Here is a 57,671-nt window from a genome sequence, read left to right as displayed (position 1 = left end):
AATCGGCTGAATATTTGGCTCAATATTTAAATTTTTCATCGCATCATAAGCAATATCCACAATCTCTTTTACTGGTTCGATCTTCTCAAGCATATTATAATATTGATCTTTCATCTCAAGAATAATATTTTCTTCGCCATATTTTTCTTGCATTTTTTCTGCAATTTGCTTGATTTTATTTTTTCGAGCTTCAAAATTAACACGATCAAAATCGCGAATAATGTAATATGCTTTACTTTGCTCTACATCTCCATTTAAAGAAAGAAGATGATAAAATCCTTCATACCCCTCTGTATACTCAGGTGCTTCTTCGGCCGGTAACTGACTGTGGAATTCCATCGCTATCTTACTAGCGTTTAACATTTTATTTTTCGCTGTACCTGGATGCGTATTATTCCCTTTAAAGGTGAGCTTAGCACTTGCAGCATTGAAACTCTCATATTCTAATCCTCCAAGTGGGCCTCCATCCATTGTATAAGCAAAAGATGCTCCAAACGCTTTCACATCAAAATGAGAAGGTCCGCGTCCAATCTCTTCATCCGGTGTAAATGCCACTCTAATCTTTCCGTGCTTAATTTGTGGATTATGTATCAAATAATTCATCGCAGTCATAATTTCTGTTAAACCAGCTTTATCATCCGCACCAAGAAGTGTCGTTCCATCAGTTGTAATAAGGGTATGTCCTTTATAAGACGGCAACTCTGGAAACTGCTCTGGTGTTAACACAACATTTAATTCTTCGTTTAATGTAATAGCTTTCCCATCAAAATTTTCATGAATTTGCGGCTTTACATTCTTCCCTGTAAAATCAGTTGCTGTATCTAAATGAGCTAAAAATCCAATTACAGGAACATCTTTATCTGTATTGGCAGGAAGTGTTGCCATGACATATCCATTTTCATCCATCGTTACTTCAGTCAAACCAATTTGTTTTAGTTCTTCAACTAATTGGTTTCCAAACTCAATTTGCCCTGGTGTTGATGGTACTGTATGACTTTCTTCATTCGATTGTGTATCAATTTTTACATATCGTGTAAATCTTTCTATTAATTCTTGTCTCATCTATCGTCACTCCTTTTTCTTCATCTCCTTTTATTATAATCCTTAAAACTAAATTTTTTAACTTTTTTGACTGTATTTATCTCATTTTTCCACACATATGCAACTTTTATTTTAAAAAGTAGAAGAATCCACTTTCTAAAATAAAAGTGGATTCTTCGCTACTGCTGATTCATGCAAACCATTCCATCATATGTCCTTCTACTCTTCAACTAGAAAAGTATAAACATCATTATAAATACAGCCATTCACTCGAACAATGTATTGGCCAGGCTTTTCAAATTGGATGGTATATTTATTTAACATAACTGCTTCAACATCACCTGAAAGAATATCAATACTTCTCCCACTCAGTATATACTTCTCATTTTGCTTCAAAGAGACTGTAATTGCGTTAAAGTTTTCATCCCCCAGCTCCGGTATTTTTGCAGCACTCACATTCGGTTCTAAAAAAAGCAACCCACTTAACCCAATTATTCCTGTTAACGCCACCCCAGCAAATTTTTTCATTTTTTTCATTTTTATGACCTCCTTATCATTTTTATATAAGGGATAGATGCCCTTACAGCACAAAGACTATACAGAATCAGTTCCAATGTAAACGTCTATTAAATGACAGATTTCTACATTATTTTTTATATTTGTATATAAATCCACCGTTTGGAATTTTGTCAAATTTGAAAGTTTTTTCTCCCGAAAAAATAAATAACAATTATTCATATACCGCATAATTAATTATTAATTTAACATTCTAACAATAGTTGATAAAATGTAATTACCTCTTCAAACTTATCAGTTGGACGTGCAATTCTAAATTGAACCCAATTCTTCATTATCTCTTCCCCTTCATGCAAATTTTATAGCGCTTCTATCCATCCCTATACAAATATGCTACTACATAGATGAAATCCTCCATTCTTATGATGAAACGATCGTACAAAAGAGTGTGAACAATTCACTCCCTTTGAAAAACACTTCTCATTTATTCTTTCTATACGTAATAGCATAATAATACCTGGATATGAACGGGGGATTAGAATGAATCAGAACAAATATAATTATGACTGGGACCGGTCTTCTAAAACAATCCCACTCTCCCTTATCGTAATCAAAAATGAATTGCAGAAAAAAAGTCAAATGAAAGCATCTTTCCTTCCTTTATCAAAGTTAACTCAAGAGGAAAAATGGATGATTCATTATATTCAAGAGCAAACAAAACATTTAAATAAAAACAATGTAACGAGAACACGGGCTTATTATCAATTTTATGTAAAGTACCCTGAAATACAATGGGCTTTACTTGGACATATGGTCTCGCGTAATGGTGGCTGGAATATGACAGATTTAAAGGGGGATTTATATACAAGGCTATTATCAGAAAAGGATCAATTTGTCTTTTTCTCTTTCTTAGAGCGAGGAAATTGGTTCATCTTCCAAGATGTATATCCACAATTTTTATTGTACGAACAAAGCTTGAAACGGTCGAAAGCTCTCTTTTATCTCCTGCCTTATTTAAATGTTTCAACGTTTATGGAAACAATGTGGAACCATTTTTGGAAAACAGGTAACCGCTATACATTAGCCATAGCAACCATTATTAATGAACAAAGTTACTTAGAAAAACGAGTCATACAAAATGCTCATTTTAAAAAGATTGTCCTAAATAGCATTGCATTTAAGCTTTTTGATTTCTTCCGTTTTAATCATATCCTTTTCCCATACTATGAAGATGATACTCACAACAAGACATTGCTTCTTGGTGACACGATGAAACATTTTACCTCTTTACATGAGAGAATTATGCTCGGTAAACGGCTATATACATTGCTATTTCATAATAAACAACGCTTAGCCAAAATTAGAACTTGGGCACACAATCATCCACATACAGGATCTCGAAAAGATTACTGGCCACATTTATTTTCTAATGTAAATGAATCTTTTTATCGGGAACTATATCGACGGCGCATAAAAAAATGCCAATTACGAAAAGGGGCACATCGTGTCTATAGTCCCGAATTACTCTATGCTTGGCAAAACGTTACACATACAGAAGCTAAAAAAGGCGATTGGTTTACAGATTGGAGAATTGTGAACTACTTAATAGATAAAGGAGAACCTAACAATGAAAAAATTATGGATGACTATTGTAAAACACTTGAAAAAATTGAATTGGCTATTATGGCAAAGAACAATATCTTTCTTAGAGAAGAGGAAGAATCAGAAGCATAATCATCTAGCACTTATCACTACAGTCATCCTCTCTTGTTTCATTGGAACGTATTTAGATTTTTTCTTCGTACAAAAACAAATGTATCATTTTCCGATAAGACCTTTCCCGACCCTCTTTACAATGAATATCGCTTTTACATGTTTTCTCTTACCAATCTTTACTGTCATCTTCCTATATATATCCACCAATCTATCAACTCTTTCAAGAAATCTCTTCATTATGTTTATTGGTATTTGTGCCAGTCTCTCTGAACGAATAGCTGAACATTTGGGATTATTTACTCATAGTGAAAACTGGCATCATTCGTATTCTCTTTTTGGATATATGATGTTCTTTTTTCTCATGTGGAAATGTTATCAATGGCTGTGTGGATAAAGTGAAACTTTAATCAGTGGGGGTTTTCTTCATCCCCCACTGATTATGAGCCCTCACCAATCGGGCTGTTACGGGCAGCCCTACTCCCACCTATCTTCCTTGCTTCTCTCTCAATCTTGAGGTGGGAGTCTTACTGCCCTAAAATAGCGGGATAAACTCACGTCCATTGTATACTTTATTTTAAGATGACTTTCTATATGAATGACATGAAAGGGAAAACAAACATAGTATCGCCTGCAAATAGCAACATACACTTAAAAAGCATGGCAGTGATACGCCATGCTAAAAAATCGCTGTAAACATATTGCTCTTTTTATTATTTTATCTGTAGATTCCCATACTTTTTCGACAACTCGTTCAGTTTATTCACAATGTACTGTTCATCAGCATGTAGAGATTCAGTTGCAATCGATCGCAATATTTTATGATTCCCGATACAAATGCCTTCTTTCGCACGTGAAATCATAGATATCACATTTGCACCGTTACCAAATGCTATAAAACGAAAATCGAACATGATGTTTCACTCTCTTTTTCTCAATCTAACCATCTTTAGGCGCAAGCAGTATTATTTATTCATCATTCCATCTTCCTCTTCTATTACAATGCGTTTCCCGATTCCAAAAGCATAAAAACTAATGACAACAATCGCTAAGAAAATTACTCCTACAATGAGTGAAACTCTTGTATCATCATTGAACCACATTCCAATTAATACCATAATTAAAAAGGCAATTGTGACATAATTTGATACAGGTGCAAATGGCATTTTAAATGGATGATTCTCTATTTCATGCCCTTTTACTTTTCTAAACCGAATTTGACTTATTAAAATAACAAACCATGGAATCATACCAGGAAGTACACTTGCACTATAAACATATACGAATAAGTTTTTTGGTGCAATGTAACTTAATAGAACGCTAATTGCTAATCCAATTAACACACCTATTGTACCGAATAAAGGAACACCATTACGAGAAATCTTTGCAAAATATTTTGGTGCTTGTCCGTTCCTTCCTAACGTATAAAGCATTCGGCCTGCACTGTAAATTCCGCTATTACAACCAGACATTGCAGCTGTAATAACAACAAAGTTAATCAATCCAGCAGCTGCTGTAATTCCAACTTTGGCAAACGTTGCAACAAATGGGCTTCCAATTGTATTTAATTGGTCCCAAGGATAAACCGTTACAATAACGAAAATAGCACCAATATAAAAGATTAAAATGCGCCAAATGGTACTTTGAATTGCTTTTGTTAATGTTTTCTGTGGATTTTTTGCTTCTCCAGCAGTAATCCCTATTAATTCAACACCTTGATAGGCACCAACAACAAGCGATAAAGCAAAGAAAAATCCTGACAGACCACCTGTAAAGAAGCCACCATGTTCCCAAAGATTCGATAATCCAATGGCACTCCCACCGTTACCAAGCCCAAAGAAAATAAGCCCAAATCCTGCAACAATCATTAATACAATCGTTACAATTTTAATCATCGCAAACCAAAATTCAAATTCACCAAATGATTTCACTGAAATTAAGTTTGCAGATCCAAGAATGACCATTGCGACCACACCTGGTATCCACGCTGGAAGATTGGGAAACCAATACTGCATATATGCTCCAACTGCTATAATTTCTGACATTCCGACAATAACCCATTGAAACCAGTTACTCCATGCTGTCATATAACCAGCTAACGGATGGATATACTTATGACCAAATGTCGCAAACGAACCTGTTCCAGGCTCTACATATAACATTTCTCCCATCGCACGCATAATAAAAAATATAAAAATTCCGGCAATTCCGTAAGCAAGCATGACTGATGGTCCCGTCCATTGAATCGTGCTGGCTGATCCCATAAATAGACCAACGCCAATCGTACCTCCTAAAGCAATCATCTGAATATGACGAGCTTCCAATCCTCTTTTCAGTTCTGTATTTGCCACTTTCTTTCCTCCTCACCTATCATTTATAAGCAAAATATGGTATAACAACAAATAAAGCAAGCGTCATTTTCTCTCTTTTTCAAAAAACGACTCAATAATTTAAATAATCAGAAATTTAATCTCCTACCTTCTTTTTTCTAAAATACTTATTTTATAATAAATTATTTATCTGAAAAATACAATTATTTTTAGTTAGGAATCCGTATATCAAGAAACTAGAAAGTGTCATTAGAAATTCGGAACCTTTAAACTTTGTATTTATGTTGGCTATCCAAAATAAAGAGCAGTATTGAAAGTAGTTAATTATATATGTAAATGTGGGGATGAATTTGAAAAATTTAACCTTTGTATATTTCCAACCAGTACTAGCCTCAATTGTAGTTTTACTAGTTTGTTTATTCTTATTTTTACTTTTCAAAAAAGATTTCGAAAAAAGCACAAAGATTTCTTGCATCATTTTTTCTATTATCGCTCTATACTTCAGTGGACTTTTAACTATTATTGAGGGAACGATTATAGATGAATTTAATCTTAAAGGTAGCCCCATTTCTTTCTATTTATCGCTCTCATGCATCATAATTTCTATTATGACATTCGTCTTAGCAATCATAAAATCAAAAAACAAGACATAACTTTGTCTTGTTTTAAGAAATTCTATTTTTCTCTTTGGTAAGCAACGATCATCTAAATCTCTTTCATTTGAACTTAGTAGGCTTAAAGAATTATGGAGTAATTTGGATTCTATTAATTCTGGAAGTTCAACATAAATAACTTCTATATGTGTCACTATCTACTTCACCCTTACTTTTTAGGTAACATAAAATTTTGAAAAAAATCACGTGACATTTGTGTTCTCTCTCAATGTTATAATAATATTACATTTGATTTTTTAATTTCACTAAATATCAAACCATTCTTCTCACAAGATACCAATGATAGGAGTTTAATTTTATATTACGACGAATTGTATTATTAAGTGCGACACCTACAAAACAAAAAAACTCACCTCACTTCGTGTAAAGTAGAAGTTACCACACCACTTACTTACACGGAGGACGAGTATGAGCTATTCCCATTTTACCACGTTTGAACGTGGACAACTAGAAGCACTTCATAAATTAGGTCATTCAACGAGAGAAATTGGTGCCATTCTGAAGCGGCATCACTCCTCTATTGCACGAGAATTAAAAAGAAACGTACAAGAAGATGGTACGTACCGCAGTGAAAAAGCACAAGAAACATATGTCGAACGAAGAAGTTCTTGTAAGCCAATTGGAAAATGGTCTGTAGAACTCGCGAAAAAAATTCAAGAGAAATTAGAGCTTACTTGGTCACCTGAACAAATTCAGCATGGCTGTCTACAGGGAATTCTCTCTTTCAAAACGATCTATAACTGGTTGTACCAAGGAACATTATTCACAAAGGATCTTTCTTTATTGAGACAGAAAGGAAAACGCAAAAAACCAAAGGAAACACGTGGACGTTTCAATATAGGAACGTCTATTCAAAAGCGACCCTCCGAAGTAAAAAAGAGAGAAATATTTGGACATTGGGAATTAGATACGATTGTTTCAAGTCGTGGGAAAAGCAAAGGATGTTTCGCGACATTTGTAGAACGTAAAACACGATATTATCAAGCCATTGTAATCCCGGACCGAACAGCGGAATCAATGGAATTCGCTATAAAACAGATAGCTACCATGTATCCATCCACTGCATTTCAAACAGCCACGGTTGATAGAGGAAAAGAATTTTCGTGTTATCAGAGAGTGGAAAAAGACTTAGAAATAGCAGTGTTCTTTGCCGACGCCTACTCTTCGTGGCAACGCGGAAGTAACGAAAACGCAAACGGACTACTACGAGAGTTTTATCCAAAAAGAACGGATTTAAGCTCTGTTTCACAAGAATTATTAAATCATGCATTACTTCTTATTAATCAAAGACCAAGAAAATGTTTAGGGTGGAAAACTGCCCACGAAGCGTTTCAAGAGGAACTGTCGCACTTAGATTGACAAACTGTCATTTTCAAAAAAAAAAAAAAACGAAACCCTGATCAATAATTACTCCAATCCCATTACAACCAGTTAAGTAACAATTAGATTCCATAAGTAGGTGAAACCGACTTATGGGCAGCCCTTTTCTTACGATTAGTCAAGTAGTTTTTTAAGAAATGATTCGGTGTATTAAATTTGAAATTGGAGGCAGGGGTACCCCTGCCTCCAATTTCAAATTTTCACATGACAAATAGACCTAACGATTTTCTTTTTTCGCAAGGTATATTGTGTGTAATAAGATGAAAAGTCACTTTCAATAACTTATTCACACATGCGATGGATGCCACTTTATGACATTTGTTATAAGGTTGCATTTTTAATTTATCGTAGTAATCTACGAAATGATTGTTTTCAAATCGGCGTTAGCAAATCATATTTTGTATTGTAAAATACAGTATTTTGCGTAAATGACGATTGCCGCACTTATTGATTTTGTCCCTATAAAATAACGTGCCCGATTGGAAACGCCTTATATCAATGCCTGCGTAAGCATTCAATTGCTTATGATTATCAAAGCGGTTGATATCACCTATTTCTCCGATTAAACGAACAGCTGGATAGGAATCCTGTGCGGCTTTTATTAACTGAATTTCTTTTTTCTCCACTGTTTTAAGAGCTAATTTTTTGTAGAAGTCCTCACATTACCTTATCGATTCCCTTTTCTTATACACAATCTCAAGGTCAAGGATCCAATATACTGAAACTGTTTCTTATAAGGGCAGTTTTTTTGTACGAACTCGAGGTTCTGAAGCTGCCCCGACCTATTCTTCACTTCTACTAATCTTAGTATGTTTTTTATTTCTAAAGAGGTGTTAATCGTCCTTATGTATAACCTAATTTAATTCATATAATTTCGAATGGATAACTTCTACATCTATATTGAATTTTTCTAGAACAACTTTCCTCTTATTTTTACAACCTAACCCTTATCATCAAAACATACAGAATCACATACCCAAAATATAATAGCTGCAATAAAAATATGAACATATGTATTTATTTGCTTAAAAAAAGATAGCTCTAAATTAAAATCAGAAATGTTTATAATGAAAAAAGCAAAAAATGAGCCTAAAATATAGAGGAATAAAGATAAAACATTAAATTTTTTAAAAAGCCCCCTTATATGAATGAATAACTGAAACGGCATCGCGAAAATACAATACGCACATGAAAATGCTAGAGTATATACAATTAACAATTCGAATTTTGCTTCTGATATAGAATTTGAAGATATTAACATTTCTACTAGTGACATAAAAAATCCTGATAAAAGAATAACTTTCAATCCTTTAAAAAACAAATAATCCCCTCCAATCTATGTATAATAAAAAGGAGCCTATTATATTAATCTGTACCCTTTGTAAAGGACATTTTGAAAAAAAGTTATGCAACATGTAGTTTTTAATTTCATTCTCTAATTGCACAAAAGACTCACAAGACTTTATATGTGCTTCATCTTGATCATTGATTGTGAAGAGAAATAATTATAGTATCCGGAACGTGAAATGCCAGCTATTTTACACAAATGACTTACCATATTTTTTATATTATATTTTTCGATGACAAAACGAATCAATCGATACTTTTAACTAGATGGTAACGTTAGTTTCCTTTCATCCTTCCTTCCATAAGTTTTATTTTTTTAACAATTCATTCTCAGCTTTTAGTAAGTTCCGTTCTGCTTCTAAACGTGCATACTTTTCTTCTAACGTAAGCTCTCTCTTAGGAGATCTTCCCGTGTTTTCTTTACGTGTATCACGTAGACCAAATACACCATTTTCTTTATAAGTGGCACGCCATCTACTTCCTGATGACATAACACGTTTTATGCCAATCACCTCTATGTCAAAACCACATTCTTCAAAAATGTCTCGAGGTAACTTTCCTTTTTCATTTTCTTCAATAAAAATACGTGTAAACTCATCTGTATAAGTGATCCCTTTTACACTCACAGATTTTACGTATGGATTCTTTGATAGGGTTTGAACTTCTTTTTCTGTAAATAGCTTTTTCATCATTTTAAAATTTCTCCGATCCCAATTTTTTCTTTTATTATACAAGAAATACCCTATAGAATGGACTTTTTTTAAGTGTCTATTCTATAGGGTACAGTTTAAACTACATCTTATTTTTTATAAATTCACATTAAGTTTCTATAATTTAACATTTTATGATACGATATTGCTTTTTATCTTAGCAAAAGCAATTTTTACTCCAACACAATCTCCCTACATCACCCGCTTAAACATTTTCTCCAGTTCATAGGTCGAATGATGCACAATAATCGGTCTACCGTGCGGGCATGTGTAAGGGTTGCTTGTTGTGCGTAGTTCTTCTAAAAGTGCGAAGATTTGATCGTTCGTTAAATATTGATTTGCTTTAATGGATGCTTTACAGCTCATCATAATGGCTGCTTCTTCACGCAGTTTTTTTATGTCTACTTTTTTCAGTTTCACAACTTGTTGCATCATTTCATCAATGATTTCCGTTTCTTGCCCTTTTGGAAACCATATTGGGTGCGAGCGAACGATAAAAGATTGATGGCCGAATTGCTCTAGGAATAATCCTACCTTTTTCAATTCTTCTAGTTGTTCTTCAACACGTAAAAATTCGTTTAATGATAAATCAATACGATATGGGACAAGTAATTCTTGAACTTCTTGCGTTACTCGTCCTACTTTATCACGGAAATATTCATAGTTAATTCGTTCTTGTGCCGCATGTTGGTCAATCATATATAACCCTTTATCATTTTGAGCAAAGATGTACGTTCCATGCATCTGTCCAATTGGATAAAGAGGCGGTAAATCATTCCCGTTCATTTCAATTTCTTCGATATTCTGCACGTCGTCCAATTCTTCTAATTCAAATTCTTCTTCATGATGGTCCCATTCTTTTTCGTTATGAGCCGTCTTTTCTTCGATAAGCGGTTTCGAAGTTGATTGCCAACTTTCTTCTTCTCTTACAAGGGATTGTGGCGGTTGCCATTCTTGTTTTGGCTGTTGCCATAATTGCGGCGCTACTGTTTGTTTTTCTGCGCTTTCCTCTTTTTGCTTTTCATCCATTCCAGTCGGTAAGACGATATTAGGCATCGGTGATTCTTTTTGTTTTGTATGTTCAAAATGAAATTGTTCTTGAACACTCTCATCTTTTGTTTTTTTCTTCGTTGTTACTCCGGCATCTGGAATAAGCTGAACTTTTTTAAAGGCATCTTGCAATGTTTGTTCAATTAATTGCAGAAGTTCTTGTTCTTTACTAAAACGCACTTCCAATTTTGCCGGATGAACGTTAACATCCACTAACATTGGATCCATCTCAATGGACAAGAAACCAATCGGATAGCGACCGACTGGAAGCAATGTATGATATCCTTGCTGGATCGCCTTCATTAATACATAGTTTCGCACGTAACGGCCATTGACAATTGTTGACATGTAATTGCGAGAAGCTCTCGTTACTTCTGGCAAAGTTACATATCCGCGAATGGTAAAATCTAATGACTCCGCTTCAATTGGAATCAATTTTTTCGCAACTTGAATACTGTAAATCGCTGCTAGTACTTGTCTCACATCACCATTCCCAGATGTGTGAAGTAATTTTTTCGCATTATGGAATAATTTCAACGACACTTCTGGATGAGACATGGCAATGCGGTACACAATATCTGTAATATTTCCGAGCTCTGTATGAATGGTTTTCATATATTTAAGGCGTGCTGGTGTGTTAAAAAACAAGTTTTGAACCGTAATATCCGTTCCTTTACGGCTCGCCGTTTTCTCCTGTTTTATAATCTCTCCACCTTTAATAATAAGATGTGTACCCGGTGCGTCTCCTGTACTTGTAACTAACTCTAATTCACTGACAGATGCGATACTCGGTAATGCCTCTCCTCGGAAACCGAGCGTTCTTATACGAAACAAATCATTTTCATCTTTTATTTTACTTGTCGCATGGCGTTCAAATGCGACAATGCAATCTTCTTCAGCAATGCCGTCTCCATTATCAATAATGCGAATTTTTGATAACCCAGCTTCTTCCAAGTGGATTTCAATAGATGTACTATTCGCATCGATGGAATTTTCCACAAGTTCTTTCACGACAGAAGCAGGACGTTCTACTACTTCCCCAGCTGCAATTAAGTTGGAGAGTTGCTCATCGAGTTTGCGAATTTTCCCCATCTACTTACTCATCCTTTCTTTAATTTCCTCTGTAAGCGATACAGTTCATTTAATGCTTCTAAAGGCGTCATATCAAGTAAATCAATTTTTTTAATTTGTGCTAACACAGCTGTTTCCTTAGCATCAAGTACAGGTTTTTCTTTTCGTTCTTCAGTTTCAAAGAATGAAAGCTGCGATTCTTCTGCGATTTCTTCGCTCTCTTGTTGCATCTCTACTTCTTCTTTTATAACTGGTTGTTCTTCTATTACCGGTTGTTGCATACGTTCCGGCTGTTCTTTTACTTCCGCGCGTTTTGGAATTGTAATTTCTTCTTGTCCTTCTAGCTGAGCTAACACTTCTTTTGCGCGAGCGATTAAGCTATCTGGAAGTTCTGCAAGTTGCGCAACATGAATCCCGTAACTTTTATCCGCTGCACCTTCTTGAATTTTATGCAAGAAGACAACTTTTCCGTCTTCTTCAATAGCGGAAACATGTACATTTTTTAAATGGGGCAAACTTTCTTCTAACACTGTTAATTCATGATAGTGCGTAGAGAATAATGTTTTTGCACCAATTTGATCATGAATATGTTCAATGATTGCTTGTGCAAGCGCCATACCATCATATGTGGAAGTACCGCGGCCAATTTCATCAAATAAAATTAAACTTCTTTCCGATGCATTTGCAATCGCATTTTTTGCTTCTAGCATTTCAACCATAAATGTACTTTGACCGGAAATTAAATCATCCGCTGCACCAATTCTTGTAAAGATTTGATCAAAGACTGGTAATACAGCTTCTGTTGCCGGTACAAAACAACCAATTTGCGCCATAATCGTAACAAGCGCCAATTGACGCATATACGTACTTTTCCCTGACATGTTTGGACCTGTAATTAAAAAGACATCCATATTTTCTGGCATCATACAATCATTTGGAACATAGAGCTTGCCATTTAATACTTTTTCAACAACAGGATGACGCCCATCTTTTATAAAGATTTCACGTTTATTTGTTAATACAGGTTTTACAAATTGTTCTTCTTCACTCACTGTCGCAAAACTTTGTAATACATCCAATTCACTAATTACTTTTGCTAGATGCTGTAATTTTGGAATAAATACTTTCACTTCTTCGCGAAGTGCAGTAAATAGATCATATTCTAACTGAACAATCTTTTCTTCAGCTTCTAAAATTAATGTTTCTTTTTCTTTTAATTCATCTGTAATAAAACGTTCTGCATTCGCCAATGTTTGCTTTCGCTCATAACGCCCTTCTGGAAGTAAAGAAAGATTTGCTTTTGTAACTTCAATATAGTAACCAAAAATACGGTTGTACCCAATTTTCAGCGATTTAATTCCTGTTATTTCACGTTCGCGTTTTTCAAGCTCTGCAATCCACGTCTTACCGTTTTTACTGATATAACGGTATTCATCAAGCTTCTCATTATAACCATCCTTAATGATATCTCCATCTTTCACAGAAAGAGGTGGATTTTCTTGAATACTTCTATCTAGTAGTTTTGTTAGGGCTTCGCAAGGATCTGCCCCTTCAATTAACTTAGTAGCGTAAGAGTTGTCCAATAAGCTAATCGCTTCTAAAATAGCTGGTACTTGTTGTAAGGAACGTTTTAATTGAAGTAAATCCCGTGCGTTTACACTACCGTAAGCAACTTTACCTGCTAAACGCTCTAAATCATATACTTCTTTTAATTTTCCCTTTAAATCTTCACGTAAGAAATAGTCATTTACAAATGTTTCAACCATTTCTAAACGCTCTTCAATTTTTTCTTTTTGAATAAGCGGACGCTCCATCCACTGTTTCAACATACGACCGCCCATAGCTGTTTTTGTTTTATCCAACAGCCATAGTAAAGAACCTGTCTTCTCTTTTGTTCGCAATGTTTCTGTTAACTCTAAATTACGCTTGGAATGTACATCAATTTTCATAAACTGATTTGTATAATAAATCTCTACCGGCTGCAAATGATCTAATGATCGTTTTTGTGTTCGAAGTACATAGTTGAATAACCGTCCGACTGCTGTCACTAACTTTGTTTGCGTTACTTTTTTTACAAGAGGTTCTAATCCTTCTGGAATTTTCGTTTCCTCTTCATATGAAACTGTCATTTTTAACGTGTCGGTCAACTTATTTAATTCATCTTGTGAAAATGTTGAATCTACAACAATTTCTTTTGAACCCGTTGCATACACTTCTAATAAAACATCTTCTACAGAACCTGTTAATAAAGTTACTGTATTTTGTCCAGTTGTTAAATCATTACAAGCTAATGCATATGAGCCATCCTCAAAACGCGTCAATGCCGCTAAAAAGTTATTTTCTTTTTCGTCAATTGTACGCCCTTCCATCATCGTCCCTGGCGTAATTAATTGGACAACTTCGCGTCGAACGACCCCTTTTGCTGTTTTTGGATCTTCTACCTGCTCGCAAATCGCAACTTTGTATCCTTTTTCAATGAGCTGCTCAATATAGTTTTGCGCTGCATGGTACGGGACACCACACATTGGAATCCGCTCACTGCCGCCGCCATCACGACTTGTCAAAGTAATTTCTAGTTCATGAGCTGCTTTAACCGCATCTTCAAAGAACATTTCATAAAAATCACCTAATCTAAAAAATAAAAAGGCATCTTTATAGTCTGCCTTGACCTTTAAATATTGCTGTATCATTGGGGTATACTGCGCCATTTGTTTCCTCCATACTTTATTAAAAATGTGCTATATCTCCATATGCCGCACTTCACGGACAATGTTATCTCCTCTTTTAGGAGTCTTTCTTCATTATAGCATATTTTAATGAGGAATCATGTCCCTATAGCTTACATACATAAAAAGCTAGGAAGAACGTTCTCCCTAGCTTTCCATTATTCTTCCTCTGCGTCAACAATAAAATTTGGATCTAATTCTTCAAATTCGTCATCGCTAATCTCAAATTCACTATCATCTTCTTGACATCCATTTGGATTTATACTCACACAAACTTTAGTCTCTCCGACTACTTCTGTAACAAATTCACGTTCTACCGTTACAACAATTTTGTTACCATTTGGCGAAATGATTGCTTCTAAACAATTTGGATGTTGAATGACACGAGCAATAATTTCGGAATCTTCCCCAGAAAAGTTTTTATCTCGATACCCAACATTTACTTCATCTGTGTAATTGATTCGTTCTGTTACCACTTCTGTTTTCGTATTTTCAGCAAATGAGTACCATGTATTCACATCATAATACCCTTCAATTTCTACGATTTTCCCATTTTTTCTCGCTTCATATGTGTGATTTATTACCCAACATCCGAGAATACTTGTCGGTTCATGATTCGATTCACATGTATGAGTCGATTTTGTATACTTACGTCCTTTTCCAACTACCGCCTTTGTAATGATCTCTCTGAATTCGGACATTCGGAACCCTCCTCAATCGCTATTCATTTAATCATATGCGGGACAATCGCGGAATGTGTCATTCTTTTTTTGAATCTGCTACTATAACTTGTGCTAGTCTTATTCGTTACCTTTTCACTACCTTCATTCCCTCCAACTTTCTGCAAATAAAAAGAGATGCCACTCGGACATCTCTTTTAACAACCGCAATTTCCTTTTTTACTTTCTATTTCTGCACCAGTTTCACCTTTCAGTACATCACCGCCAGTTGAAATTAAAATTTCATCTGTTACTTTATTAGAAATTGTGCTCGCTACAAGCTGTAGTAAATCATTTACATATGTTTGTGAAGATTTGAATTCCTGTACAACAGGGATACCATCTAGCCGATCTTGAAGAGCATCAATCTCTGCTTCTACTTTTTTCAAAGCTTCCCATTTTCCATAATGTTGCAAGTTTACAGCTTGTTTTTGCAATGCTTTGATTTCATCAATTGTGCGTTTTACATTTTCATTTTTATGAATTTGCGCTTCTGCACGCTTGAAGAAATCTACTTCTTCTGTTTCAGAAATCATTTTTGCTAACTCTTTTGCTTGCTCAACAATTTCATCTTTTGTATAGACTTTCATTATTTCACCTCAATCGGCTCCTCAACTAATTCCCCGTTTAGAGACCAAGTTTTCGTTTCAGTAATTTTTACTTTTACAAGCTGACCGATTACAGATTTTGGTGCAACGAAGTTTACAAGTTTATTCGTACGCGTGTAGCCTGCAAGTACGTCTGGATTATTTTTACTTTCTCCATCAACTAATACTTCAACAATTTGTCCCTCATATTTCTTATTTTTCTTCGCAGAAAATTCATTTACGAGTTCATTTAAACGCTGTAGACGTTCTTTTTTCACTTCCATTGGTACATTGTCTTTCATTTTCGCAGCTGGCGTACCTTCACGTGGAGAGTAAATAAATGTGAACGCACTATCAAATTCTACTTCACGATATAAAGATAGTGTTTCTTCAAATTGTTCGTCTGTTTCATTTGGGAAGCCAACGATAATATCCGTTGTTAATACTACATTAGGAATTGTCTTTTTAATTTTACGAACAAGTTCTAAGTACTGTTCACGTGTATATTTACGCGCCATAATCTTCAACATATCCGTGCTACCAGATTGTACTGGTAAGTGAATATGCTCTACTAAGTTACCACCTTTTCCAAGCACTTCGATTAAGTGATCGTCAAAGTCACGTGGATGACTTGTTGTAAAACGAATACGTGCAATATCAATCTTACGAAGTTCATCCATTAAATCGCCAAGACCATATTCTAAATCATCAAAGTCTTTTCCGTATGCATTTACGTTTTGGCCAAGCAATGTAATTTCTTTATAGCCATTTGCTGCTAAATGGCGAACTTCTTTAATAATATCCTCTGGGCGACGGCTTCGCTCTTTCCCGCGTGTATACGGTACGATACAATATGTACAGAATTTGTCACATCCATACATAATGTTGACCCAAGCTTTAATATCACCGCGACGTACTTTTGGAAGATTTTCGATTACGTCTCCTTCTTTAGACCAAACTTCAACAACTGTCGCTTTAGAGAACATTGCATCTTTCAAAATATACGGTAATCGATGAATATTATGTGTACCAAATACCATATCTACATGTTGATGCTTTTGCATAATTTTGTTTACAACAGATTCTTCTTGCGACATACAACCACATACACCAATTAACAGATCTGGATTCTTTTGTTTCAATGGTTTTAAGTGACCTAGTTCTCCGAACACCTTATTCTCAGCGTTCTCACGAATCGCACAAGTATTTAATAAAATAACATCTGCATCTTCTGTTGTAAATGTCGGTTCATATCCAAGCGTTGTAAAAATACCAGCCATTACTTCTGTATCATGCTCGTTCATTTGACATCCATACGTACGGATATAAAACTTTCTTCCTTTCCCAAAATTACGAAACTCTTCTGGAAGACCAAAATCACGCTCGATTTTCACTTGTTCTTTTCCACGTTTTTTCGCATCTTTTAATGAAGGTGGCTGATAAACATGTTCAAAGTACTTACTATAATCTTTTTCTTCCTTTTTCGTAGAAGCATTTGCTTGTTGATTTGCTAATCGTTGTTGCTCGTTCATGGGTAATCTCCTTTCAACCTAAAAAAACTCTACACACTTTGTAGTCTATTCTAGATTCATCTTAAGGACTAGGATATATAGTAAATAGCTCCCCCTTTGAAACTTGAACTATCTATATCACTAACCTATAACGATGGAATCTTTGTTCCTATTAATAGACTTCCATTTTTATTGTTTTCACCTTGTCCTAAAAAGCAGATTTCTTTATTTCTATACACACTACCATAGTATAATGTGTTTAGCCAAATTTAACAACAAAGAGGCTGCACTCCTAAAGCAGATTATATCATGAGCGAACGTGATTTTTTATACAACGATTTTATAATTATTTTATCATTCAGAATTTTCTTAGTAAACCTCTTTTAAAATGAAGCAAAAGAAGCTACCAATCGGCAGCTTCTTTTTTATCACATAAATTCAGCAACAAGCTCATCAAACATTTTTTGATCCATTTGCAAATCAGCTTGCACTAACGGCTGTTCACCATATCCTTGTACAAGATCTTGATAAGAAGGTTGTTCTGTATTTTGATAAATAAGTCCTGTTACTAAACCTTTGTTTTCCATCAATGTTTGCATTGCTAGCATGCGATTTGATGGATCATATCCTTCTACAGTACTTAGTTTTGTTAAATTTTCTTTAAACCAATCATACGTATTTACTTTATTATACGTTACACATGGACTAAATACATTAATTAAAGAAAAACCTTTATGCTTTATACCAGCTTCAATGAGCTGTGTTAATTCTTTTAGATCACTCGAAAAGCTTTGTGCCACAAAAGTTGCACCAGCTGTTAATGCCATTTCCATTACAGATAATGCCGGCTCGATTGAACCTTGTGGTGTACTTTTCGTTTTAAAGCCTGCCTCACTGCGTGGTGAAGTTTGCCCTTTTGTTAATCCATAAATTTGGTTATCCATGACAATATACGTAATGTCAATATTACGACGAATAGAATGGATTGTATGCCCCATTCCAATCGCAAAACCATCACCATCACCACCTGATGCGATAACAGTTAAATCACGGTTTGCCATTTTCACTCCTTGCGCAATTGGAAGCGCACGCCCATGAATACTGTGGACACCATAGGAATTAATATAACCGGAAATACGGCCGGAACAACCAATACCAGAGATTACGGCTAATTCATCTGGATTTAAGCCAACGTTTGCTGCCGCACGTTGAATCGCAGCTTGCACCGAGAAGTCTCCGCAACCTGGGCACCAGTTTGGTTTAACACTGTTACGAAAATCCTTAAATGTTGCCATTTAGTACAACCCCTTTTTTGCATTCGTTGTAAATTTCTTTTGGTAAGAACGGATTTCCATCATACTTTAATAGACTAGAAATCTTCTCACCATTTCCAAGGTTCATTTTCATAATGTTAGCAAGCTGAGCAGTTGCATTGTTTTCTACCACTACAACACGTTTTGCATCTTTCACTAATGGAAGCATTTCATCTGTTGGGAACGGATGAATTAAACGAACATGAGCATGGTTTACTTTTAACCCCTCTTGTTCTAAACGCTCCATCGCTTCTTCAATTGCGCCGCGAGTTGAGTTAAAACCAACTAATAACACATCCGCTTCATCGTGCTTAACATTTTTATAAACAGGGGTCTTGAACTTCAAGTTCTTCATTTTACGAAGACGTTTGTCCATTTGTTCCTTACGATTTAAAGCTGATTCAGATGGCTTACCCGTTTCATCATGTTCTACACCTGTTACATGGTGAACACCATTTTTCATACCTGGTAGAACACGTGGCGAAATACCATCTTCGGTTACTTCGTAGCGCTTGAAATACGCTTTATTTTCACGCTCTGGTAACTCAGCTTGTAAATCAAGCTTACCGCGGCGAATTTCGACTTTCTCTAATTGCAGTGGTTCCACCGTTTGTTTTCCTAAAGAAAGTTGTAAATCAGTTAAGAAAATAACAGGAACTTGATATTCCTCAGCTAGGTTAAATGCTTCTACAATATCATAAAACGCTTCTTCTACCGTACTTGGTGCCATTACAATTTTCGGAATTTCACCATGTGTTCCGTAAATCATTGCCATTAAATCTGATTGTTCTTGTTTTGTTGGTAAACCTGTACTTGGACCACCGCGCTGTGTATCTACAATAACAAGAGGTGTTTCTGTAATACCCGCTAAACCAATTGCTTCCATCATAAGAGATAGACCTGGACCCGCAGATGCAGTTAGCGTACGTACACCAGCATAGTTTGCACCAATCGCCATCGTACAAGCAGCAATCTCATCCTCAGTTTGAATAACCGTTCCTCCTACTTTTGGAAGCTTTTTAATTAAGTATTCCATAATTTCAGAAGCAGGGGTAATTGGATACGCAGACATAAAGCGGGCACCACCAGCTAATGCTCCAAATGCGATTGCATCATTTCCAATCATAAACATACGTTTTTTTCCATCAGCTTTTTCAAGCTGCATCATGTTTACTTTTTCACCAAGTAATTCTTTCATATATTGAGAGCCGCGCTTAATTGCCTCCATGTTCTTTTGAACAACTTGCTCTCCTTTTCGGCCGAAGATTTCATCAACAACCTCTAAATAAACTGTTTCATCTAATCCCAATATCGCACTAGATGCTCCGACAGCAACCATGTTTTTCATTAATGATGTACCTAATTCTGAAGCAATATCTGTAAACGGTATCACATATAGATTTATATCTGCATTTTCAGGGATAGTTGGATTAAACTTCGCATCTGCAACAACAATTCCACCTGGACGTAGCTCATGGAAATTAAAATCAATTGTTTCCTGGTCAAATGCAATTAAAATATCTAAGTCATCTGATATCGCGCGTACTTCCGTTGTACTTACGCGAATTTTATTATTTGTATGACCGCCTTTAATTCGTGATGAGAAGTGGCGGTAACCGTATAGATAATATCCTAATCGGTTTAATGCAATACAGAAGATTTCTCCTGTACTTTCAATTCCTTCACCTTGTTGTCCTCCAACTTTCCATGAAAGTTGACTAATCATCTCCTACACCCCTTTTGGCTGCATTCATTGTAGTGTATTTTTTTACAGTATTAGTTTAGCACTTTTTATACAAATAAACTACAATGTACACAAATTATACCTCTTCTGATTTCCCTGAATCTTTCGCATAATCTTAATTCGTCTACCATTCTAGCCCTACTATCCAAAAAAATCAATCATTTGTTTTCAATTTACATAAATATTCAGACTCATCAGAATGAAAGTGTTTTTTTATCCTTTAAAATGAAATACGATCAACAAAATTCTCATATAAAAATCTTTCTACATCTGTTTCACTATATCGTTTACAAAGTTCATTTATTACCTGTTCATAACTTCGATATGCTTCTATTCCTACGACCATGTTTGTAATTCCGTCAAAGTCTGAACCGAACCCGATATTTTTCTCTCCCCCGATCGAACATATATGTTCGATATGACGCAGTATATCGTCTATATATGCAGGCCGATGGTTCACTAAAAATTCCGGAACAAAATTGATACCAATAACAGCATTCTTTTGAATGAGCGCACGTATTTGTTCATCTTTTAAATTGCGTGGGTGCTGACAAAATTTATAGCAATTCGAATGTGATGCAATCGGATACTCAGCGATTTCCATCATATCCCAAAATCCTTCTTCATTTAAATGAGAAACATCTGTCCACAACCGAAATGTATTAAGCTCTTGTACAACTCTTTTCCCAAACGAAGTTAATCCGGCTCTTCTTGTTTCTAACGCTCCATCAGCTAATAAATTGGCATAGTTCCATGTCAAACCGACAGAACGCACTCCTAAGCGATGAAATAAACGTAATTTCATCATATCATTCCCGATCACTTCACATCCTTCTAATGTTAATATAGCTCCAATTTCATGTTTTAACAGCCGGTCGATATCCTCTTTTGTTTGTATAAACTGTATACCTGGCATGGATAAAATTTTATTATAAAATAAATCTATCATCGTTAAGGCAACTTGAAAACGTTCTTCATATGGTACAGTTTCTGGTACATATATTGCAAAACATTGTATGCTCCCTTTTCTCTGTTGTAACTGTTCAAAAGTAATATGTAACTTCGGGTCATTTTGAAAATCCTTTTCACCTTTTGCTTTCCACAATTTAAATAAAACATCACAATGCGCGTCAAAAACTTTCAATTCGCGCCCCCCTTTTTCATAAAAACAACCTGTTTGCACACATGCAAACAGGTTGTTCAAACTTAACGAGGTTCTACAATTAATTTTATCGCTGTACGTTCTTCACCATCAATCATAATATCTGTAAAAGCTGGAATGCAAATTAAATCTAAGCCACTAGGCGCTACAAATCCTCTTGCAATTGCTACTGCCTTTACGGCTTGATTCAATGCACCTGCACCAATAGCTTGGATTTCTGCTGTTCCGCGTTCGCGAATCACCCCAGCAAGTGCACCGGCTACAGAGTTAGGGACCGAAGTTGCTTTAACTTTTAATATTTCCATTCCTCGTTTCCTCCTCGTTTCTTATAAAAGTATTAGCGATTATTTCACTTTAACTTATATTCACGAGGAATGAGGCGTATTCCTGCTAAATTCTTATAATTTTTCTAAAAAATTAAAATATAATGTTTTTTCTAATTTTTTAAGAGGATTATTCAAAAAACGGCTGATCATCATTAATTAATATACGTTCAATCTTTTTGGCCTTCCCTGTATTTGGATCGACATCAATTAATACCGCGCTTAGTTGTGTTCTCCCTTTTGTTACTTCAAAGCGAACAGGTAAGTTCGTTAAGAATTTTTTCAAGACTGCTTCGCGATCCATACCTAAAATGCCATCATACGGACCTGTCATACCAACATCCGTAATATACGCTGTTCCACTTGGCAAAATACGGTTATCGGCTGTTGGAACATGTGTATGTGTTCCTACTACGGCTGTTGCACGACCGTCTACGTACCAACCAAGCGCTTGTTTTTCACTTGTTGTTTCAGCATGGAAATCAATAAAGATAATATTGGTACGTTTTTTCGCAATTGCAATCAATTCATCTACTTTTCGGAATGGACAATCAATTGGCGGTAAAAACGTGCGCCCTTGTAAATTAATAATCGCTACTTCTGTTCCATTGCAGTTGACAAAAATCAAACCATTTCCAGGCGTTCCTTCTGGAAAGTTAGCTGGTCTCACTAAATACTTGGCTTTATCAATAAATTCAAATATCTCACGATTATCCCAAGCATGATTTCCAAGCGTAACAGCTTGCGCACCACACTCTAGAAAGTTTCGATATATTTTTTCTGTAATACCGCGACCACCTGCTGCGTTTTCTCCATTAATAATCGTTACTGTCGGTGTATACTTTTTCTTTAATGCTGGTACATATTGTTGAATCATACCTCTACCAGGAGAACCTACTACATCTCCTACAAATAATATTCTCATGTCTACTACCCTTTCTATGTACTACTTTTTATTACATCTTGTAATCGAACCATTTCGCTCACTTTACATGGAGTTTTACTCCATATGCCCCTATCAATCGGGCTTTTATAGGCAGTTCTACCGATACATTGTAAGCGGTATCCTCTTGCTACTGGAAGTTTTACTTTATCTTACCCAATTCCAAACCAAAAAAATAAAGTGGTGTTTCACCACTTTATTTTGCATATTCCACTGCACGTGTTTCACGAATCACTGTTACTTTAATATGACCTGGATAATCTAGTTCATTTTCAATACGTTTTCGAATATCACGCGCTAAACGATGAGATTCTAAATCATCGATTGTATCTGGTTTTACCAGAATACGAACTTCGCGACCTGCTTGAATTGCAAAAGATTTCTCTACGCCTTCATAAGACTCAGAAATTTCCTCTAGCTTCTCAAGTCGACGAATGTAGTTTTCAAGTGTTTCACTACGAGCTCCTGGTCTTGCAGCTGATAATGCATCGGCTGCTGCAACTAAAACTGCAATGATAGAAGTTGGTTCTGTATCACCATGGTGAGAGGCGATACTGTTTATAACAACAGGGTGCTCTTTATATTTCGTTGCGAGTTCAACACCAATTTCAACGTGACTGCCTTCCACTTCATGATCGATTGCTTTACCGATATCATGAAGTAAACCAGCACGTCTTGCTAGTTTTTCATCCTCGCCCAGTTCTGCTGCCATAAGTCCTGTTAAGTAAGCTACTTCCATAGAGTGCTTCAGCACGTTTTGTCCATAACTTGTACGGTATTTCAAGCGACCCAAAATTTTAATTAAATCTGGGTGTAATCCGTGGATACCAACTTCAAATGTTGTTTGTTCTCCTACTTCACGAATATATTCATCCACTTCACGTCTTGATTTTTCAACCATTTCTTCAATACGAGCTGGGTGAATACGTCCATCCTGTACGAGCTTATCAAGAGCGATACGAGCTGTTTCACGACGAATTGGGTCAAATCCTGATAAAATTACTGCCTCAGGTGTATCATCAATAATAAGGTCGATACCTGTTAAGGTTTCTAACGTACGAATATTACGACCTTCACGCCCAATAATACGTCCCTTCATTTCGTCATTTGGAAGATTTACAACCGAAACGGTTGTTTCAGCAACATGATCAGCTGCACATCTTTGCATTGCTAAAGATAAAATCTCTTTTGCTTTCTTATCAGCTTCTTCTTTCGCACGAACTTCACTCTCTTTTACCATCGCGGCAATTTCATGAGAAAGTTCGTTTTCCACTTTCCCTAAAATGATTGATTTCGCCTGTTCGCGTGTCAGATTGGAAATGCGCTCTAATTCCGTTTGTTGCTTTTGAACTAACTCTCCCACTTTGCTTTCCAACTCTTCAATCTGCTGTTGTCTCGCTACAAGAGATTCCTCTTTCTTTTCTAACATCTGCTCACGTTTATCGAGCGTTTCGTCTTTACGATCAAGGTTCTCTTCTTTTTGCATTAAACGATTTTCTTGTTTTTGTAATTCGCTTCTACGGTCACGAATTTCTAATTCAGCTTCTGTACGAAGTGTATGAATTTCATCCTTTGCTTCTAAAAGCGCTTCTTTCTTAAGTGCCTCTGCTTCGCGATTCGCATCGTCTAAAATACGCTTCGCTTCATTAGCTGCACCATTAATCTTCGCTTCTGCAATAGACTTTCGAACAAAAAAGCCAACAACTGCACCGACTGTTGCAAGCAAAATGGAGATGAGTATCCAAACTGTATTACTCATGATTTCACCTCCTCTTGCTATGAATGAAAAAAGACTGTCGGCATGTACATCGAATTGCAACGTACAGCAAAGACTGTCGTCCCAATTTTTTAAGGGACTTTCTTCATTTCACAATTAAAATGTCATATTATTATTTCGGCAAGATTGAGATCTTACTCCGAATATTACTTCTCTTCTTGAGAAGAGTGTATCGTATATAAGAAAAAATATACATTCTCATTGTATCTATCGCATTTTTCGTTGTCAAGCGTTGTCTACTTTTACTTTCTTTACCTTTAACATTCAAATGTTCCGTAAACAAAAAGAAAATGTAGCACTATCTTTATAAATAATCTATATATATACCTAATATGTATAAAAAATAGTGAGACACCACCTGCTGAAAGCGCTGCTTACAAAATAAAATTTTACTCAGTGGCGTTTTCCCCATCTTCCACTCATTATGTTGTGCTTTTGCGGGCACTTCGAAAATACCGGATACATTTATAAAAAAAAGACACGAAATCGTGTCTTTTTAATCAAGATTTGTGCTTTCTTCCATATTTTCAGGAGCAGAATCTTCACCAATTCCATGATGCTCACGAATAAAGAATGCAATTTCGTCTCTTATATCTGGATTTTCTTTTAAGAATTGTTTTGCATTTTCGCGTCCTTGTCCTAAACGCTCTTCATTATAGGCATACCAAGCACCACTTTTCTGAACGATATCCAGTTCAGAAGCCATATCTAAAATTTCGCCTTCTCTTGAAATACCTTCTCCGTACATAATGTCCACTTCTGCTACGCGGAATGGCGGTGCTACTTTATTTTTTACTACTTTTACTTTCGTTTTATTACCAACAATTTCATTACCTTGCTTTAATTGTTCGGCACGGCGTACTTCAAGACGTACTGTTGAATAGAATTTTAATGCACGACCACCTGGAGTTGTCTCTGGGTTCCCGAACATAACCCCAACTTTTTCACGAATTTGGTTAATAAAGATTGCAATTGTTTTTGACTTATTAATTGCACCTGAAAGTTTACGAAGTGCTTGTGACATTAAACGTGCTTGTAAACCGACGTGAGAGTCACCCATTTCTCCTTCAATCTCCGCTTTTGGTACAAGGGCAGCTACAGAGTCGATTACGATAATATCAATTGCACCGCTTCGTACTAATGCTTCGGCAATTTCTAATCCTTGCTCCCCTGTATCAGGCTGTGATAATAGTAATTCGTCGATGTTAACCCCTAATTTCTGTGCATATACAGGATCCATCGCATGCTCCGCATCAATAAATGCCGCTTGTCCACCTTGACGTTGCACTTCTGCAATCGCGTGTAATGAAACTGTCGTTTTCCCTGAGCTTTCAGGCCCGTAAATTTCAATAATACGACCGCGTGGATAACCACCAACCCCTAGCGCTACATCAAGCGCTAACGAACCGCTTGGTACTGTTGAAACCTTGCGTTCAGCTTGCTCTCCCAATTTCATAATGGAACCTTTACCGAATTGCTTCTCTATTTGTTTTAACGCCATATCTAACGCTGCTTGACGATCACTCATTCAAATTCCTCCTTAACTCAATTGCTAATCTTATTATACCTATTTTTATTTTAATTTGCCAACAAAAATCGAACATTTATTCGATTTTTTTATTTCCAGTTTATAAAAACGCATTTTTACCATAAAAAAGCTAGAAGAAACTCACATCTCTTCTAGCTTTTTGTATAAATGATAAAATCCATATTTCACAGTACGTTCACGAATTTGCTGACGGCTCCCACTTAAATGAAGCGGAAAAACTATTGTCGGTTCATCTTTTATTGCTAAACCGATAAATACAGTTCCAGGTTCTTTATTTTCTGAAGCAGCTGGCCCTGCGACCCCCGTAAAACTAATGCCAATATCCGATTTTAAAAGTAATTTTACATTTTCAGCAAGATAACGCGCACATTCTTCACTCACCGCACCTGCCGTTTGTAAAGTTTCTTCAGGAACGTGCAAAATATGCTGTTTTACATCATTGTGATAGCAAATTATGCCACCTTTCAAAATAGAAGACACACCAGCATTTTCCGTTATTTGATTACCAAAAAGGCCACCTGTTAAACTTTCAGCACAGGCTAGAGTGAAACCTTTTTTCTTCAATAACTCAATTGCCTTATAGTGAAGGAAATCTTGATTATAGCCGTAAAAAAACTCGCCTACTCTTTCTAAGATTACATGTTCTACTTGCTGAATTAATGCCTCCGCTTGCTCTACATTCTGATGTTTTGCAGTTAACCGCAACGTTACCTCTCCATCAGAAGCTAGCGGTGCAATTGTCGGATTCGTTTGGTTGTCAATTAAATCTTGTACTTTTACTTCTAACTGAGATTCGCCAATACCGAAAAAACGAAGGACACGAGAATAAATACGTTCACCAGTTGTTACATTACGTAAGAACGGATCTACATAGCTATTATACATTGGTTGCATTTCTTTCGGTGGACCTGGCAATAAAATATACACTTTTTCATTTTTATGTAATCCCATACCAGGCGCCATACCGTGATTATTTGCAAATACAGTTGAACCCTTTAAAACGAGTGCTTGTTTTATATTATTCTCTGTGAACTCACGACCCGTTCGATTAAAATATTCACGAATCGATGTTAATGCCGCTTCATCATAAACAAGGTCTTCCTTAACAATAGACGCGATTGTTTCTTTCGTTAAATCATCTTTTGTTGGTCCGAGTCCGCCAGTAAAAATCAATATATTTGCACGTTTTTCAGCTGTACGAATAGCCTCTTGTAGCCGTTGTTTATTATCACCTACTACAGTATGATAATAAACATTTATTCCAATAGAAGCTAATTTTTCAGATAAAAACTTCGCATTTGTATTTGTAATTTGCCCCAGTAATAATTCTGTTCCAACCGCAATAATTTCGGCATTCATTCCGATTCCCCCATAAACTGCTATTTTGAATTGACAAACACAGCTCTATTTTTCCAAAAGTAATCAAACCCAGAAATAACTGTAAAGATCAATGCAATCCATATAAAAATATCAGCAACTGGAATATGGATTAAATTTAATGGCACATCATGTAATAAATATGCTGAAATTGCAATAATTTGTGTCCACGTCTTGATTTTCCCTAACATATTAGCTGCAACAACTTCTCCAGTACCAGCTAATACAAGTCGTAAGCCTGTAACTGCAAATTCACGACTAATAATAACAATTACAATCCACGCTGGTACATATTGCATTTCAACTAATGTAATAAGCGCCGCTGAAACAAGCAATTTATCAGCTAATGGATCCAGGAATTTCCCTAAATTTGTAACAAGATTATATTTTCTTGCTAAATGCCCATCAATCCAGTCAGTAGCTGATGCAATAATAAAAATAAGCGCCCCGATTAAATGTTGAATTGGTAAATCTACGTTTCCAATTGTATATGAACCCCAGTCAAAAGGCGCAATCATAATGACTAAAAAAATTGGAATTAAGCAGATTCGAGATATCGTAATTTTATTTGGTAAGTTCACAACTATTCCTCCATCATGTCACAAACATTTGTTCATTGAAAAAAGTCATCGAAGCGATGACTATTATTGTGCAGGTTGTTCTCCCCCTAAGTTTTTAATCACCATTCTTTGGTGCAATGCCTCTTCAGCATTTAAACCGTAATTCACAACTTTTCCATTTACTTTAACTTCTGTATTCAGTGCATTACCGATATTTAATCGCACTTCTTTTTTCTCTGTTAAATTTTGTGGAACAGTTTGACCTGCATCTAATGTCCCTTTATAAATTTCATTACCATTTTCGTCTTTAATATCCACATAAGTCGTTCCCTTAGCAGAGATTTCTAGTTGTAGTTCCTTATTATTAATTTCATACGTAGATACTTTCTCTTTTGTGCCAACTAGCTTTATCTCATCTTGCCCTGTCGGTGGTTGCTGTGCTTGTTGCTCAGCCTTCTTTTGCTCTTCTTTTTTTGTTTCATCCTGTTTTGCTTTTTCTTGTTTCAGTTCTTCCGCTTTTTCATCTTTTTTCTCATCTAACGGAGAATCCTTTGCTTTTTGCACTTCAATTTGTTCACTTTTGTTTTGTGCTACTGCACCATCATCTTTTGCAGTTACCCATTGGAAAACAAGCCAAATCACTACTCCTAACGCAATTACCAATAGTGCAATTAAGATTTTCGGCATATGATCTGCAATTGGAAGCGATGTTGCCTTTTGGATTGTCTCCTGTGTTTTTTGACCAGTTGATACTTGTGGTACATCATGAGATTCAGATTGTGGTATTGTACTTTGATATTCTACAAGCAATTCCTCTCCGTTTAACCCAACAGCATCCGCATATTGTTTAATAAATGCACGCGCATAAAAAGCTCCCGGTAATATGCTGTAGTCGCCCTCTTCAATTGTTACTAAATAACGCTTTTGAATTTTTGTAATCTCATGTAGCTGATCAATAGACAAGCCTTTTGCTTCTCTTGCTTCCTTCAGCTTTTGTCCTAATTCCGTCACTGCTAACACCTCAATATTTCTTTAAAAGTCAAACATAGAGAAATTATTTTGCGTTCCCTGCTCAATTTCATCTACTAAATTATATTGAATTTCTTCATCATAATCGTTACGCAATTCAATAATATAATCAAAATCATCAAGTGTGTATTCTGATTGACTCACAAATACATCTGGATGTTCTACAACTTTTGTTGCGGGCAACCTCATAATTTCACGTACAAGCTGCCAATGTCTTTCATTCGCGCGCTTTGTTGAAACAATCCCATCTAATATAAAAATATTATCGTCGCTATACTCATCTTCAATCAATTGACTACGTACCGTTTGTTTAATAAGGGTAGACGAAACAAACAGCCAACGCTTATTCGCACAAACACTTGCAGCAACAATAGATTCCGTTTTCCCAACGCGAGGCATTCCTCTTATTCCGATAAGTTTATGGCCCTCTTTTTTCATTAATTCTGCCATAAAATCAACAAGTAGCCCTAATTCATCCCGTACAAATCGAAATGTTTTCTTATCATCAGCATCTCGTTGTATGTACCTGCCATGCCTTATCGCTAGCCTGTCCCTGAGTTTTGGCGGACGATATTTCGTTACCGTTATATTATCCATCGTATTTAAAATTGATTCAAGCCTCGAAATTTGCTCTTGATTATCACACATAAGCAAAAGACCGCGCCTTGCATTATCCACACCATTAATTGTGACGATATTAATACCAAGCATACCGATTAACGAAGAAACGTCACCAAGCAAGCCAGGTCGGTTTTTATGTATTTCATATTCAAAATACCATTCAATCATCCAAGATCACTCCCCCCTTGCTTACTTTACACCTACGTACTATATTATATGATTTCATCCCAATAGGGAAGTTAAAAGTACAATGAAATCAATGGATTTTCCACATAAAAAAAAGAGAGGAGAATCTCCTCTCTTTTTTTATTTTTTTTGTACCAACTTTACCATTAGATTTGCAATTGTATGTTGTTCTTGTTCATCTGCCACTTTCCACAGCTCTGCTAATAGTTTTTCTTGATCATTGCGCGCTTCTACTTCATTTGCAAGATAATCCCCAACACGGTATGCCATATCTGAAACAACACCGCCCTCTAGACCTTTTCCTTGCGCCTGCTCTAAACGCTCTCCTAAAAAGCTTTTCCATTGATCAAAGTTATCTAATACTGACATATTAAGCACCTCACTACTATTGAGTATTACAATCATACTTAATTTGCACAGTTTTTTATCTTTTATGTATGTTTTTTAACAATGCCAGCCACCATTTACTCCAATAATTTGTCCTGTTATATAAGAAGCTCCTGGTGATATTAAAAAGGAGACTGTTTTTGCCACCTCTTCCGGGGAACCAATTCGTCCCACCGGAATTTCCTCTGCAATTCCATTTTTATCTTCTTCTGAGAATACACTTAACATTTCTGTCTCAATTGCACCTGGCGCCACTGCATTGACACGAACTCCACTTAAAGCCACTTCTTTCGCTAAAGCTTTTGTATATGCATTTTGTGCACCTTTTACCATAGAATATAACACTTCGCAAGAAGCTCCTATTTGCCCCCAAATTGACGAAATAATGACAACATTACCCTTTCTCCGTTGTATCATTGGTGGCAGTGCAAACGACATAAGTTTATACACACTCTTCACTTGTAATGCAATCATTTCATCAAGTTGTTCATTGGTCACATCAGTAACTAAGCCAAATATACTTTTTCCAGCTGCGTATACAATCGTTTCAATCGGATGATCAATCTGTTCCCACAATTTCTCTACTCCATCTGCACAGGCTAAGTTAGCTTGAACAGGAATAACTTCTCCAATTTGTTTTGCTAACTCCTTTACTTTGTCTTCATTTTTATTGTAGTGCATATATACTGTATACCCATCTTCTATTAACTGCTTTGAAATTGCAAAGCCAATTCCTCCGCTTCCTCCAGTCACTAACGCATATTTCTTCATCTCTTAATCCTTTCTTCGAAGACATCTATTCATACTCTTCATTATAAATACCCCTCTTTACTTTTTAAGCATGACTAAAAAGTAAGGAGGGGTTCATTTTTATCCCGCTATTTTAGGGCAGTAAGACTCCCACCTCAAGATTCAGAGAGAAACAAGGAAGATAGGTGGGAGTAGGGCTGCCCGTAACAGCCCGATTGGTGAGGGCTCATAATCAGTGGGGTGAAGAACCCCCCCACTGATTAAAGTTTCACTTTATATAACAGACAACAGATTCCTCATGTTTGTATGTTATTTCTTCGGTAAGACTTGGCAAATACTCATTCTGTCTTCAACTAAAAATTCTTTTGCTGCACTTTGTAAATCTTGAACTGTTATGCTTTCTAAAGTAGATAATGCATCAAATAAACTCGTTTCATTAAATGCATATCTTGTAAATTGATTTGCAATATATTCTGGTGAATTAAGAGAGCGTAAAAATCCTCCAATTTTCTTTTTCTTTACACGCTCTAATGTATTTGCATCAAGCTTATTATAATCTATTTGCAACAAAATTGCTTTCAATCGATCTGCTAATTCATCTGGCTGTTTTGTATCGCCCCCAACCATCGCAAACCCAAAACTACTCTCTTCTGTATAATCATAAGAGAATGTTTCATCAATGAGCCCTTCATTATATAAGGACTCATAATGAGTTGATCCTTTTCCAAATAAATAATCTAAAAGTAACGTCAGTGCAATTTCTTGTTTTAAAAGCTCCTCACCTTTTTCTTTTAGCCCTACTGCTTTAATTCCTACTAAACATTTTGGCGTTTGAACAGACATCGAAATCACTTTCTTTTTCTCATTTACTTCTTCTGGTTCACTTTCAAATGAACGAATAATTTCTGGCTGATTTTGATAATCTTTTTTCGCTTGATTTTCTCGTACTAATGCCATTGTCTTTTCTGGATCAACAGCTCCAACAACAAATAAAAGCATATTACTTGGATGATAAAATGTTTCATAGCACTCATACAATAAATCTTTCGTAATTTTACTTATCGATTCAATTGTCCCAGCGATATCAATTTTAATCGGATGTTTCACAAATAAACTATCAATTAACCCAAAGTATAAACGCCAATCAGGATTATCTTGATACATTTGAATTTCTTGACCAATAATGCCTTTCTCTTTTTCCACTGTTTTTTCCGAAAAGTATGGCTCTTGAACAAAATTTAATAATGTATTTAAATTTTGTTCTACATTGGATGTACATGAAAAAAGATACGCCGTTCTTGTAAAGGATGTAAATGCATTTGCAGATGCTCCTTGCTTACTAAACAACTGAAATGCGTCATGATCCTCTTTTTCAAATAATTTATGTTCAAGGAAATGAGCGATTCCATCTGGCACCCGAACCATCTTTTCTTTTCCAAGAGGAACGAATGTATTATCGATAGAGCCGTATTTTGTTGTAAACGTCGCAAATGTTTTATTGAATCCTTGCTTCGGTAAAATATATACATCTAACCCATTTGGAAGCTTGTCATAATAAAGCGTTTCTTTTAATTGATCATAAGAGATCTTCTCCATCTATTCTCCCTCCGTTCCATGTAAAAAGTAAATCGTATCTAACTCAATTTGATTTGCGACCTTTACAATTTCTTCTTTCGTAACAGCTTCTATTCCAGTAATCCATTCTTCTACTGGACGTGTATGTTCCGCAATAATACCATGGTATAATAATTCAACGAAACCACGTGGTGTATCAATCGCTTCTAAAACTTGATTGCGAATTACACTTTTTGTTTGCTGAATTTCTTCCTCTGAGAAATCACCATTCTTCATCGCCTTCATTTGCTCTTTAATAATCGCAATCGCTTTTTCATAATTCTTCCCTTCAATTCCAGACATAACGAAGAGCAAACCTTTATGACTTTCAAAGCGTGAAGCTGCATAATACGCTAAACTATTTTTTTCCCGAACATTCACAAACAATTTGGAATGCGAAAACCCACCAAATAAACCGTTAAATAATTGTAATGCAAAGTAATCTTCATCACGATAGGTCACATATGTGCGATAACCGATATTTAATTTACTTTGTTTTAACTCTTGTTTCTCAACAATCTCTTTTTCTTCGTTATTTCGTTTATGAAGTACTACATTTTTTTCTTTCGGTACGCGTGGTGAAATGGAAAAATATTTACGAACGAGTTCAGCTGCATTGTCTGAAATATCGCCAATAATGTAAAGATCCATTTCATCTTCTGCTAGCACTTTTTGATAATATTGATATAACGTTTCACTTGTAATTAACGGAACATCTTCTTTTTTTCCGTTGGCACTTAATCGATATGGTTCGACTTTACACATTTCTTCAATGAGACGTTCATTTGCGTAACGCATTTTATCATCATATGTCGCTTCAATTCGTTGCAGAAGCGCTCGCTTCTCACTCTCTACAATAGACTGTAAAAAACCCTTTTCTTCAGTTGCTGGATGTAACACAATATCAGATAACATAGAAAGCGCTTTTTCAAAAAGAAGCGAAGCATCTTGTAAATATTTCTCATTGGCGACATCCATGTAAATAGATATGATATGATCCTCACCTTTTTTACTTACATCTACCGCTAAAGAAGAACCGTATAATTCCTCTAAATATTGGCGAAGACGAATGACAGATGGCAATTTCTCGGTAGCGCTTTGTAAAACATAAGGCAAAATAGCACGCTCTGTCACAGTTTCTTCATTTAAAGGCGCCTTAAAGCGAAATACAAATGTATTTGTTTTATACTTATCTGTTGGAATGATATGTACTCGTAAACCACCTAACTCATGCATTTGCTGTTCCATCAATTTCATTTATAGCCCTCCTTTACCTATGTAGGAATACTCCTCTTCAATATACAGTTTTTAGAAATCAAAAATCAACTTTTCTTCCTTTTTCACTTTTAAATTCTTATATGCATTTCGATATTAAACATATTCTATGTCAAAAAGCCCGCACTAATGTGCGAGCTTTTTCAAACTCTGAAAAGATTATCTCTTTCCTTTTTCATATGGTGTTCCAAGCGCTTTTGGTGCTTCTGAACGTCCGACAAAACCAACTAGTGCTAAAATCGTAAACACATATGGCAAGATTGTTAAGAAAACACTTGGTATTTCTTTCAGTACAGGAATGGTTCCTCCCGTTACTCCAAGTGATTGTGCAAACCCGAAGAACAAGGCAGCTCCTAGCGCCCCAAGCGGATTCCATTTCCCGAAAATCATAGCAGCTAGCGCTAAAAAACCTTGTCCTGTAATCGTTGCACCTGAAAAGTTATTTGAGATAGACATGGCAAAGATGGCACCGCCAACGCCAGCAAACATACCTGAAATACAAACGGCAATGTAACGCATTTTATATACATTAATTCCCATCGTATCAGCTGCCATGGGATGTTCACCAACTGCGCGAAGACGAAGACCAAACGGCGTTTTATAAATAATATACCAAACAACAAAAGCTAAAATAATAGCAATATACGACGTTAAAGGTACACTGGTGAAAAATAATTTTCCGATAATAGGAAGATCCGAAAGCCCTGGAACGTCGATTTTTTCAATACGATATTGAATAAAATCAGTTTGACCTTTACCGAAAATTTTCTTAATCGCAAAAACAGTCAAACCAAGCGCTAAAAAGTTGATTGCTACTCCACTAACAACTTGGTCCGCACGAAATGTAATGGAAGCAACAGCGTGAAGAAGTGCAAACATTCCACCACCAATTGCTGCAAAAACAAGTGCGATCCAAGGGGTCATCGTCCCCCACGTATCTCCCATTAATAAAGTTGTCACAACACCAATAAATGCACCAAATAACATTAACCCTTCTAATGCGATATTTACAACTCCAGAACGTTCACTGAACACTCCACCAAGCGCCGTAAAAATAAGTGGGGCCGCTGTATATAATGTACCTGTCACAAGAATGGCTAAAATATCTAAGAAGTTCATTTATTTCCCCTCCTTGCTCATGCGTGTAAGTGCCCAGCGTAAAACATAGCTACAAGCAACAAAGAAAATAATACATGCAATAATGACATTTATTAATTCAGATGGCACATCTGCTTCAAAGTTCATTTGCGGTGCTGCACTTTTTAAACCACCAAATAATAAAGCAGCAAGCAAGATACCAAATGGGTTATTTCCGCCAAGAAGAGCGACTGCAATTCCGTCAAATCCAATTCCAGTAAATGAGGACATCGCTGTCATATTTTGAAAGGTTCCAAGCCCTTCCATCGCTCCACCAATACCTGCAAATGCACCTGCAATTGTCATCGATAAGATGACATTACGAGAGACTTTCATACCAGCATATCGCGAAGCATGTTGATTAAATCCAACTGATTTTAATTCATAACCTAACGTTGTTCGATCTAATAAGAACCACATGAGAATCGCAATAAGAATCGCAACAAGAATCCCCCAGTGCAGGCGTGATCCTTCTGTTAAAGAAGAGAGCCATTCAGACGCTAACGATGCACTTGGCTGAATATCATATGATTTTTCATTCGCTTCATGTAAAAAACGTTTAATGAGGTCATATGTCACATACAGTGCAATATAGTTCATCATAATGGTTACAATAACTTCATTTACTTTAAATTTCCCTTTTAAGTACCCTGGAATAAAGCCCCATAAACCACCAACGATTGCTGCAATGAAAATAGATAGCGGAATATGTAAGAACGCTGGTAATGACACTGCATAACCGAACCAAACTGCTGCAAGCCATCCGACTAACAATTGACCCTCTACTCCGATATTAAATAGTCCTGTACGGAATGCAAAGGCAACGGAAAGACCAGCTAACACAAGAGGAATCATCGTACGAAGTGTTTCACCTATAGCTTGCGGATTTCCAACCATTCCTTCCCACAATGCTGCATATCCAACAATCGGATCATATCCGCTCACTAGCATAACAATGGCTCCTACAAGCAAACCAAAAAGAACAGATAATACAGGTACTAAAATATTAATCGTTCGCTCCGTTAAAAATTTTTTAGCCATTTGTACTCACCTTCTCTTCCCCTGTTCCACCAGCCATTAAAAGACCTAACTCTTGTTCATTCGTTGCTTTTGCATCAACAATTGCAACAATTCTTCCTTCATAAATAACAGCCACGCGGTCACTTACATTTAAAATTTCGTCAAGTTCTAAAGATACAAGTAGTACCGCTTTCCCTTTATCCCTTTGCTCAATTAATTTTTTATGAATAAATTCAATTGCCCCTACATCAAGACCACGGGTTGGCTGTGCTGCAATTAATAAGTCCGGATTGCGATCTACCTCACGAGCAATAATGGCTTTTTGCTGATTCCCACCAGATAGCGCCCGAGCCAATGTATATTCACTCGGTGTACGCACATCAAACTGCGCAATAAGCTCTTTCGCTTTTTTTGTAATATCATTAAAATTTAAAATCCCTTTTTTCGAAAACGGGTTTTTATAATATGTTTGTAAAACAATATTATCTCTTACAGAAAAATCAAGGACGAGTCCATGTTTATGACGGTCTTCTGGAATATGACCAATTCCTTCTTCTGTAATCCGTCTCACAGGCCAATTCGTTATCTCTTTCCCATTCATTGCAATAGAACCTGACTCAACTTTTCGTAAACCAGTAATTGCCTCTATTAATTCACTTTGTCCATTCCCATCAATTCCTGCAATACCAACAATTTCTCCTGCACGAACAGTTAAGTCAAGGCCTTTTACAGCAGGTAATTGACGTGCATCACGAACAACAAGATTCGCAATCGAAAGTACATCTTCCTTAGGTTTTGCGTCTAATTTTTCTGTTTTAAAATTCACTTGACGTCCGACCATTCGTTCCGCAAGTTTATGTTCATCTGTATTTGCCACGTCAACTGTACCGATTCCTTTTCCTTTTCGAATAATCGTACAACGATCACAAACTTCCATAATTTCTTTTAATTTATGAGTAATTAGAATAATAGATTTTCCTTCTTGTACAAGTTTTTTCATAATTTGAATCAGTTCATGAATTTCTTGAGGAGTTAATACTGCTGTTGGTTCATCAAATATTAAAATTTCAGCTCCTCGATAAAGTGTTTTTAAAATTTCAACCCGCTGTTGCATTCCAACTGAAATATCTTCAATTTTCGCATACGGGTCTACCGCTAGACCGTATTGTTCAGATAGCTTTTTAATTTCTTGCGCTGCTTCATCAACTGCAATTTTCCCCTTTTTTTTCGGTTCATTTCCAAGAATAATATTCTCTGTAACGGTAAAATTGTGAACAAGCATAAAATGTTGGTGAACCATGCCAATTCCAAAATCATTCGCAACATTAGGGTTTGTAATTTTTACAGGCTTCCCTTTAATTTTAATTTCTCCTTGCTCTGGTTGATACAGTCCAAAAAGAACATTCATTAGCGTTGATTTCCCTGCTCCATTTTCTCCGAGCAAAGCGTGTATTTCTCCCTGTTTTACTTGCAGCGTAATGTCATCGTTCGCCACAATGCCTGGGAATACTTTTGTAATATTGTTCATCTCAATTACGTATTCCATTGTGTTCCTCCTTTTAGCAGGGAACAATCCCCCAATTACACTCTATGAAAAATGATTTGATAGATACAAAGGTTAGTTCTAAGAACTAACCTTTGTTATTTCTCTATCATTATTTCGTTAGAGAAGCCTCATATTCTTTGTACTCATCATCAGTTGCAGGTACTTTAATTTCTCCAGCTGTAATTTTCTTCTCAAACTCTTCTATTTTTGTTAAGATTTCTGGATTTACTTTTTTCACATTGTCAGTTGTTTTCGCAATACCAATACCATCATCTTTCAAGCCGAATTCTTCTGTTTTACCGCCTTTTAATTTTCCATCTTTTGCTTCTTTTGCTACTTTTGCTACTGCAACGTCAACACGTTTTACCATAGATGTTAACGTTACATTTTCAGGCATACCTTCTTGATTTTGGTCACGGTCAACACCAATTACCCAAACATTTTCACCTTTTTTCTTACGGTTTTTCGCTTCTGTAAATACGCCATTACCGGTTGCACCAGATGCGTGATAAATTACGTCAACACCTTGACCATACATTGCTGATGCTAATACAGATCCTTTTTCTGGTTTATCAAATGCATCTGCATATTGTGAAACGATTTCAATGTTTGGATTTACTGCTTTCGCTCCAGCTTTAAATCCTGATTCAAACTTGTTAATTAATGGACTCTTTACTCCGCCGACAAAGCCAACTTTATTAGATTTTGTCGCCATTGCCGCCGCAACCCCAACAAGGAAAGATCCTTCATGGTCTTTAAATGTAATACTTGTTACATTTGGTTTTTCCACAACAGTGTCTACAATTGCAAATTGTTGTTTCGGATATTGATCTGCTACTTTTTCAATAGAGTCTTCCATTAAATATCCAATACCAAATGTTACATTATAATTTCCTTTCGCAAACTTTGTTAAGTTTGGAATATAGTCTGAGTCTTTACTTGATTGAAGGTAACGATAGCCTTCATTCTTTTTCAAATCATTATCTTTACCGAACTTTGTTAATCCTTCCCACGCTGATTGGTTAAATGATTTATCATCAACCCCACCAACATCGGTAACCATACCCACTTTAAAACCTTTACTATCTTTCTTGTCACTACTTGCTTTGTCTGAGTTACCACATGCCCCCAACACTGTACTTGCTGCTAACGTTAATGATAATAAAAGACCTGCTTTTTTCTTCATACTAGAAACCCCTCCTAAAATGATGTATATCTCTATTTATTATTTATGCTGCTGTCCCTTCCTTTTTGCTGTCACCTCCCTAAAAAGGAACCGATTTACATACGTTTTCGTAATACATGGAAGCTAAATTTATCTGCTCTAAAATAATTAATAGAATACAAAATTGGTTCATCATTTTGATCGTAATGCATTTGTTTTAAAATCAGTAATGCTGTTTCTGGTTCACACTGTAAGATTGGTGATATTTTCGGATGATATCCAATCGGTTCAATATGAGCAACTGCATATGTGACGCGCTTATGCGTGTTATTATGTATAACAGTAAGCAACGACTCTTCATTATAATCTGATAAATCCGGCAATATTTCTTTTGATAATTTATCAACACAGTATACAACAGGTTCCCCATCTGCTGTACGAACACGCTCAATCATGACTGCTTCAAAACCTTCTTCATTATGAAACTTTTCTTTTTCTTCTTCTGTTAAACTTGTAGTAGATGATGATAAAAAAATAGTCCCCGGTGTTTTTCCAACGCTAGCAATCATATCGGTAATACTGGAAAGTTGTTCGATTCCAGAAGAGAACAACGGCTTTGCATTCACAAACGTTCCTACGCCATGTCTACGAATGACAACATTTTCTTCTTCCAAAATACGGAGCGCTTCACGCAAAGTTGCTCTACTTACACCTAGTTCCTTTGCTAAATCAAACTCAGAAGGTAACTTTTGCTTTTCTTTATATGCGCCACTTTTGATTTTCTCTTTAATATGATCGATCACTCGCAAATATAAATGTCGACTATCAGATTTAACCGACATAAGACTCCCCCCATTCAATTATTCGACCTCTGATGTAAGACTTCTTTTCTCTTTTTTCTTCCGATGCTATAATTTGTCGAATAAATATTAATAGTTTTTTAAGACAAAATTTTCCATCTTTATTATATAAAAAAACTTTGTACCATAAACATTCCTCAGCTAGAGAAAAAGTTCGGCACAAAGATTCCTCTTACATCCTTTGTTACACACTTTTCCCCTCATAGTCTAGCAATTTATGGTTGCTAGGTAGAAACTTATGGACCTTATTTCCAAGATTATATGAGGCGGTGATTCTTTTCGAAGTAATCTTACCACTTGCCCCCATATGTGTCAACAAAATTCAACATTTTCCCACAGTAAATGTCGAACATTTAACAAATCAAAATTAAAAGCATTCGTATTCTAGAGAATCTACCAAAATGTAAGCCTTTTCTTTTACGATATATATAGTATATAACAAAAACACTATATAAAAAAGCCTAATTGTAAACAATTAGGCTTTTTTATTAAGAACTCTGTTCTTGTATATCTTTAATTAACACTTCGCGCGGTTTGCTGCCTTCATACGGTCCAACAACACCATTCATTTCCATCGCATCAATCAGACGTGCTGCACGCGTGTATCCCACTCTAAATCGTCGTTGTAACATCGAAACAGAAGCTGTTTGCATTTCGACAACAAGCTGTACTGCTTCGTCATACAATTCATCTTCTACTTCTTGTTTTGTTTCTGGTACATCTTGCGGAATCATATCTTCTTGATATTGTGCTTTTTGTTGTCCAATCACATACTCTACAACTCTTTCCACTTCATCATCTGATAAAAAAGCGCCTTGTACACGCACTGGTTTGGACGCACCAATCGGTATAAAGAGCATATCTCCTCTTCCTAACAATTTCTCTGCGCCGCCGCTATCAAGAATCGTACGGGAATCTGTTTGAGAAGACACAGCGAAAGCAATACGTGATGGAATATTCGCTTTAATAACCCCGGTGATAACATCAACCGATGGACGCTGCGTTGCAATGATTAAATGAATGCCCGCAGCACGAGCCATCTGTGCTAACCGCATAATTGCATCTTCGACATCCGAAGACGCGACCATCATTAAATCAGCCAACTCGTCCACAATTACAACGATATATGGAAGTTCTTGTTGCTTCGCTTCTGATTGCTCATTATGATGTCTAATATACTCATTATAGCCTTCGATATTACGCGTTCCACTATGCGCAAACAATTCATAGCGACGTTCCATCTCACTAACAACTTTTTTCAAAGCTTGTGAAGCTTTCTTCGGATCTGTCACTACAGGTGTTAATAAATGCGGAACACCATTGTATACATTTAACTCTACCATCTTTGGATCAATCATCATTAACTTTACTTCGTGCGGTTTAGCACGCATTAAAATACTAACGATAATCCCATTAATACATACACTTTTTCCGCTACCAGTCGCTCCAGCCACCAATAAATGCGGCATCTTATTTAAACGGGCTAAGACAGCTTCACCTGTAATATCACGCCCAAGGCCGATTAATAATTTTTCCTCTGGATGATTATTCGCCTTTGAATCTAGCACCTCTCTAAGTGTAACCACCGAAACTTCTGAATTTGGAACCTCAATTCCTACAGCTGATTTCCCGGGAATCGGCGCTTCAATTCGAATATCTTTCGCTGCTAAAGCAAGCGCTAAATCATCACTTAAACTAACAATTTTACTCACTTTCACACCCATATCAGGATACACTTCATACTTTGTAACTGCGGGCCCTTTATGTACTTTCGTTACTTTTGCTTTCACTCCAAAACTTTGGAAAGTTCGTTCAAGCTTACGAGCATTCTCATAGATTTTTTCATTTTCATTTGTCACTTGCTTATTCTTTGGAAACTTCAATATATCGATAGCAGGAAGTTCATAATCTTTATTTTCTACATTTGAAAATTGCATCGGCGGCGCTTTTGCATCTCCTTCTAACGATTCAACAATCTTCTCGCCGCGTTTCTTTTTCGGTTTTTCTTCGGGTGTATTTTGCACTTCCTCAACATCTGGAATAGGATGATCCATTCCTACTTCTTTCGGCAAATCCTGTTCTTCATGAATCGGATAATTCTCTGAGAAATTCGAAATAATTGGCGGGTCAATACTAATTTCTTCTATAGGCTCCGCAATCTCTTCTTGGGATTCAGAACTCTCATTTCTCGTACGTCTTTCTCTCTTTTTCTTTTCGGTTTGTTCAGCTACACGCTTCGATCTCCAATCTTTATAATCTCCTTGCATCACCTGAAATTGACTTCTTACTATTCTCCCTACCGGAGCTAATATTTCACCAATATGCTTATTTGTAATGCAGAGTATACCAAGAATGACAAGAATAATTCCAATGAGATAAGCTCCTACTTCATCAAATAAGAAATAGCATGTTGCAAACATTAGAGCCCCGAACATACCGCCACCTAAATGAATCGTGCCTGGACTCTTTTTCATCTCAAGAAAGAACAAGTCTTTTGTACTAACAATGACAGATGTATTTTCTACCGCTCCGTCTTTTGTAAGCAGATTAAATAATGTAATGTGACTAAACATTACTATCGCTAATACAATTAAATAAACACCGATTAGTCGTTTATGAAGAAGGTTGGGCCATCCACGCCTAATGACAAACGCAATGGATAACGCAATCACTCCTAATACACCAATTATGTACCATTCACCAAAGAAAAAGCGAAAAAATAACACAAACGATTTCCCTACAATACCTAGTTGTAAAATTGTAATGATTGAAAGTGCAAAAAGAGTCAATCCGACGATTTCGTAATACAAAGTTGGTTTTATCGTACGTCTTGCCTTTGATTTCGTCCCTCTTTGCTTTTGTTTTGCCATTTTTTCACCCCGTGTTCTAAAAATTAAATGTAACTGTTCGTCTGCTATTTTGTAACAATAACACTTTTATAAAAATAAAGAAGATAGGTACAAACTGTTACCTTCCGTAAAAGCACGACTTGTTCAATTCATAGTAAACGAAAGATAGAGAAAGTTTCTCTTTTATTTAGGTCTTTTTATCTTCTATTTTTTACACTTCTTGTAAAATGCTACATAAACAGAAGAAAGCAGCCTATTCATGGCTGCTCAACCGTCTTGTTTTTTATATTATACCATAGCTTTTAGACAAAATCCTGCTTTTTACGAAATGGATATTCTCTGTCCTGGCTCATATTGTAAGTAGTGATCTGGATTTGTGCTTAGCAGGCGCACAATCGAATACGATTGATCTTTTTCTAAGTTCACTACCATTTCTACACCACTTACATGAATAACTTTTTGCCCTTCATTTTGCGAATAATCTGGTGGATAAATGAGATGTTCCGGCATCATTGTGTATAAAATCATTGTAACAACTTCCCATCTTGATTTTTTCCTGTCGCTCTCATATCGATCAATTCATTCAATTTTTGAATCGCATCTCCTATTCCTCCCACATCATCGATTAAGCCGTATTTCACCGCATCGCCACCAATTACATTCGTTCCGATGTCACGTGTTAAATTTCCTTTTGCAAACATAAGCTCCTTAAAACGATCTTCTGTCACTTTAGAATGCTTTGTTACAAATCGAATGACACGTTCTTGCATTTTATCCAAATACTCAAATGTTTGCGGTACACCAATGACAAGCCCTGTTAAACGAATTGGATGAATCGTCATCGTTGCTGTTTCTGCAATATACGAATAATCTGTCGACACAGCAATTGGGACGCCAATGGAATGGCCGCCACCTAATACAAGAGATACTGTCGGTTTTGAAAGCGACGCTACCATTTCAGAAATAGCTAGTCCCGCTTCAACGTCTCCACCGACTGTGTTCAGTATTAATAATAACCCTTCGATTTTCGGATTTTGTTCGATTGCGACGATTTGCGGAATAATATGTTCATATTTCGTCGTCTTATTTTGTGGTGGCAATTGAACATGCCCTTCTACTTGCCCTACAATTGTCAAACAATGAATTTTAGACTCATTCATTTGCGGCACGTTCGTTTGACCTAGCTGTTGAATCTTCTCTATTACTGATGCTTCTTTTGCATCTCCTTTTGGTTCAGCTTCTGTTTCTTCATTTGTATAACGTTCACGCTCTGTCATATCGCATCCCCTTTCGCTCGTATATACCTATTATTTCTTAAGTTGTAAATTTCATTCGAAAGGGATGAAAAAGAAAAAAGTCACCAGTAAAGGTGACCTTTTACACTTCCATAATAATCGGTAAAATCATTGGCTTTCTTTTCGTTTCTTCATATAAGAATTGCCCTAATAGTTCGCGAATATTTTGCTTCAACATAGACCATTCAATCGAATATTCTTTAATAGACTGTTCTACAATTGTACGTACAATGTCTGTAGATCTTTCAATTAATGCCTCTGATTCACGAACATAGACAAATCCGCGTGAAATAATTTCTGGGCCAGAGATGATTTTTTTCTCTTCTTTTCCAAGCGTTACTACAACAACTAAAATCCCATCTTGTGATAACATTTTTCGATCGCGCAGAACGATATTCCCAACATCTCCTACGCCTAATCCATCAATAAGAACATTACCTGCTTGTACTTTGCCAGCTGGTTTTGCCTCATCACCTTCAAAAGCAATTACATCACCTTTATCGACGATGAAAATATTTTCTCTTGCAATACCTACATCTTCAGCTAAATACGCATGCGCTTTTTGCATACGGAATTCACCATGTACGGGTATAAAATATTGCGGTTTCATTAAATTTAACATTAATTTTAATTCTTCTTGACTACCATGACCGGAAACGTGTACTTTTCTTTCACCATAATAGACAACTTCTGCACCAGCTCTAAATAATAAATCGATAATTTTGGATACCGATACTTCATTACCAGGAATTGGAGATGCTGCGATAATAACTGTATCTCCCTTGCGAATGGAAATTTGTTTATGAGATTGCTTTGCCATTCTTGAAAGGGCTGCCATCGGTTCACCTTGGCTACCTGTTGTTAAAATTGCCACCTTCTTCTCTGGGAAGTTATCTATTTCTTGCAATGAAATAACCATGCCATCCGGCACATCTAAATACCCAAGACGTCTTGCAATATCTACTACTTTCACCATGCTACGGCCAACAACCGCTACTTTACGTCCTGTTTCAGCCGCTGCATCAAAAACTTGCTGAATACGGTGAACATTGGATGCAAAAGAAGCAACAATGATGCGTCCTTCTGCGCCATAAAAAACTTTTGATATTTCGATACCAACTTCTTTTTCAGAACCTGTGTAACCAGGACGTTCCGCATTCGTACTATCAGATAATAAGCAGAGTACACCTTCATTTCCGATTTTCGCCATCTTTCCAAGATCTGCTCCGCTATTACCAATCGGTGTTTGATCAAACTTAAAATCTCCTGTATATACAATTGCACCTTTTGATGTATGGAAGCATACACCAACAGAATCAGGAATACTGTGCGTTGTTCCAAAGAATGAAACCGTTGTCGTATTAAATTCAACTTCCGAATTTGAATCAATTGTTTTTAAATCTACACGACCAAGCATTCCTGCTTCATTCAACTTTTCTTGAATTAATCCTACCGTTAACTTTGTTGCATATACCGGAATGGAAAGCTGACGCATTACATAAACAATTCCGCCAATATGGTCTTCATGACCGTGTGTAATAAATAAACCTTTTACTCGCTCTTGATTTTCTATTAAATATGTAATATCAGGGATTACGATATCAATTCCAAACATCTCATCTCCTGGAAACATTAAGCCTGCATCAACGATAAAAATTTCGGAATCAATTTCGACGCAGTACATATTTTTTCCGATTTCACCTACTCCACCAAGAGCAAATACCTTTACAGAATCAATCTCTTTTCTCTTCATGTTGTTGCCTGGTTTAAAAATCTTGTAAACACTGATTTCACTAAAATTGTAGAGACACCAGGGAAACTCTACAACCACCATATATTCACCGTCCAAGACGAATGTCCTTACCGTTATGCGATATCATGTTCTCTTTCATTTTTTAAACCAGGTTTCACCTCTCTTTCATTTATATAAATCAAATATGTTATGCAATATCATATAAAAATGCTGCTAAATTGTATTTTTTTCCACTTTTGCTAAGCATACCCGTACTAAGCTACTTAGCCATATTATAACTGATATAAGAATTGGAACACAAGTTAAATCGTGAGAAAGAGAGGAAAGCATATAAATTCCAAATGAAATATTCCTTTACTCAGAAGGAAAACAATCATCTCACGGGAATAAAGAGAATAAAAAAGAAAGGGAGCGTTTACATGGATTATTTCATTTTTGAATCATCTCCAAATAAAAAGATACGAGATGGAATTCTTCAATTACACGAAACAATTTTTAACCATTCCAATGACTTAATAAAACAAATGCAAAATAAACCAAAGTTACTCATTAATTTAGCTATGCACAATCAACAAGTGGTCGGTTATAAAATCGGATATGAGCTGAATGACGAAACGTTTTATAGTTGGTTAGGCGGCGTTGCTAATCATTATAGAAATCAAGGGATTGGCTCTCAATTAATGAAAGCTCAACATCAGTTATTAAAAGAAAAGGGGTATTCTATCGTTCAGACGAAAACGAAAAATAAATGGCGTAATATGCTCATTCTCAATATTAAAAGTGGCTTTGATATTATAGGGACATATACCGATGAGAAAGGGAAACCGAAAATTATTCTTCAGAAACTTTTATTATAAGCGTAATTTTTCCTCAAAATAAAAATGACCTAGCTGAAAACTAGGTCATTTTTATTAACGCGGGATTGATTGTATCACTTCTTGTAAAGTTACTCGTTCTTCTTCTGTTAGTGGAAGAAGTGGTAAACGTACAGAGCCTACATCTAAGCCAACCATTTGTAACGCTGTTTTTACTGGTGTTGGGCTCGGTGCCATAAATAATGCATTTGTTACTCTTAGAAGTAATTGATGTAATGTTTGTGCCTTTTTAAAATCTCCTGATTGGAATGCTGAAATCATTTCTTGCATTTCTTTTCCAATCACATGAGAAGCAACAGATACAATACCTTTCGCTCCAACTGCCATAGCTGGTAACGTTAAACCGTCATCACCGCTGTATACAGCAAAATCGTCCGCTGTTTTTTCAATAATTTCTGTCATTGTTAATACATCGCCACCCGCATCTTTAATTGCAACGATGTTTGGAATTTTTGATAAACGAACAACTGTATCAACAGAAATTTGAACAATAGATCGCCCCGGAACATTATATAGCATAACCGGAAGTTCAGTGCTCTCAGCAATCGCTTTAAAATGCTGATACATTCCTTCTTGACTTGGTTTATTATAATACGGCGCCACTAACATCACTGCATCGACACCAACTTCTGTCGCTTTTTTTGTTAGCTCAATAGAAGCATGTGTATTATTGCTACCTGTTCCAGCGATTACGGGTACCCTTTTATCGACAACAGATACGACATGGCGATATAACGCTACTTTTTCTTCTGATGATAATGTAGGTGACTCTCCAGTCGTTCCTCCTACCACGATTGTAGTTGTACCGTTATCTATTAAATAATTTACCAATTTCGTTGTCTTTGCAAAATCGATATTTCCGTTTTTATCAAACGGCGTTACCATCGCGGTTGCAATTGTCCCAAAATCTATCATGGTCTCACTCCTTATTGTTGTTCCAGTTGCTTTTCTTTAGAAAGCTCAAATGCACTATGTAATGCATTTACAGCCTCTACTAAATCTGTCTCTTTCACAAGCACCCAAATCGTCGTATGGCTATCTGCAGATTGTAAAATTTGAATACCTTTTTCTGCTAATGCAGTAACAATTTTAGCAGTAACCCCTGGAATGCCAGCCATTCCAGCTCCAACAATGGATACCTTTGCACAATGTTCCGTTACGATTGGTTCATATCCAAGTGTTCTTAATATTTCAATCGCACGACCTGATACATGATCACTTACTGTATACGCCACACCTGTTGGTGAAATATTAATTAAATCAACACTAATTCCTTCACTCGCCATCTCCTTGAACACTTGTTGCTGTAAGTCATATGCTCCATCTTTCGCAAGCACTTTAATTTGTGTCACATTCGATACGTGGGCAATCCCTGTCACAGGACGTTCCTCTACATCGCGCCCTTTCGTAGCACCATCATATGCTGCAATAAGCGTACCTTCGCTATCAGAGTACGTAGAACGTACGCGAAGCGGCACTTTCGCATGCATCGCAATTTCAACAGCGCGCGGATGAACAACTTTTGCCCCTTGATATGCCATGTTACAAATTTCATTGTATGTTACAGTTTGAAGATGACGTGCATCTTTTACAATACGTGGATCTGCCGTCATTACACCTTCTACATCTGTAAATATATCTATATATTCCGCATGAAGTGCAACACCTAATGCGGAAGCTGATGTATCACTGCCTCCGCGTCCAAGTGTTGTCGTATCTCCAGCTTTCGTTCGGCCTTGAAATCCTGTAACAACAATAACATCTACATTTTGTAACTCTTCATGTATACGATCGCAATTCATTTCAATAATCTTTGCATTCGTAAAGTCATCATTCGTTACAAAACCAGCTTGCGCACCATTTAGCGCTGCTGCTTTTATTCCGTTTTCATTTAGCATATTTGAGAAGACGACAGCTGAGATTACTTCTCCACATGATAATAATAAATCTTGCTCACGTTTTGAAATACTACATTTCTCTTGATTCACAAGATTTAATAATGTATCTGTCGCATATGGCTCGCCTTTTCGTCCCATTGCTGATACAACTGTAACTACTTTATAGCCAGCATCTAATGATTTTTTAATATGGTGAAGCGCATGCTTACGTCCATTTTCATCACGTACAGATGTCCCACCAAATTTTTGAACAATAATTTTCATCTTTGCACCTTCTCTTAGCCGTTTACACTAATTGTAATTTGATTAATCGTTCTGCAATTTGAACAGAGTTCCATGCAGCGCCTTTTAATAAGTTATCAGATACGACCCAAAGATGGAATCCTTTTTCGTTATTTAAATCTTTACGAATGCGTCCAACGAATACTTCGTTTTTACCAACTGCAGTAGATGGCATTGGATATAGCTGCTCTGATGGATCATCTTGTAATACTACCCCTTCTGCACTTGCAAGTAGGTTCTTCAAGTCTTCTACTGTTACACCTTCTTGATCTACTTCGATATAAACAGACTCAGAATGACCTGATACAACAGGTAAACGAACACATGTTGCAGCAACTTCTAACTCAGGCATATGCATGATTTTTTTCGTTTCATTAATCATTTTCATTTCTTCAAATGTAAATCCATTATCTTCAAACTTGTCGATTTGTGGGATTGCGTTAAAAGCAATTTGGAAATGTTTTTTATCACCTGATACAGGTAAAACATTCGCTTTTACTTCTTCACCATTTAAAATCGCTTGTGATTGTTCATGAAGTTCTTGAATTGCAGCCGCACCTGCTCCAGATACAGCTTGGTATGTGGAAACGATTACTCGTTTTAATCCAAACTGCTGACGAATCGGCTCAAGAGCAACTACCATCTGAATTGTAGAACAGTTTGGATTTGCAATAATACCATTATGTTCTTTTAAGTCATTTTCATTTACTTCTGGTACAACAAGCGGCACATTTTCTGCCATACGGAATGCACTTGTATTATCAACAACGATCGCACCGCGTTTTGCTGCTTCTGGCGCGAGTTGTTTCGATACGGATCCACCAGCACTAAAGAGCGCAATATCCACTCCCTCGAAACTTTCAGGAGTTGCTTCTTGAACTATGAATTCTTCTCCTTTAAATATAAGCTTCTTACCTGCAGATCGTTTCGATGAAAGTAACGTTAACTTTCCGATTGGAAAATCTCGTTTCTCTAAAGTATTTAACATTTGTTCACCAACTGCGCCGGTTGCTCCAACTACAGCGACATGAAAAGTTCTTTGCTTTTCCATCACTATGCCCCTTTCTAGATACCAATCCTTCTATACTTAGAATTAGAAGGAGCAAAATCTCCTTCTAATCTTAATAACGTTAATTTTATCATATTCTGCAATAAGAATGATGGTTTCCGAAAAAATTGTCTGTTTTTTTTCGTTTTTTAATTCATATATCTGAATTTTTCTACAACAACCGGCTGCAATTGTTTCCCTTCTAACGCTTCTAGTACTGTATTTTCAAGCAATTCCATCCGAGCTACCATTGAGTTTGGTTTTTTCTCCGGTGCATCTTGCCCAAATGGTACGAAGTATATGTTTTTTGTTGCCATTAGGCGCATGAGGTTGACACCAACAGGGTGATGACAATATAAATATTTCTTTTTCTTCTATTATATGTCCATTTCGCAGACTGTAAATATATTTTCATTTCCATACATGTCTATCATACTCTTCAATAATACAATAACTCATCCAAAAGGATTATAAGTAACTTAATGGACAAGTTTTTTGAATGTGGGTTTATGCGAGCTTAAGAAAGTATACATTAGATTTTTTACAATAATTATGTAACTCAACCATTTATTCCTGTTATAATTATATTTTGATTTGCATATATAAGGAGGTTTTTATTTGTTTACTGCATTAATGTTTTTGTTTTTATTAGTGTCAATACTATCGGTGATTGCACTAATTATAGGTCTAATCAAACCAGGAAAGGTAGTTCGTGTTGGCAACACAAAAACAAGAGGTCGAGTTATATTAATTTTCTTGCCGGTATTATTCATTTCGTTTATTTTAGCAAGCGTGTTTGCTAGCAAGTCGATAACTCCAGAAGAACGAGTTGCAATTGATAAAAAAAGAGCTGAAGAAAAAGTATTAAAAGAAAACCAAGAAAAAGAAAAAGAGAAAAAAGCACAGGAAAAAGAAGAACAAGAAAAAGCTAAACAAGCTAACGAAGAGAAAAAGGCTGCCGAAGAAAAACGCAAACAGGAAGAAGCGCAACAGAAAGCTGAAAAAGAAGCTAAAGAAAAAGCCGAAGCTGAAGAAAAAGAGAAACAACAAAAAGAAAAGAAAGAATCTACACCAGATAAGGAAAAACAATTACCGGCTACACAATCAAATAAAATTTCTGTTAAAGCTGGTCTAGGTGATACAGAAGAAAACTTTGTAAAAGAATACGGTTCAAATAAAGGGTCCGCTTCAATCGCTAGATTTGCAAACGATTCTATTATAGCAATGTTTTTAGAAGGCAGAGCAAATAATATCACCCTTCAATTTTCCCAATCAGGAAAACAAAGTCGTTCATTATCCGATGTCATGACAGAAGTAAAAAATATACTTCCAGTCGATGCTATAGAAAAAGATCGTTATACAGATGCTCAAGATCCGGAAAGAGAAATCATTACATTCACTAGTGAAATATTGAAAAATAGCGTTCCTGAAACAGCATTCTTAGGTGATGAGTCTGGGACATGTATGGCTATAATTCGAAAAGGATTAAATGAAGAATATATTTCTGCGGTTATCGCTTTAGGTAATAGTAATCCATAAAATGAAGACTATACATGAAGGTGTTGAATTGACATTATCAAAAGTAGACACCTTATATGAGTTGGTTCAAGTAACAAAGAGCCCTAACTAGAGAAACAACTAATATCACCAGGAGGATACATTAAAATGAAAGCAGCAAAATTAGTATTTTTAGCATTTTCACTTATGTTATTGGGGGTAGGTTGTGATATGTCTAAAGACCACCCTAAAGATAGTAAAACGAAAGAAACTATAATTAAAGAGGATTCAACGACAGAAACTCCAGTTAAGGAGAACCAAATGCAAGTAGCAGTAGATTATAAAAGTTCTGTACTTGACTTAAACAAAGAACTAGAAAACTCTATGAATGAACTGTCTACGATAGTTACTAAAGATAGCACTTTAAGTGTTTCAAAAGACAGTTATAAAAACGCACTATTATACTTAAGAAACGTAACAAAGAAGTATGATAACTTGAAACCAAGCCATGATCCAGCCTATAAACAAGAAGAAACTCATAAACTTATTTTAGACTCAATGAAGACTATGCAAAATGCAATTAGTATTCAATATACTAGCATAGACAACATAGCAAGCGAAGAGTTTATGAGAGGATTAAACCTAACGAACGAGGCTTCAAACAAGTTTATAGAAGCAATGAAAACATTGAAATAAGAAGGCTTTAGTTATCAAGGGGGATTCATAATGAAAGCAAAAAAACTAGCATACGTAGTTTTACCAATCATGTTACTAGGGGTAGGTTGTGGGATATCAAAAGACCATCCGAAAGAGTCAGCTTCACAAGAAACTGTTTCGGAGACTTCTACGGAGTCATCAAAACATAAGACTTTAAATGATAAGTCCCTTACATATACGAATTCCTTATTTGACCTAAGTGATGAATTAAACAAAGCTATGGATGCTGTATATGATGCAGTTGGTGATGATAATTACAAAATTGCACTTAACGATTTAAAGAAAGTAACTCTTAAATTCGAAGACTTAGAGCCTAGTGCTGATTACAAAGACATTCATGAGAAAGTACTTCAATCAATGAAAACGAGAAGAGAAGGTATAGAGTTAATATTATCAAACATAGATGATAAAACAAAAAGTGATTTCTTGAGAGGGTTAAATCTTCTAGGGGAAGCAAGTGATTCTTATATAGATGTAATCCGTGAAATAGCACATAAAAACAAAGGGTAAAGTATTAAATTTTATTGAAGCTGAATTTGAAGTTAAAGAAAAGAAATAATACATACTTAATATATAATTTCTTTTAGGGGGCATCTTCATGAAAGTTGTACGCTCTATATTTAAAAGCTTTCGTTTAATAGGTTTAATTGTAAAGCCAGTACTTAAAGCATTATCTAAAAGTAAATTTTAAATCTCATAAAAATTAAGATCCCCTTCTGCATATGAGTGCATCAGGGGATCTTTTTCAAATTATTCTATTCGTTCTACAGACAGTACTCATAGATAAATAAGAAACGGTGTATATTTACCCTAACATTTATAAAGATGAAAATCAATATATAATTATCTACATATAGAACCAGATAATAATTTTGTTCATAAAACTATTCTTTTGTAAGAAAATATTTAACATATATAGGCTTCATTTACAATTAAGCAGATTCTATTTCACGCGAATATTATTATATTAATCTAAAGTTTCTGTATTTACATTTTTTTCTTTTTGTCTCATAATTTTAATTGAGGAAGGGAGGAAAAAATGGTTCAAATCAAAGTAACACCTGAAATGCTAGAAGAAGTCGCAAATCGTGCAAGTAATACCAGAATCGCATTAGAATCTATACATAATAATTTATGTAATGAAATTGATCATTTGTGTTTTCAATGGATCGGTGCCTCTAATCAACAATTCGTTCAAATGTTCAATGATGCGAGACCAAGAGCTTTTACATCTATCAATTCAATTATACAAGTGGAAGAAGATTTAAAACGAATTGCTGAAAAATTCCGTAATGCGGATGATCAAGATGTTACATTGGAAGAAGGCGCAATGTGTGGTAAACCTTCTTCTGAAGAAAAAGGATTTGATAGCGGCAAACTAGCTCGAGATATTGCTGGTGAATTAACTGGTGAGTATGATATTAAAAGAGTTTGGGATGGAGTTGACCCTTCTACTGGAGAAAAACTGTCAACCTGGGATAGAATTTTTGCAGGCGGAATGGCCGTAGCTGGTATTACACCATTCGGAAAACTCGCTAAAGTTGGAAAAGGTGTAAAAATGACTGCAGATGCAGCTCAAGCTACTAAAGCCGCTAAAACTGCTAGAGCTACTGAAAATTATAAAGCTCATCTTGAGAGACAGGACAAATTATTAACTAGTAATGGCGCATATCGTAAAGCTAGACGTAACGCTGGAATCCCAAACTCTACTCCACGCCAAAAACCTACTCAAATCTTTGATGGAACTAGTGAACATAGGTGGGTAGAAGAATATTCTAATATTAAGAATGAAAAAGTATATATAATTGAGCATAGAGAAGATAAAATGGGAAGGGGTTCCCATTTCCATACTGCAGATGATGAAAAAGGAAGCCCACTGGAAAAAGGAAGATATAACCAACACCCTGGACATTATCCGGAAGATTTTGAAGGATACAAGAAAAAAGGAAAAAAATAAGAAACTAAAGGTGTGAAAGATTTTGAGTAATATGAATAAAAGCCGAATCGAAATTCTAAAAATGAAAGCAAAAAGAAACGCTAGTAGAAAAGAACTAATAGACGAACTTTCTAATATTGTTACGATTTCTATGGACTCATTTATGGATGCAGAATCTAATGATTTATTTTGTAAAGAATTATTTAATACGCTAGAACAAAATTCAAACATAAAAAATTTTGGTAGCACTGATTATGAAGAAAACGGAAGACTATCAATAGCGCTGTTAAAAGAAACAGCTAAAAATATTAAATTTCCAGTTAATCAAGGGAGACTCTTTTTCTCTAAGGGTGGTAAAATTGAAGCAGTTAAGCTAAACATTGCTGAAGTATTTGATAATCTAGAAGAGTTATCAACCATATCAAGATTTCTAACTGGGTATGCGGATTTTGTATTAGTTGGTGATGATTTAGAATTCGGCGTATGTATCGAAAGAACGGAATATCATTATGAATTCAGTATGTGGGGAATAACGAAAATCTAAATTATGAAAATAATCCACCTTCAGATGATGTAAATCCAATCCTATTGGATGAAAACAATTGGCTTGTATCTAAAAATAATCAATTAGAAGGAATTAGGGTACCTGCTGCTACTTTGATTCAAATGATATAGAATGGCGTTGAAGATAGATAAAAAGGTTCTCTTAACTGAGAGCCTTTTTTCACTTTACCTCACATACACATAGGCTTTATTTGCTGTTACATAGTTAGAGTACCCTATAAAAAATAATACAGGAGTAATAAGCAATGAATGTAAAAATAGTAGATATATCAGAAAAGTTAATAGATGGATATAAAGTATTAGTTCAAGTTGATAGCAGTCAATTTATCGCTGAGTGGGACGGCGATAAGCCAGAAGAAAATGAAAACTATAATGTAGAAATAGATATCGATGATGAATTTATATGGAATACAAATATAGCCTTTTCAGATGAAAATGCAAATGCAATAATTCGGAATGATAAAGGCTTTAAAGTCATCGCTAAGCTAGATTATAACAGTGAGGATAACTTAGCAACACTAAATGTCTATGATAGTATAGTACTAATTGATATAGAAGGAATCGAGCAAGATATAGCAAATGAATGGGTAGAAATGCAGTGCACTTCAATTAAGTTATTTAATACCAATTTATAATAGAAACCAAATACAATAACTATGGCATAGTCGTTATAATGTAGTAAGATATAGCAAAAGTAAACTTGTATAAAAAAGCCGTCCAATTTTAAGGGCGACTTTTTTATACATCAAACTATTCTTTTGTTTTATTTTTTAATGTACTCGTACCACCAGTTTCTTTCATCCATCCAAGCTGTAATCTTATCAAGCTCGCCATTAGGTAGTACTTCAGTTTGTAAGTACGCTAAACCAGTTAATGGATTAGAGACGACCTTCCCTTTTATTCCACGCTCATTCATAGCATTTACGACTTCCTGAACCAATGAAATACCAAAACCACCAGATTTAACATATTGATAGCCGCCATTGGCAATAGCTTGTTCTGGTTGTTTTTCTCCTGTAAACCAAGATAATGATTTACTGCCAATCAATTGGTTCAAATCACACTTACCGATACCAGGTACATTACCTGTCTCTGTGTATTGCCAAATATCGCATGGATAAGCTGGCTTGTTACCGCCATAACGAGGAATCCAAACAAAGTCAGATTTTACATTTGCCATACCAAACGGAGCATACATATGATGACCAACGTATAAACCAACTTTCTGAGCACCTAATCGACGTAGTTCATCAATAAATGCTTGTGTGCCCGCTCTCATATCATTCATTGTTTTCACTTCAACATCCGCAACCCATACTGTCGCGCTCTTATCTCCACGGTTCCAGAAGTCACGCGCTTCTATTCTTGCATCATTTTCAGAAACGAAACGACAGAATGCATAGTTACCAAAAGGAATACCATGTTGCTTCATGGCTTGTACATATCCTTTATACAATGGATCTACATAATTTGAACCATCTTGTACACGAGCGATGATGAAATCAATGTATTGCTTTGCTATAGGCCAGTTAATGTCACCATTCCATTTTGAAATATCAATAATTTGTCCCATTACTTAACATCTCCTCTTCTATCTTCTTGTTTTTGTTTACCGCCTAAAATCTCAACTGCATTTGTTAAAGCTTGCGGAAGCGGAATACCCATTCGTCCAGCATTTTCTAAAAGTGAAAGTAACTCATTACCCATGAAGAAGAAAATTGTTGCTTCACGAATAGCACTGTTACTTCCTAACGTTGCATCTAATTGAGCTGCCGCTCCAACTAAAAGAAAAAGCACCACCTTTTTGGCGATGCCTTTGAAACCAACTTTACTTTTTAATTCTCCGTTATACCCTGCTGCAATCATGCCAGTTAAATAATCAATAACTGCCATCGTTACTAAGATTTTCAATGTTGCATCCCATCCTCCCAAGAAATACCCACAAAAGCCACCAAATGTAGCAATAAATCCTTTCATTAATACATCAATACGATCCACTTTCTTTCCATCTCCTTATTTATAATAAAAAAGAGAGACGCTTGTCCCTCTCTCAATAAGTACTTTTATTTTAAGATATTAAATCATCCCTTTTAATATTAAACCCAAGACTGACATAGTAATTGCACTAATAATAATTCGTAAAATCCAAGTTGTATTAATGCTAATCTTTTCTAATTGCTTATTAATTGTAGCAATGTCTTTCTCATTAATTGTTGTGCGAGTTTCTAAATTACGAATATCTCGCATAATTTCTTTTTGTTCTGCTTTTAAACTGTCGATTTTTACATATACATCTTCCACTGTATTCACATCCTTTTAAAATCTTAATAAAGCAATCTCTACATGATATGAGACAACCTTATTTATGGTGAATGCATCACAGAAATTTCAAAACAAAAGCCGTATTTTGTACAAAATAAAAAACAGCTTATAGCTGCTCCTTCTCTATTTGTATTGTATTTCCGTTCGCTGGTGGTTCTTGTGATGGATAAGAACCGGTAAGTGATGTATAACACTCTAGACAAATATTCTTTTTCGCAAATCCCATATCTAGTTCATATAGTCGTGCTCCACGTTTACAAACTTCACACAACGTAGCGATTCGAAATTTTAATGTCCCATCCATCTCTCTCCATACTTCAACCTTGCTAGTACCTTTTGGAATTCCTGCGTTATTTAACATATCCATAGGTATTTGAACGAAAACTCCTGCTTCTGTACGTTCTGCGTCTACCAATCTTCCCATAAAAGGAAACGCATCACCTTCCTGTAAAGGCATCATAGGAATATTAGATTGATTCATTTCTCTATCTCCTTTCTATCCAAGCGCATTAAAGTGCCAACCATTTGAGTTATTGACATAGAACCCAGTTCCACGGCTTCCATCGGTAAAACGGATATGCCCCCATTGTTGAAAGGGGTTTCCTCCCATATTAACTCCTTGCGTTGCTCTGATGTTATTGTGAAACTTCGTCTCTAAAGTTCCGCCTATGTCAAACGTTTTTCTATCTTGTGCAACATTGATTGTACCTTGACTATCGCCAAATTCTAATCCATCGATTGGCATAATACCGCCATATACACTACCACTTTGCGCTTGCCAGTTGTACATGAAAGGGTATATCCCTGTCACTGGATTTGAGTCAATATTTTGGACACAAAAAAGTTAAATCTAAGCTACCTTTTTAGCTAGATCTTCTATTGCTTGAGGAGTTTTATAACCAATGCTACTATGAATTCGTTT

Annotated in this window: 55 protein-coding genes, 3 pseudogenes and 1 riboswitch (1 of these 59 running past the window's edge); of the genes and pseudogenes, 11 read left to right on the top strand and 47 right to left on the bottom strand. The window is 35.9% G+C overall.

What is annotated here, in order from left to right; translation table 11 throughout:
* The 3 genes from pepT to MR063_RS17440 all read right to left on the bottom strand — a co-directional run.
* Nucleotides 1–1,062, bottom strand: the 5' portion of a protein-coding gene (gene pepT, locus MR063_RS17450; protein ID WP_242200320.1) for a peptidase T. 171 nt of this gene lie to the left of the window's left edge; 1,062 of the gene's 1,233 nt are visible here — the first part of the coding sequence; its start codon is at nt 1,060–1,062; its stop codon lies off the left edge, out of view.
* Between the two features lie 198 nt (nt 1,063–1,260).
* Nucleotides 1,261–1,578, bottom strand: a complete 318-nt coding sequence (locus MR063_RS17445; protein WP_242200319.1) for a hypothetical protein — start codon at nt 1,576–1,578, stop codon at nt 1,261–1,263.
* Between the two features lie 224 nt (nt 1,579–1,802).
* A complete protein-coding gene (locus MR063_RS17440) occupies nt 1,803–1,892 on the bottom strand; it encodes a hypothetical protein (protein WP_472927040.1) in 90 nt (29 codons plus the stop codon).
* 205 nt (nt 1,893–2,097) lie between these two features.
* Here MR063_RS17440 and MR063_RS17435 point away from each other — a divergent pair, with 205 nt between their 5' ends.
* Nucleotides 2,098–3,291: a DUF2515 domain-containing protein gene (locus MR063_RS17435; RefSeq protein ID WP_242200318.1), complete on the top strand. Its 1,194-nt coding sequence runs from the start codon at nt 2,098–2,100 to the stop codon at nt 3,289–3,291.
* Entirely contained in the window at nt 3,185–3,667 is a 483-nt protein-coding gene (locus MR063_RS17430) for a CBO0543 family protein (RefSeq protein ID WP_242200317.1), read from the top strand. Before MR063_RS17435 ends, MR063_RS17430 begins: the two co-directional genes overlap by 107 nt.
* Nucleotides 3,668–3,983: 316 nt before the next feature.
* Here MR063_RS17430 and MR063_RS17425 read toward each other — a convergent pair whose 3' ends face one another.
* The 3 genes from MR063_RS17425 to MR063_RS17415 form a co-directional block, all read right to left on the bottom strand.
* Entirely contained in the window at nt 3,984–4,184 is a 201-nt protein-coding gene (locus MR063_RS17425; RefSeq protein WP_242200316.1) for an HAD family hydrolase, read from the bottom strand.
* Between the two features lie 51 nt (nt 4,185–4,235).
* Complete coding sequence (locus MR063_RS17420) at nt 4,236–5,621, bottom strand: amino acid permease (protein WP_242200315.1); 1,386 nt, start codon at nt 5,619–5,621, stop codon at nt 4,236–4,238.
* A 553-nt stretch (nt 5,622–6,174) separates the two neighbouring features.
* Nucleotides 6,175–6,408, bottom strand: coding sequence for a hypothetical protein (locus MR063_RS17415; protein ID WP_242200312.1), 234 nt, complete (start codon nt 6,406–6,408; stop codon nt 6,175–6,177).
* Nucleotides 6,409–6,682: 274 nt separating this feature from the next.
* Between MR063_RS17415 and MR063_RS17410 the strand changes: the two genes are divergently transcribed.
* Nucleotides 6,683–7,633, top strand: a complete 951-nt coding sequence (locus tag MR063_RS17410) for an IS30 family transposase (RefSeq protein ID WP_242200311.1) — start codon at nt 6,683–6,685, stop codon at nt 7,631–7,633.
* A 221-nt stretch (nt 7,634–7,854) separates the two neighbouring features.
* On the opposite strand, the pseudogene MR063_RS17405 reads toward MR063_RS17410, so the two are convergent.
* The 32 genes and pseudogenes from MR063_RS17405 to MR063_RS17255 all read right to left on the bottom strand — a co-directional run.
* Nucleotides 7,855–8,229, bottom strand: a pseudogene (locus MR063_RS17405) (transposase); the annotation flags it as partial.
* 365 nt (nt 8,230–8,594) lie between these two features.
* Nucleotides 8,595–8,960: a UPF0715 family protein gene (locus tag MR063_RS22225; RefSeq protein WP_396021856.1), complete on the bottom strand. Its 366-nt coding sequence runs from the start codon at nt 8,958–8,960 to the stop codon at nt 8,595–8,597.
* 165 nt (nt 8,961–9,125) lie between these two features.
* A pseudogene (locus MR063_RS17400) lies at nt 9,126–9,693 on the bottom strand (HTH domain-containing protein); the annotation flags it as partial.
* A gap of 210 nt (nt 9,694–9,903) precedes the next feature.
* A complete protein-coding gene (mutL, locus tag MR063_RS17395; RefSeq protein WP_242200310.1) occupies nt 9,904–11,853 on the bottom strand; it encodes a DNA mismatch repair endonuclease MutL in 1,950 nt (649 codons plus the stop codon).
* Nucleotides 11,854–11,861: 8 nt separating this feature from the next.
* Complete coding sequence (mutS, locus tag MR063_RS17390; RefSeq protein ID WP_242200309.1) at nt 11,862–14,540, bottom strand: DNA mismatch repair protein MutS; 2,679 nt, start codon at nt 14,538–14,540, stop codon at nt 11,862–11,864.
* Between the two features lie 176 nt (nt 14,541–14,716).
* A complete protein-coding gene (gene cotE / locus MR063_RS17385; protein WP_012094857.1) occupies nt 14,717–15,259 on the bottom strand; it encodes an outer spore coat protein CotE in 543 nt (180 codons plus the stop codon).
* A gap of 176 nt (nt 15,260–15,435) precedes the next feature.
* Nucleotides 15,436–15,867, bottom strand: a complete 432-nt coding sequence (locus MR063_RS17380; protein ID WP_242144586.1) for a YlbF/YmcA family competence regulator — start codon at nt 15,865–15,867, stop codon at nt 15,436–15,438.
* Entirely contained in the window at nt 15,867–17,396 is a 1,530-nt protein-coding gene (gene miaB, locus MR063_RS17375) for a tRNA (N6-isopentenyl adenosine(37)-C2)-methylthiotransferase MiaB (protein ID WP_242200308.1), read from the bottom strand. Before miaB ends, MR063_RS17380 begins: the two co-directional genes overlap by 1 nt.
* Nucleotides 17,397–17,803: 407 nt before the next feature.
* The gene (locus MR063_RS17370) at nt 17,804–18,670 is read right to left on the bottom strand and encodes a 2-oxoacid:ferredoxin oxidoreductase subunit beta (RefSeq protein WP_242200296.1); all 867 of its coding nucleotides are present in this window, start codon (nt 18,668–18,670) and stop codon (nt 17,804–17,806) included.
* A complete protein-coding gene (locus MR063_RS17365) occupies nt 18,657–20,414 on the bottom strand; it encodes a 2-oxoacid:acceptor oxidoreductase subunit alpha (RefSeq protein ID WP_242200293.1) in 1,758 nt (585 codons plus the stop codon). The genes MR063_RS17370 and MR063_RS17365 overlap by 14 nt, the downstream gene beginning before the upstream one ends.
* Before the next feature lie 238 nt (nt 20,415–20,652).
* A complete protein-coding gene (locus MR063_RS17360; RefSeq protein WP_242200288.1) occupies nt 20,653–21,576 on the bottom strand; it encodes a dipeptidase in 924 nt (307 codons plus the stop codon).
* A gap of 62 nt (nt 21,577–21,638) precedes the next feature.
* On the bottom strand, nt 21,639–21,899 hold the full coding sequence (gene spoVS, locus MR063_RS17355; protein WP_000404341.1) for a stage V sporulation protein SpoVS: 261 nt from the start codon (nt 21,897–21,899) through the stop codon (nt 21,639–21,641).
* Nucleotides 21,900–22,047: 148 nt separating this feature from the next.
* A complete protein-coding gene (locus MR063_RS17350) occupies nt 22,048–22,842 on the bottom strand; it encodes a TIGR00282 family metallophosphoesterase (RefSeq protein WP_012094869.1) in 795 nt (264 codons plus the stop codon).
* Between the two features lie 214 nt (nt 22,843–23,056).
* Nucleotides 23,057–24,619 (bottom strand): ribonuclease Y, encoded by a 1,563-nt coding sequence (gene rny, locus MR063_RS17345; RefSeq protein ID WP_242144581.1) that lies wholly within the window; start codon nt 24,617–24,619, stop codon nt 23,057–23,059.
* Nucleotides 24,620–25,133: 514 nt separating this feature from the next.
* The gene (gene recA, locus MR063_RS17340) at nt 25,134–26,165 is read right to left on the bottom strand and encodes a recombinase RecA (protein ID WP_242200281.1); all 1,032 of its coding nucleotides are present in this window, start codon (nt 26,163–26,165) and stop codon (nt 25,134–25,136) included.
* A gap of 141 nt (nt 26,166–26,306) precedes the next feature.
* On the bottom strand, nt 26,307–27,545 hold the full coding sequence (locus tag MR063_RS17335) for a competence/damage-inducible protein A (protein ID WP_242200268.1): 1,239 nt from the start codon (nt 27,543–27,545) through the stop codon (nt 26,307–26,309).
* Nucleotides 27,546–27,565: 20 nt separating this feature from the next.
* A complete protein-coding gene (pgsA, locus tag MR063_RS17330; protein ID WP_242200260.1) occupies nt 27,566–28,144 on the bottom strand; it encodes a CDP-diacylglycerol--glycerol-3-phosphate 3-phosphatidyltransferase in 579 nt (192 codons plus the stop codon).
* Between the two features lie 63 nt (nt 28,145–28,207).
* Nucleotides 28,208–29,134 carry a helix-turn-helix domain-containing protein gene (locus tag MR063_RS17325; protein ID WP_242200379.1) on the bottom strand — a complete coding sequence of 309 codons (927 nt, stop codon included), beginning with the start codon at nt 29,132–29,134 and terminating at the stop codon, nt 28,208–28,210.
* Between the two features lie 21 nt (nt 29,135–29,155).
* Nucleotides 29,156–29,941, bottom strand: coding sequence for a DUF3388 domain-containing protein (locus tag MR063_RS17320; RefSeq protein WP_242144577.1), 786 nt, complete (start codon nt 29,939–29,941; stop codon nt 29,156–29,158).
* 138 nt (nt 29,942–30,079) lie between these two features.
* Entirely contained in the window at nt 30,080–30,328 is a 249-nt protein-coding gene (locus MR063_RS17315) for a DUF3243 domain-containing protein (protein ID WP_242144576.1), read from the bottom strand.
* A 75-nt stretch (nt 30,329–30,403) separates the two neighbouring features.
* Nucleotides 30,404–31,117: an elongation factor P 5-aminopentanone reductase gene (gene ymfI / locus MR063_RS17310; protein ID WP_242200257.1), complete on the bottom strand. Its 714-nt coding sequence runs from the start codon at nt 31,115–31,117 to the stop codon at nt 30,404–30,406.
* A gap of 288 nt (nt 31,118–31,405) precedes the next feature.
* The gene (gene yfmH / locus MR063_RS17305; protein ID WP_242200256.1) at nt 31,406–32,692 is read right to left on the bottom strand and encodes an EF-P 5-aminopentanol modification-associated protein YfmH; all 1,287 of its coding nucleotides are present in this window, start codon (nt 32,690–32,692) and stop codon (nt 31,406–31,408) included.
* Nucleotides 32,693–33,967 (bottom strand): EF-P 5-aminopentanol modification-associated protein YfmF, encoded by a 1,275-nt coding sequence (gene yfmF / locus MR063_RS17300; RefSeq protein WP_242200244.1) that lies wholly within the window; start codon nt 33,965–33,967, stop codon nt 32,693–32,695. It abuts the gene before it with no gap.
* A gap of 177 nt (nt 33,968–34,144) precedes the next feature.
* Complete coding sequence (locus MR063_RS17295) at nt 34,145–35,104, bottom strand: ABC transporter permease (protein WP_242200233.1); 960 nt, start codon at nt 35,102–35,104, stop codon at nt 34,145–34,147.
* Nucleotides 35,105–36,163, bottom strand: coding sequence for an ABC transporter permease (locus MR063_RS17290; protein ID WP_242200231.1), 1,059 nt, complete (start codon nt 36,161–36,163; stop codon nt 35,105–35,107).
* Nucleotides 36,156–37,688, bottom strand: coding sequence for an ABC transporter ATP-binding protein (locus MR063_RS17285; RefSeq protein WP_242200229.1), 1,533 nt, complete (start codon nt 37,686–37,688; stop codon nt 36,156–36,158). Before MR063_RS17285 ends, MR063_RS17290 begins: the two co-directional genes overlap by 8 nt.
* A 109-nt stretch (nt 37,689–37,797) precedes the next feature.
* Nucleotides 37,798–38,874, bottom strand: coding sequence for a BMP family lipoprotein (locus MR063_RS17280; protein WP_242200227.1), 1,077 nt, complete (start codon nt 38,872–38,874; stop codon nt 37,798–37,800).
* 95 nt (nt 38,875–38,969) lie between these two features.
* Nucleotides 38,970–39,695 (bottom strand): GntR family transcriptional regulator, encoded by a 726-nt coding sequence (locus MR063_RS17275; RefSeq protein WP_242200225.1) that lies wholly within the window; start codon nt 39,693–39,695, stop codon nt 38,970–38,972.
* A gap of 201 nt (nt 39,696–39,896) precedes the next feature.
* Nucleotides 39,897–39,998: riboswitch (purine riboswitch) on the bottom strand.
* Between the two features lie 203 nt (nt 39,999–40,201).
* Entirely contained in the window at nt 40,202–42,583 is a 2,382-nt protein-coding gene (locus tag MR063_RS17270; protein ID WP_242200216.1) for a DNA translocase FtsK, read from the bottom strand.
* Between the two features lie 300 nt (nt 42,584–42,883).
* Nucleotides 42,884–43,090, bottom strand: a complete 207-nt coding sequence (locus tag MR063_RS17265) for a YlzJ-like family protein (RefSeq protein ID WP_242200213.1) — start codon at nt 43,088–43,090, stop codon at nt 42,884–42,886.
* The gene (locus tag MR063_RS17260) at nt 43,087–43,839 is read right to left on the bottom strand and encodes a ClpP family protease (RefSeq protein WP_242144565.1); all 753 of its coding nucleotides are present in this window, start codon (nt 43,837–43,839) and stop codon (nt 43,087–43,089) included. Before MR063_RS17260 ends, MR063_RS17265 begins: the two co-directional genes overlap by 4 nt.
* Nucleotides 43,840–43,939: 100 nt before the next feature.
* Nucleotides 43,940–45,610 carry a ribonuclease J gene (locus MR063_RS17255; protein WP_242200210.1) on the bottom strand — a complete coding sequence of 557 codons (1,671 nt, stop codon included), beginning with the start codon at nt 45,608–45,610 and terminating at the stop codon, nt 43,940–43,942.
* Nucleotides 45,611–46,029: 419 nt separating this feature from the next.
* On the opposite strand from MR063_RS17255, the gene MR063_RS17250 reads away from it, so the two are divergent.
* Complete coding sequence (locus MR063_RS17250) at nt 46,030–46,467, top strand: GNAT family N-acetyltransferase (RefSeq protein WP_242200207.1); 438 nt, start codon at nt 46,030–46,032, stop codon at nt 46,465–46,467.
* 54 nt (nt 46,468–46,521) lie between these two features.
* Here MR063_RS17250 and dapA read toward each other — a convergent pair whose 3' ends face one another.
* The 4 genes and pseudogenes from dapA to spoVFB all read right to left on the bottom strand — a co-directional run.
* Nucleotides 46,522–47,400 carry a 4-hydroxy-tetrahydrodipicolinate synthase gene (dapA, locus tag MR063_RS17245; protein ID WP_242200205.1) on the bottom strand — a complete coding sequence of 293 codons (879 nt, stop codon included), beginning with the start codon at nt 47,398–47,400 and terminating at the stop codon, nt 46,522–46,524.
* Nucleotides 47,401–47,411: 11 nt separating this feature from the next.
* Complete coding sequence (gene dapG / locus MR063_RS17240) at nt 47,412–48,647, bottom strand: aspartate kinase (RefSeq protein ID WP_242200203.1); 1,236 nt, start codon at nt 48,645–48,647, stop codon at nt 47,412–47,414.
* Between the two features lie 22 nt (nt 48,648–48,669).
* A complete protein-coding gene (gene asd / locus MR063_RS17235; RefSeq protein ID WP_242200200.1) occupies nt 48,670–49,716 on the bottom strand; it encodes an aspartate-semialdehyde dehydrogenase in 1,047 nt (348 codons plus the stop codon).
* A 146-nt stretch (nt 49,717–49,862) separates the two neighbouring features.
* Nucleotides 49,863–50,051 (bottom strand): annotated as a pseudogene (gene spoVFB / locus MR063_RS17230) (dipicolinate synthase subunit B); the annotation flags it as partial.
* Nucleotides 50,052–50,331: 280 nt separating this feature from the next.
* Between spoVFB and MR063_RS17225 the strand changes: the two are divergent.
* From MR063_RS17225 to MR063_RS17195, 7 genes are all read left to right on the top strand, one after another.
* Entirely contained in the window at nt 50,332–51,252 is a 921-nt protein-coding gene (locus MR063_RS17225; protein ID WP_242200191.1) for a hypothetical protein, read from the top strand.
* A gap of 126 nt (nt 51,253–51,378) precedes the next feature.
* Entirely contained in the window at nt 51,379–51,906 is a 528-nt protein-coding gene (locus tag MR063_RS17220) for a hypothetical protein (RefSeq protein ID WP_242200189.1), read from the top strand.
* A gap of 30 nt (nt 51,907–51,936) precedes the next feature.
* Nucleotides 51,937–52,437 (top strand): DUF6376 family protein, encoded by a 501-nt coding sequence (locus MR063_RS17215; protein WP_242200186.1) that lies wholly within the window; start codon nt 51,937–51,939, stop codon nt 52,435–52,437.
* Between the two features lie 529 nt (nt 52,438–52,966).
* Nucleotides 52,967–53,884: a WXG100 family type VII secretion target gene (locus MR063_RS17210; protein WP_242200184.1), complete on the top strand. Its 918-nt coding sequence runs from the start codon at nt 52,967–52,969 to the stop codon at nt 53,882–53,884.
* 22 nt (nt 53,885–53,906) lie between these two features.
* On the top strand, nt 53,907–54,407 hold the full coding sequence (locus MR063_RS17205) for a YxiF family protein (protein ID WP_000069067.1): 501 nt from the start codon (nt 53,907–53,909) through the stop codon (nt 54,405–54,407).
* Nucleotides 54,386–54,538, top strand: a complete 153-nt coding sequence (locus MR063_RS17200; protein ID WP_176543943.1) for a hypothetical protein — start codon at nt 54,386–54,388, stop codon at nt 54,536–54,538. Before MR063_RS17205 ends, MR063_RS17200 begins: the two co-directional genes overlap by 22 nt.
* A gap of 134 nt (nt 54,539–54,672) precedes the next feature.
* Complete coding sequence (locus tag MR063_RS17195; protein WP_242200166.1) at nt 54,673–55,062, top strand: hypothetical protein; 390 nt, start codon at nt 54,673–54,675, stop codon at nt 55,060–55,062.
* Between the two features lie 128 nt (nt 55,063–55,190).
* Here the strand turns inward: MR063_RS17195 and MR063_RS17190 are convergent, their stop codons facing one another.
* The 5 genes from MR063_RS17190 to MR063_RS17170 all read right to left on the bottom strand — a co-directional run bounded on the left by MR063_RS17190 (nt 55,191) and on the right by MR063_RS17170 (nt 57,539).
* Nucleotides 55,191–56,000, bottom strand: a complete 810-nt coding sequence (locus tag MR063_RS17190; RefSeq protein ID WP_242200164.1) for a GH25 family lysozyme — start codon at nt 55,998–56,000, stop codon at nt 55,191–55,193.
* Entirely contained in the window at nt 56,000–56,425 is a 426-nt protein-coding gene (locus tag MR063_RS17185) for a phage holin family protein (protein ID WP_242200162.1), read from the bottom strand. The genes MR063_RS17190 and MR063_RS17185 overlap by 1 nt, the downstream gene beginning before the upstream one ends.
* Before the next feature lie 78 nt (nt 56,426–56,503).
* Nucleotides 56,504–56,728: a hypothetical protein gene (locus MR063_RS17180; RefSeq protein WP_000390477.1), complete on the bottom strand. Its 225-nt coding sequence runs from the start codon at nt 56,726–56,728 to the stop codon at nt 56,504–56,506.
* Between the two features lie 127 nt (nt 56,729–56,855).
* Complete coding sequence (locus tag MR063_RS17175; RefSeq protein WP_242200151.1) at nt 56,856–57,230, bottom strand: hypothetical protein; 375 nt, start codon at nt 57,228–57,230, stop codon at nt 56,856–56,858.
* Nucleotides 57,231–57,245: 15 nt separating this feature from the next.
* Nucleotides 57,246–57,539 carry a hypothetical protein gene (locus MR063_RS17170; protein ID WP_396021854.1) on the bottom strand — a complete coding sequence of 98 codons (294 nt, stop codon included), beginning with the start codon at nt 57,537–57,539 and terminating at the stop codon, nt 57,246–57,248.
* Nucleotides 57,540–57,671 lie beyond the last annotated feature (132 nt).

The organism is Bacillus cereus group sp. BfR-BA-01492, from assembly GCF_022662815.1.
Lineage (GTDB): Bacteria > Bacillota > Bacilli > Bacillales > Bacillaceae_G > Bacillus_A > Bacillus_A cereus_BD.
Note: the sequence above shows the minus strand (reverse complement) of the source record. Positions and strands in the feature narration are given on the sequence as shown.

Excerpts from the sequence above, each read along its gene's own strand:
- MR063_RS17445 (WP_242200319.1), bottom strand. The coding sequence starts at position 1,578 with ATGAAAAAAATGAAAAAATTTGCTGGGGTGGCGTTAACAGGAATAATT.
- MR063_RS17440 (WP_472927040.1), bottom strand. The coding sequence starts at position 1,892 with ATGAAGAATTGGGTTCAATTTAGAATTGCACGTCCAACTGATAAGTTT.
- MR063_RS17435 (WP_242200318.1), top strand. The coding sequence starts at position 2,098 with ATGAATCAGAACAAATATAATTATGACTGGGACCGGTCTTCTAAAACA.
- MR063_RS17430 (WP_242200317.1), top strand. The coding sequence starts at position 3,185 with ATGAAAAAATTATGGATGACTATTGTAAAACACTTGAAAAAATTGAAT.
- MR063_RS17425 (WP_242200316.1), bottom strand. The coding sequence starts at position 4,184 with ATGTTCGATTTTCGTTTTATAGCATTTGGTAACGGTGCAAATGTGATA.
- MR063_RS17410 (WP_242200311.1), top strand. The coding sequence starts at position 6,683 with ATGAGCTATTCCCATTTTACCACGTTTGAACGTGGACAACTAGAAGCA.
- mutL (WP_242200310.1), bottom strand. The coding sequence starts at position 11,853 with ATGGGGAAAATTCGCAAACTCGATGAGCAACTCTCCAACTTAATTGCA.
- mutS (WP_242200309.1), bottom strand. The coding sequence starts at position 14,540 with ATGGCGCAGTATACCCCAATGATACAGCAATATTTAAAGGTCAAGGCA.
- cotE (WP_012094857.1), bottom strand. The coding sequence starts at position 15,259 with ATGTCCGAATTCAGAGAGATCATTACAAAGGCGGTAGTTGGAAAAGGA.
- MR063_RS17380 (WP_242144586.1), bottom strand. The coding sequence starts at position 15,867 with ATGAAAGTCTATACAAAAGATGAAATTGTTGAGCAAGCAAAAGAGTTA.
- miaB (WP_242200308.1), bottom strand. The coding sequence starts at position 17,396 with ATGAACGAGCAACAACGATTAGCAAATCAACAAGCAAATGCTTCTACG.
- MR063_RS17370 (WP_242200296.1), bottom strand. The coding sequence starts at position 18,670 with ATGGCAACATTTAAGGATTTTCGTAACAGTGTTAAACCAAACTGGTGC.
- MR063_RS17365 (WP_242200293.1), bottom strand. The coding sequence starts at position 20,414 with ATGATTAGTCAACTTTCATGGAAAGTTGGAGGACAACAAGGTGAAGGA.
- spoVS (WP_000404341.1), bottom strand. The coding sequence starts at position 21,899 with ATGGAAATATTAAAAGTTAAAGCAACTTCGGTCCCTAACTCTGTAGCC.
- MR063_RS17350 (WP_012094869.1), bottom strand. The coding sequence starts at position 22,842 with ATGAGAATATTATTTGTAGGAGATGTAGTAGGTTCTCCTGGTAGAGGT.
- rny (WP_242144581.1), bottom strand. The coding sequence starts at position 24,619 with ATGAGTAATACAGTTTGGATACTCATCTCCATTTTGCTTGCAACAGTC.
- recA (WP_242200281.1), bottom strand. The coding sequence starts at position 26,165 with ATGAGTGATCGTCAAGCAGCGTTAGATATGGCGTTAAAACAAATAGAG.
- MR063_RS17335 (WP_242200268.1), bottom strand. The coding sequence starts at position 27,545 with ATGAATGCCGAAATTATTGCGGTTGGAACAGAATTATTACTGGGGCAA.
- MR063_RS17320 (WP_242144577.1), bottom strand. The coding sequence starts at position 29,941 with ATGATTGAATGGTATTTTGAATATGAAATACATAAAAACCGACCTGGC.
- MR063_RS17315 (WP_242144576.1), bottom strand. The coding sequence starts at position 30,328 with ATGTCAGTATTAGATAACTTTGATCAATGGAAAAGCTTTTTAGGAGAG.
- ymfI (WP_242200257.1), bottom strand. The coding sequence starts at position 31,117 with ATGAAGAAATATGCGTTAGTGACTGGAGGAAGCGGAGGAATTGGCTTT.
- yfmH (WP_242200256.1), bottom strand. The coding sequence starts at position 32,692 with ATGGAGAAGATCTCTTATGATCAATTAAAAGAAACGCTTTATTATGAC.
- yfmF (WP_242200244.1), bottom strand. The coding sequence starts at position 33,967 with ATGAAATTGATGGAACAGCAAATGCATGAGTTAGGTGGTTTACGAGTA.
- MR063_RS17295 (WP_242200233.1), bottom strand. The coding sequence starts at position 35,104 with ATGAACTTCTTAGATATTTTAGCCATTCTTGTGACAGGTACATTATAT.
- MR063_RS17290 (WP_242200231.1), bottom strand. The coding sequence starts at position 36,163 with ATGGCTAAAAAATTTTTAACGGAGCGAACGATTAATATTTTAGTACCT.
- MR063_RS17285 (WP_242200229.1), bottom strand. The coding sequence starts at position 37,688 with ATGGAATACGTAATTGAGATGAACAATATTACAAAAGTATTCCCAGGC.
- MR063_RS17280 (WP_242200227.1), bottom strand. The coding sequence starts at position 38,874 with ATGAAGAAAAAAGCAGGTCTTTTATTATCATTAACGTTAGCAGCAAGT.
- MR063_RS17275 (WP_242200225.1), bottom strand. The coding sequence starts at position 39,695 with ATGTCGGTTAAATCTGATAGTCGACATTTATATTTGCGAGTGATCGAT.
- MR063_RS17270 (WP_242200216.1), bottom strand. The coding sequence starts at position 42,583 with ATGGCAAAACAAAAGCAAAGAGGGACGAAATCAAAGGCAAGACGTACG.
- MR063_RS17265 (WP_242200213.1), bottom strand. The coding sequence starts at position 43,090 with ATGATTTTATACACAATGATGCCGGAACATCTCATTTATCCACCAGAT.
- MR063_RS17260 (WP_242144565.1), bottom strand. The coding sequence starts at position 43,839 with ATGACAGAGCGTGAACGTTATACAAATGAAGAAACAGAAGCTGAACCA.
- MR063_RS17255 (WP_242200210.1), bottom strand. The coding sequence starts at position 45,610 with ATGAAGAGAAAAGAGATTGATTCTGTAAAGGTATTTGCTCTTGGTGGA.
- MR063_RS17250 (WP_242200207.1), top strand. The coding sequence starts at position 46,030 with ATGGATTATTTCATTTTTGAATCATCTCCAAATAAAAAGATACGAGAT.
- dapA (WP_242200205.1), bottom strand. The coding sequence starts at position 47,400 with ATGATAGATTTTGGGACAATTGCAACCGCGATGGTAACGCCGTTTGAT.
- dapG (WP_242200203.1), bottom strand. The coding sequence starts at position 48,647 with ATGAAAATTATTGTTCAAAAATTTGGTGGGACATCTGTACGTGATGAA.
- asd (WP_242200200.1), bottom strand. The coding sequence starts at position 49,716 with ATGGAAAAGCAAAGAACTTTTCATGTCGCTGTAGTTGGAGCAACCGGC.
- MR063_RS17220 (WP_242200189.1), top strand. The coding sequence starts at position 51,379 with ATGAAAGCAGCAAAATTAGTATTTTTAGCATTTTCACTTATGTTATTG.
- MR063_RS17215 (WP_242200186.1), top strand. The coding sequence starts at position 51,937 with ATGAAAGCAAAAAAACTAGCATACGTAGTTTTACCAATCATGTTACTA.
- MR063_RS17210 (WP_242200184.1), top strand. The coding sequence starts at position 52,967 with ATGGTTCAAATCAAAGTAACACCTGAAATGCTAGAAGAAGTCGCAAAT.
- MR063_RS17195 (WP_242200166.1), top strand. The coding sequence starts at position 54,673 with ATGAATGTAAAAATAGTAGATATATCAGAAAAGTTAATAGATGGATAT.
- MR063_RS17190 (WP_242200164.1), bottom strand. The coding sequence starts at position 56,000 with ATGGGACAAATTATTGATATTTCAAAATGGAATGGTGACATTAACTGG.
- MR063_RS17175 (WP_242200151.1), bottom strand. The coding sequence starts at position 57,230 with ATGAATCAATCTAATATTCCTATGATGCCTTTACAGGAAGGTGATGCG.
- MR063_RS17170 (WP_396021854.1), bottom strand. The coding sequence starts at position 57,539 with ATGTACAACTGGCAAGCGCAAAGTGGTAGTGTATATGGCGGTATTATG.